The sequence below is a fragment of the Pelotomaculum isophthalicicum JI genome (genome assembly GCF_029478095.1).
Classification (GTDB): domain Bacteria; phylum Bacillota; class Desulfotomaculia; order Desulfotomaculales; family Pelotomaculaceae; genus Pelotomaculum_D; species Pelotomaculum_D isophthalicicum.
In genome coordinates this window covers 1-57,671 of the sequence record NZ_JAKOAV010000010.1, presented here as the reverse complement: position 1 = coordinate 57,671, position 57,671 = coordinate 1, and the positions used below count along the sequence as shown (strand labels likewise).

The window sequence follows — 57,671 nt, the reverse complement described above, 5'->3', positions numbered from 1 at the left end:
GCTAGGTCGCACCCCGTGCGGGTGCGTGGATTGAAACTTGTAGCCGGCCTTTTTCGCTTTTTCCTGGATTGTCGCACCCCGTGCGGGTGCGTGGATTGAAACAGCCAACCGGCTATAGTATCACGTTGCAATCCCGTCGCACCCCGTGCGGGTGCGTGGATTGAAACTTTCGCCGTGGCCTTGAAGGATCGTAGCTGGCGTCGCACCCCGTGCGGGTGCGTGGATTGAAACCGGCATCAGATTCAGGTTTAGCTCAGTTACTGTAAGTCGCACCCCGTGCGGGTGCGTGGATTGAAACTCTCCCCAGCGATTCGCATCTTCGATGGTAAAAGTCGCACCCCGTGCGGGTGCGTGGATTGAAACACTTGCTTGATAGGTGTCTAATTCCGGTGATGTGTCGCACCCCGTGCGGGTGCGTGGATTGAAACAGTATACAGTGCCCCTGTCGGCTCTGGATGACCGTCGCACCCCGTGCGGGTGCGTGGATTGAAACATAATCGGCGGTTGTTTTTGCGATATCCTTTTCGTCGCACCCCGTGCGGGTGCGTGGATTGAAACACTCCGAGGGACGGCTTAGACAGCTTCCAGGTTCGTCGCACCCCGTGCGGGTGCGTGGATTGAAACTGATATTATAGAAACAAACGCTGACGCTTCGCTGTCGCACCCCGTGCGGGTGCGTGGATTGAAACTCCGAGCATGCGGACATCACTGACAAAATCAAATGTCGCACCCCGTGCGGGTGCGTGGATTGAAACAACTGACAAAGAGAAGATATACTTGGATGGCAAAGTCGCACCCCGTGCGGGTGCGTGGATTGAAACCCAGCCTATCGTTATCAACACGGCTGGCGGAAGTCGCACCCCGTGCGGGTGCGTGGATTGAAACGATAATTGTATTGGCAACTGCAACAGTATCAGGGGTCGCACCCCGTGCGGGTGCGTGGATTGAAACCTGCATGGGATATCCTTGCAAAAGCCATGGGAAGTCGCACCCCGTGCGGGTGCGTGGATTGAAACACTTGAACCAATATAACCACCTGTGTCCCCCCGTCGCACCCCGTGCGGGTGCGTGGATTGAAACAGGCTCAAAGCTGATCAAGTGGCTCCAGGGCCAGGTCGCACCCCGTGCGGGTGCGTGGATTGAAACACTCCTTCTCCGCATCTTTGGTATGCGAACTAAGTCGCACCCCGTGCGGGTGCGTGGATTGAAACTTCATGCGAATTTTAATAGTATCCATCGTGCGGTCGCACCCCGTGCGGGTGCGTGGATTGAAACTTTGCTTCTCTAAGCCTTGCCGCCACCTCTTTGTCGCACCCCGTGCGGGTGCGTGGATTGAAACTTTTAATCACAGTCCAACGACCAAAACGTTGACGTCGCACCCCGTGCGGGTGCGTGGATTGAAACTAAGAGGTAATGACGGGCTTTTCAGTCTATGCGGTCGCACCCCGTGCGGGTGCGTGGATTGAAACATTCTGCAGATCAACAAATAGAGTGGCTAGGTTGTCGCACCCCGTGCGGGTGCGTGGATTGAAACTTGCCGGTGGGGTCGATAACTTTCAAATCTGAGTCGCACCCCGTGCGGGTGCGTGGATTGAAACCACGTGAAATATTTTCTTGCACCGTTTCAGGCAGTCGCACCCCGTGCGGGTGCGTGGATTGAAACATATGTGCCGTGAAAAGTTTGAACAATTAGCCCAGTCGCACCCCGTGCGGGTGCGTGGATTGAAACTCGAGGAAAAACGCCAGCGTGATAAATCTATTGAGTCGCACCCCGTGCGGGTGCGTGGATTGAAACCTCTGGTGCGCCGCCACTGGTGGCCTCGGGGTTAGGTCGCACCCCGTGCGGGTGCGTGGATTGAAACAATTACCATACCGTCCCGCCATTTGACCCAGGCCGTCGCACCCCGTGCGGGTGCGTGGATTGAAACTATCTCCTACGGGCAAGGTGGTGGAAGCTGATGAGTCGCACCCCGTGCGGGTGCGTGGATTGAAACTCCCGTCACCTCACCGGCCTATCCTTCGAGTGAGTCGCACCCCGTGCGGGTGCGTGGATTGAAACATCGAATCATACTGCTCTGCTATTTTTTTTCTGTCGCACCCCGTGCGGGTGCGTGGATTGAAACTTCTCAATCATCTCATGCTCTAAGGCAAATTCCAGTCGCACCCCGTGCGGGTGCGTGGATTGAAACAATGTAACCTCTAATCTGCCTGTCCAACATCCGGTCGCACCCCGTGCGGGTGCGTGGATTGAAACGGTGATCTATGCACAGATTAGTAAAATGCCTGGGTCGCACCCCGTGCGGGTGCGTGGATTGAAACAGCCAGATATATTCGCAAGGGAAATATGACGAAGTCGCACCCCGTGCGGGTGCGTGGATTGAAACTTCTATGGCCACAGCAATATTGATCGGCGTTTTGGGTCGCACCCCGTGCGGGTGCGTGGATTGAAACACGTTACCTTATGATCCAGCGGAGATAATAGAGTCGCACCCCGTGCGGGTGCGTGGATTGAAACTAAAAAACACAAGAACGACAGCCAGCGCATTGACGTCGCACCCCGTGCGGGTGCGTGGATTGAAACTGCTTAGAAGGGTGGTGATAACTTGATTTTAGGTCGCACCCCGTGCGGGTGCGTGGATTGAAACACCCAGGGAGGATTAAATCATGGGACAAAATTTGTCGCACCCCGTGCGGGTGCGTGGATTGAAACATCTGTGCTATCCGGTTTGGTGACCCCAAGGGGGTCGCACCCCGTGCGGGTGCGTGGATTGAAACAACACTTCCGACACTTTGAAAGCTGCGCTGATGGAGTCGCACCCCGTGCGGGTGCGTGGATTGAAACCTCAATAGCCACCTTAAGGTCGTTTAGATTTGCCGTCGCACCCCGTGCGGGTGCGTGGATTGAAACTCCAAACCGTTTGGCAAACAGCCTGGCCTGTTAGTCGCACCCCGTGCGGGTGCGTGGATTGAAACAACATTGGATTATATTCATAACAAGATTGAAAGTCGCACCCCGTGCGGGTGCGTGGATTGAAACATTCTCGTATGTCATGTTATTACAAAAATTAGGTCGCACCCCGTGCGGGTGCGTGGATTGAAACAACTCGTGGCTGAACCAGTCCAACCAAAAACAAGTCGCACCCCGTGCGGGTGCGTGGATTGAAACCGGTCGTTTCGCATCACCCCCGGCATCCGGGACAGTCGCACCCCGTGCGGGTGCGTGGATTGAAACCAAGAGTACCAGGGTGAAACGAAAGAGTTTAGGTCGCACCCCGTGCGGGTGCGTGGATTGAAACATCCGCATCAGTCTTTATCTTATTCACTATGTCCGTCGCACCCCGTGCGGGTGCGTGGATTGAAACTAGTATCGCGGAAGCAGTTGGTGCGCCTAAACCAGTCGCACCCCGTGCGGGTGCGTGGATTGAAACCGACATCATCCACATAATGCACCGGGTAATCAAAGTCGCACCCCGTGCGGGTGCGTGGATTGAAACAGCAGGTCCTCAGTTGGGTCCAGCTCAATCAGGTGTCGCACCCCGTGCGGGTGCGTGGATTGAAACAATTTTGACTATGGCATGTAGGCTTTTGCCTCCACGTCGCACCCCGTGCGGGTGCGTGGATTGAAACTTTTGCTCTTTGCTGATACGGCCTCAAATCCATGTCGCACCCCGTGCGGGTGCGTGGATTGAAACTAACTAAAACAGCCCTTGCAGGATTGAAAACTGTCGCACCCCGTGCGGGTGCGTGGATTGAAACGTAAATAGTCCGGGAATAAAGTGTGAAGGAGTGGTCGCACCCCGTGCGGGTGCGTGGATTGAAACATAAGGATATGAACCCAAAACACCCGGATTGGGAGTCGCACCCCGTGCGGGTGCGTGGATTGAAACCGCATAATAAAACCTCCTTAAATTTTCTCGACCGTCGCACCCCGTGCGGGTGCGTGGATTGAAACTCGGTCCACATATACCCAATCACAGGCTCAGCGGGTCGCACCCCGTGCGGGTGCGTGGATTGAAACAAAACTATCAGAATATATCAATACAATACGTTATGTCGCACCCCGTGCGGGTGCGTGGATTGAAACATCTGCATCAAAGCACCCCATTGTAAAACTGCGTCGCACCCCGTGCGGGTGCGTGGATTGAAACTTATAAAGCTCGGTTGCCTGTTCCTTGGTGTAGGTCGCACCCCGTGCGGGTGCGTGGATTGAAACAACATGTGGCCGTTACCCATCAACCAATCAATGTCGCACCCCGTGCGGGTGCGTGGATTGAAACAAGGTATTGGTCGTGTAGGTCGTTGGTGAAGTCGTCGCACCCCGTGCGGGTGCGTGGATTGAAACATCATAGTCAATTTTGAGATCCGATAAAATGTGTCGCACCCCGTGCGGGTGCGTGGATTGAAACGCCTCTGTAAGATTGCCAAGCTCCTATACTTGGGTCGCACCCCGTGCGGGTGCGTGGATTGAAACAGTTTGTGTTCTTGTAACAATGTTACAACATTGTCGCACCCCGTGCGGGTGCGTGGATTGAAACAGATCGGTTTCGGCTGTAAAATCCTTGTCAAATTGTCGCACCCCGTGCGGGTGCGTGGATTGAAACATACCCGCTGCCGCATTTTCTCGGCTAATGCGGTCGCACCCCGTGCGGGTGCGTGGATTGAAACAAAGCCAATGATCGAGAATGGCAACGAATCCAGGTCGCACCCCGTGCGGGTGCGTGGATTGAAACTTCTCTCTCCCGTTCTGGATATAAACCCCAGCTGTCGCACCCCGTGCGGGTGCGTGGATTGAAACCAACCGAATCGCTTTTAGTGTCTCGGCGCTTGAGTCGCACCCCGTGCGGGTGCGTGGATTGAAACGCTGTAGCCGTAGCCGTTCACCATTATTTTCATGTCGCACCCCGTGCGGGTGCGTGGATTGAAACAAAAAATGAGAGTCTCTTGTGGCTGTAAGGCTTGTCGCACCCCGTGCGGGTGCGTGGATTGAAACGTGTTGGGGTGGCCGACATAATGCGGCACCCCGTCGCACCCCGTGCGGGTGCGTGGATTGAAACTTTCTGGGCAAGGTCTTTACCTTGCCGGCTTCGTCGCACCCCGTGCGGGTGCGTGGATTGAAACAAGTCAGTTTCTGAGTACATCCGGTCCCTGCTGCGTCGCACCCCGTGCGGGTGCGTGGATTGAAACATACCCTACCCTATAAGGAATCCAGTAATATCAGTCGCACCCCGTGCGGGTGCGTGGATTGAAACGCCCATATTGCAATAAATAATTCTTCATATGGAGTCGCACCCCGTGCGGGTGCGTGGATTGAAACGTCGTCGTGGGTGCCGAAATCAAAATATACTCGTCGCACCCCGTGCGGGTGCGTGGATTGAAACACCTGACATGAGTAGAGCTTTTTCTGCCAGAATGTCGCACCCCGTGCGGGTGCGTGGATTGAAACACTACCAACAGGGTTATGAAACCATTTAATCGGTCGCACCCCGTGCGGGTGCGTGGATTGAAACTACAACCTCGTATTTTTTGGCTTTGCAGTAGTCGGTCGCACCCCGTGCGGGTGCGTGGATTGAAACAGCGGCACGGCGACCAACTATGATTCTTTCGCCATCGCACCCCGTGCGGGTGCGTGGATTGAAACGAGTAGGGCTTCCCTGTCGATGCTGCGGGTGGGTCGCACCCCGTGCGGGTGCGTGGATTGAAACGTCGTAGTTTTCAACGACTCGTCAGGCAGGCTATGCCGTCGCACCCCGTGCGGGTGCGTGGATTGAAACTAGCTGCCCTTATCACGTCCAGCCTGGACGAAGTCGCACCCCGTGCGGGTGCGTGGATTGAAACTGACGTAGTTGCTATACCGGGTTATGATTTTATGTCGCACCCCGTGCGGGTGCGTGGATTGAAACAATAATTCATAACTTAGTGTAAATCCATCAAAGTCGCACCCCGTGCGGGTGCGTGGATTGAAACTCATAGATCTGTCGCACTATCCGACAGGGAGGGTCGCACCCCGTGCGGGTGCGTGGATTGAAACTCATAAGGTAATTCAATATCTTTATATTTTTCAGTCGCACCCCGTGCGGGTGCGTGGATTGAAACATGATGCAGAAGGTACTAATACTTTTGATGGTTGTCGCACCCCGTGCGGGTGCGTGGATTGAAACAGTTAAATATAACAAATATACTGAATATAAAATGTCGCACCCCGTGCGGGTGCGTGGATTGAAACACTAAGTCCGGTTGCTATCGAACTCGCTCTTGCGTCGCACCCCGTGCGGGTGCGTGGATTGAAACCAAGCAGCCTGGCGCTTGTTACGGTACCATAGGGTCGCACCCCGTGCGGGTGCGTGGATTGAAACTGCGTCATGCCCTGTTGCTCCATAAGCTGACGGTCGCACCCCGTGCGGGTGCGTGGATTGAAACCATGCACCCGCCGTCAAACCGGCACGCCTTGTGTCGCACCCCGTGCGGGTGCGTGGATTGAAACAGCCGGAAACCTAAAAGCAGGTAGTATATATACAGTCGCACCCCGTGCGGGTGCGTGGATTGAAACAAATCCCTTTAATGTAGCGGTTCACGTTCCTTGGCGGCAAGTTAATTATCGCCAATGTCATTAATCAATGACATTTTGGTTACCGTCAATGGCAACAGTTAACCAGTTTAAAAATCAGCGCCAATGGCGATGGTCCGTTTCGAAAGCCACCACCATTGGCATTAGTCCCTTAGCTAGAAATTAGCAATTTTAAAAACCGAGTTGATAAAAGCATATTAAACTATGTCTGTCGGTCTGTCAGTCATCAATCAATCATAATCGCTTTTGACTATTTTTTTAAGTACTTCATCCTGGCCTTATAGGTCAAGATATCCCCTCTGGCCTCCCGCAACTTCTCCTCAAAAACCTTCCGAAACCAAGCAGTTCTGTTTTTGGTTGGCGGATAATGGTTGCATTTATCACTTGCTTTGCATATAGCTTCAATCATCTCAGTTTGGTTATAACCCAAACTTACGGCCACTTTCAAGGCAAGAGGCAGTAAATCATAGAAACCGGTAGTAATAAAGAAATCTTCCAATTTCCGCCTGTCTTGCCGAGCATCATTTAAAGGTATTGATTGCTCAATCACACCGGATACCTCCCAGTAATTATCGTAAGACCTAATTGGTCAAATTAGGGCCTAAGTTTTACAGACTAGATTAAGTTGTCGTCTTCGAGGCCTTTTTGTACTGCATCTACGTCAATTGTCGGACTGTCGGCTACAATTGCCGCCACGATGGCATACCGGCATATGTTGTTAATGCGGCGAGGAATACCCTTGGAAAACTGGTAAATAAGTTGTATCGCCGAATCTGTAAAGATTTGCTTTTCCTGTCCGGCTACTCTCAGGTGGTGCAGAATATAAGCGGAAATTTCATCTTCATTAAGGCACGGTAAACGATAGTGTACGTTAATTCTCTGCCGGATGCATTCCAACACCTGAAGGTGCAGTGTTTCGGCAAGCTGGGGTTGACCGGCGGGTATCACCATTAAAGGCGAAAAGGAGTCCGTCTGGTAGTTAAGAACAAAGCGCAGTTCACTAAGCATGGGTACTGTCAACTCTTGGGCTTCATCAATTACTACCACCGGTTTTATCCCTTTTCGGTGCAATTCCAGCATGGCTTGCGCCACTAAGCGTTTATTTTCAGAAAAACCCCGGCCAAGCTGGACATTGACTTGGTAAAGTAGACTCTGATAAAATTCCGCCGGCGCGAGTTGAGAACTGGCCAAGTAGATGTAACGGTAACGCGAAGTCTCCAGGGAATGCATAACAGAACGGATGGCTGTGGATTTGCCGGAACCGACCTGCCCGGTAATCACCGCCAGCGAGCCGGTATCTATGGCATGCCGGAGTCTGGCCAGCAGTTCCTGGTGCCCTTTGGATACGAATACTTCCGTAGGAGATAATTCCCGTGAGAAAGGCTCCCGGGTAAAGAAGAAGTAGGGGCTATTCACCGTGTTTCACCCCCATGGCCTTGGCAAAAGACAGACCGGAGCGTTCCTTGATTTCCTCCCGGTGCTCTTGCACAATGGCCTGCATGGCTTTATCCAAGGCGTTCCGGCTGTCGGTCTGACGCTCCTGAACCCGTTTTTCGGTGAAGTTCTTCATCTGGTAGGGACGGGCCTCGCACCGGTAGGTGCCCTCGCAGTAAACCAGGATACGCCTCAGGTCGTAGGGGTTGAATCGTAGTTCGACGGTCTTGCCGAGCAGACTCTCGTCCACCTCGTAGAGGTTACCTTGGAGCCTCACTGCTCCAAGCGGGCTCACTCCCCGGTTTTCCCGCCACAAAAATGCCTCATGCACGGTAGCCGGATCGACATGGCGAGACATGTCCAGATGGCTACCTCCGGCATTCTCCAGAAACTCACGGGGACTCATCTTCAGGGTGCTGTGACGGCGGGAATGGTAGCGTCTCTCCAGCCAGGCGGCAAAGAAATTGTTTACCTCATATAATGTGGTCACCTTGCCGGAGTTGATCTGCTCTTTTAACAGGGGTTCGCATTTCTCGGCTACTGTTCTGAACCACCTTTCAATCCGGCCGCGACCCTGAGGTATTCCGGGGCGGCTATGCTTAACACTGAAGCCCAGTTCCGCCGCAATGCGTTTCATATGCCGGGAGCGAAACACCTTAGCGTTGTCACAATAGAAGACCTCGGGTAGATTATGTTTCAAAATGGCTTTCATAAGGGTATCTTCTATGCAGGGGCGGTTTTCGTTGAAATAGAACTCGGCGTGGACAATGTAGCGCGAATACGAGTCAATAATGGCGACCAGGCGGAGCCGCCGTTTCCTGCCCGTCAACTCGTCGGTAAGATAGGGACCGTCCCAGACATCACATATCCAGAGCACGTGGGCGCCCTCCACGCTGAGCAGGCGGTAGCGCTTTCGTACAGTTCGCTTCAGAGCCGGGCGATCTTTGCCCAGGCGGCGCAGATGGCGGTTCAACGTGCTGACGCTCATCTGCTGCGCCCCGGGCACCTTAGCTGAACGCAGTTCCTCAATGATGCTGTCCGCTGACAGTTCGGGACGGGCCAGCCGTATATTTACGGCCTCATCCAGGGCTCCCGGCGGAAAGGCTTTCAACACTCCTTGTTCCGGGCGGACTTTCGGCTTCAGGCCATCCAGTCCGAACTTCAAGTAGTTGCTCAGGTATCTCTCGATCGTGCGCTTTCCCAAGGTGATAAGGCGATTCTCCGCATTAAGGTGCATCTTGCCGGCCAACTCCTCAAGAATGGTCTTTTGAACACCGCGAGGCAGAGGCCGATTCAGCAATGGCGCAATAATTTCAAATCTCTGCATGGCCACCAATAAACGCCTGTCATCTGATGGTTCTTTCATCCATTTTTACCTCCTGACTCTGATTTTAAGGACTTATTTCCTCTAATCACCATCATGATTCAAGTCAGAAAGTTTGGCGAGAGCCATGGTTTGTGGGAAATCCTCGTTCGTAAAGAGATTTAGCCGGGTGAACTTGCTTCTTTCACCCGGGCTCTGGCTTTCCCTAAAGGGGCGCCCCACAGGTCCCAGTCCCCCATGCCGAGCAGGTTGCACAAGCCTATCAGCCGGTGCAGGCGAGGAAAGCTAATCCAACCGGCATAGCTATGTAACCAGGCAAGCAGGAGCCTTGTGGCTTCCGTGGCCACCGCCGGGGCTAACGGTAGTATCTCTGCCCCAATAAGTCTGAGAATGCGCCGGACGACATGGCCGACAAGTGCTTGAGCTTGGGTGAAGGTCAGCTTTATCCACCGGGATACGGTTCGTGAATCGTATCCGATCCGGGCCGCGCTTTCGCTAATGCTGATTCCTTGCAGGTGCTCAATCACCGCCTGCTCATGGGTTTCCAGTGGTTCTCTTTGGTAGGGCAATACGAACTCCGGCCAATAGCTGATTGTCTCGTGGCATTCTTTGCAGTAAGCGTTGAAAAGAGGAATCTCGGTGGAATGAACATGATCCAAATGCAGACCACGTTCCCAGCTCGCATTCCAATAGGGCTTATGATTAGGATTGTTAAGGCAGACCGGTTTATCAGGAAGAAAACTTTCCGGATTTTCAAGATAACTCTGGACATCTGGGCAAAAAATTGTTATTCTCATCTTGCAGTGGGGGCTTCTAGCCACCATCTTGTGGGCATAGGGAGGGGTCTGCGAAACTCCGTTACTCCCTATGCTACTTAATAAATATTGATCACTGCCATTGGCGGTGGTCCCTTAACTGTCAGTTTCCGTGAGCAATCACACCTTTAACTCAATTGCTAGCCGCTCGATGTCGCACCCCGTGCGGGTGCGTGGATTGAAACGGAAAAAATAAATGAGGATACCCAGACCGATTTTGTGGAAAGGACCATAATTGATTACATTGACTTCGTCCCGTACCGTAAACGTTACCTGAAAGAGGTGTTGGGTCTTGAGATTTAACGCTGATATGGTACAGATGTAGCCTTATTTATCCCATCTGGATCCCATCTGGATAGAGGTTGACATCTAATAAATACGGCCATATAATAATGATTGAAGTTAATAAGGCAATACCTTCAGGGACGGGTGCGATTCCGTACCGGCGGTGTGGCGTGATGCGCCGAGCCCGCGAACCCTTACAGGGTTGATCCGGTGAGAAGCCGGGGCCGACAGTAAAAGTCTGGATGGGAGAAGGTTTATGGGGCCTTTTTGAGATATGTTATTTCAGAAGGTTGCTTACCTTTGTATGATTAAAACCCTGAGGTTTATTGCCCGGGGTTTTTTGATTTTAATAAAACTGGTGGGGTTTATGGACAGGCACTATATGAAAATGGCTCTGGAACTTGCCGCGCGGGCGCGTGGCCGCACCAGCCCCAACCCGATGGTGGGGGCGGTGGTTGTCAAAGACAACCGGATAGTCGGGCAGGGCTACCATGCCCGGGCGGGTACACCGCACGCCGAGGTGCTGGCCCTGGCGGAGGCGGGAAATGAAGCCCGCGGCGCGACCCTGTATGTGACGCTGGAACCATGCTGCCACCACGGGCGCACCGGCCCCTGCGCGGATGCGGTGATTGCCGCCGGAGTGGCAAAAGTAATCATTGCCACAATTGACCCGAATCCGCTGGTTGCGGGTGGGGGAATCCGGCGGCTTAAAGATGCCGGGGTAGAAGTCGTCACCGGCGTGATGAAAGAAGAAGCTCTGGAGCTAAACGAAGTTTTTATCAAATATATCACTACCGGACTTCCTTTCGTGGTGGCCAAGGCGGCCATGAGCCTGGACGGCAAGATTGCCACCTGTACCGGGGAATCAAGATGGATTACCGGTCCTGAGGCACGGGCATACGGCCACCGTCTGAGAGACTGGTATGACGCTATTCTGGTTGGTATAGGTACGGTGCGGGCCGACAACCCCTCTCTTACCGCGCGTCTTGCCAATGGGGAAGGGCGTGATCCGGTGAGGATAATCGTGGACAGCACGGCCAATACTCCGCTTGACGCAAATGTATTGAACCAGCATTCAGAAGCGCCTACTATAATCGCCACAACCGCGGGTGCTTCGCCGGAGAGGCTGGAGGCGCTGCGGCAGGCTGGCGCGGAAGTATTGGTGGTTAATGAAGGCCCGCGGGTGGAGCTGGCGAAGCTGTTGAGAATATTGGGCAAACAGGAGATTACCAGCTTATTAATCGAAGGTGGCGCCGGGGTGCACGGTTCCGCGTTGGCTGCTGGAATAGTTGATAAAGTAGTCTGGTTTATCGCCCCGAAGATTATCGGCGGGCGGGAAGCGCCTGGTCCGGTTGGCGGCCGGGGAGCTGATGACTTGTCCGAAGCCGCGGAACTTGAGCGTGTAAAGGTGAGCCGTATGGGGCCGGACTTTTGTATAGAAGGATATTTAAAATAATATCGAGGTGGTAAACAATGTTTACCGGTATCGTCGAGGAACTGGGAACACTTAAGGAGATCAAACGGGGGGCTGCTTCCGCCCAGCTAACTATAAGAGCGGAAAAAGTGCTGGAGGACGCGCGGATTGGTGACAGTATCGCGGTGAACGGGGTGTGTCTCACGGTGGTTCACTTGCTCCCGCAGGAGTTTACTGTCGATGTTATGGCTGAAACCCTGTCGAAAACCAATCTCGGCGCTTTAAATTCAGGTGACCGGGTAAATCTTGAACGGGCTTTGCGGCTCGGAGACAGGTTGGGCGGGCACATTGTCAGCGGGCATATTGACGGGGTCGGAACGATCACCCGTTTGGAGAAACATGATATTGCCACCCTGATTACCATCCGGGCGCCCCATGAAGTGATGCGCTATATTATTAAAAAGGGGTCGGTGGCGATTGACGGGATTAGCCTGACAGTAGTGGATTTGCAGGCGGACAGCTTTCAGGTGTCACTTATTCCCCATACCGCCCACGCCACCGCGTTGGGTTTAAAGAAAGCGGGCGCCTCTGTGAACCTGGAGGGGGATGTAATCGGTAAATATATCGAAAGATTGGCCGCCTTCCCGGATAGCAGCGGCGGGGAATCAAAAATAAGTTTAAGTTTCTTGGCGGAACATGGTTTTGTGTAAGATTATGGTAACTACTCATGAGTCAAGAGTTAGAATGAGAGAATGGTATATCGTCTTGAAATGTTCTGACTACTGACTACTGAATGCTGACTACCTGGATTATATATTGCAAGGAGGCGGACACAATGAAATTCAACACAATTGAAGAAGCGATCGAGGATATCAGGCAAGGCAAGATGATTGTGGTGGTGGACGATGAGGATCGTGAAAACGAAGGTGACATGATTATGGCTGCTGAGAAAGTCACCCCAGAAGCGGTTAACTTCATGATTACGCATGCGCGCGGCTTGGTTTGCCTGCCGGTTAACGGAAAACGTCTTGACGAGCTGGACCTGCCGGCCATGGTAACCAACAACACCGACCCGCATGCCACGGCGTTCACTGTTTCCATCGACGCCAAAGATTGCACCACCGGCATCTCCGCCTACGAGCGGGCTATGACCGTCAAGGCGGTCTTGAATCCCGACACTAAACCGGATGACTTGCGCCGTCCGGGCCACATATTCCCGCTGCGCGCCAAGGAAGGCGGGGTTTTAAGGCGGGCGGGACACACCGAGGCCGCTGTGGATTTGACCAGAATGGCCGGTCTATACCCAGCTGGAGTTATTTGCGAAATTATCAAGGAAGACGGCACTATGGCGAGGGTGCCCGAATTGATGGAGTTTGTCAAAGAACACGGCTTAAAGATAATCACTGTAGCCGGCTTGATTCAGCACAGGCGGCGTACCGAGATGCTGGTGCGGCGGATTGAATCGGCACAATTGCCGACGAAATATGGTGAGTTTAAGGCTGTGCCATATGAAAGCCTGCTGGACGGCAAGGAGCACTTAGCCCTGGTGATGGGTGATCTGAGCCAAGCGGAAGCGCCCCTGGTAAGAGTGCACTCGGAATGCCTGACCGGGGACGTTTTCAGGTCGACGCGCTGCGACTGCGGGGACCAGTTGGCCCGCGCGATGGAAATGATTGCCGAGGAGGGGGTCGGGGTTCTCCTATACATGCGCCAGGAAGGACGCGGCATCGGCCTTGCGAACAAAATCCGGGCTTATCACCTGCAGGACTTGGGCAAGGATACGGTCGAGGCTAATTTGGCGCTGGGATTTCCGGCTGACTTGCGCGACTATGGTTTTGGCGCGCAGATTCTCGCGGACCTTGGACTTAAAAAAATCCGTCTGATGACGAACAACCCCCGGAAGATCGCCGGGCTGGAAGGCTACGGGCTGCAGATTGTTGAACGGGTGCCGGTGGAAATAAGACCGGGTAAAAACAACCGTTTTTATCTGTCCACCAAGCAGAAAAAACTTGGCCACTTGCTGAATGTAAGCAGCGGAGAACGGTAGAAAAAACAGTAGTCAGGAGTCAGAAGACAGGAGTCAGAAGGCAAATGAGAGAACGGCTTATCGTCTTAAAATATACTGACTACTGACTACTGAATTCTGAATACCTGTAAAGTTAACAGAATAAGTTAAATGCTGGATTGTGGTATCTGGTATAATTTAGAAGAAGAGGAGAGTAGGGTATGCCTAAGTATTATGAAGGACATCTATTAGGCCAGGGCCTCAAATTCGGGCTGGTGCTGGGCCGTTTTAACGAATTTATTACTAACAGATTGCTCGGCGGCGCTCTGGACGCGCTTAACCGGCATGGGGTGGCGGAACAGGACATTGAAGTCGCCTGGGTGCCGGGGGCTTTTGAAATACCGCTGGCCGCCGGTAAAATGGTTTCCATGAAGAAATATGACGCGGTTATTTGTCTTGGAGCGGTTATTCGCGGTGCGACACCTCATTTTGATTATATCGCTGCAGAGGTTGCCAAGGGTGTGGCTAAAGTGGGCTTGGATAGCGGTGTTCCCACCATTTTTGGGGTCATTACCGCCGAGACCATTGAGCAGGCCATAGAACGGGCCGGCACCAAAGCCGGTAACAAGGGCTGGGACGCCGCGGTTACGGCTATAGAAATGGCTAATTTATTGAAAAACATGACCGAGCGTTGACAAAAAAACTTAGACCCGGCTGCTGCCGGGTCTAAGTGAAAATAGTATATTGCACATTATATCGCACGCTGAACCTTGCCGCTTCTAAGACACCGGGTGCATACCAGCACTTTTCTCGGTGTACCGTCAACAACAGCCTTGACGCGCTGCAGGTTGGGAACCCAGGTCCTTTTTGTGCGTATGTGTGAGTGACTCATTTTAATACCGACGGTGATTCCTTTGCCACATACAGAACATTTTCTAGCCATAAGTTTTACACACCTGGTTTCTGATATCTAAACAAGTCAAATTTGCTTAGATTACTCTCCCGTCCGACGAAACGGGAGGCAGTGTCACAGGATTCAACTGCTGAGCTATGAACACTTGTTCATATTCCGGGTGGTTTACGTATTAAGGTTCACCGCCTGGCCTTGATAAGACCAGTTCTGCCCGGAAGGGGGTGTTACCCACCGCCTAGTTGATTTTACCTCAGCGCCCGACTTTCACTGCGTGTCTTTGCAACGCATCATCGGAAGTAACTGCTTAGAAACCTTTCCCTTTCTAGATTCATTTTACTAGACATTCATATACCACTTCCACTTCCTGATCTATTTTATAATAGAACAGATGTTCGTGTCAATGGTTTAGATAGTACTTCATACCTCCTTTAAACCACCTATACATTCTACCAAAAAATATTTTCGGCTGCAAGAGCAGTTCTTTACGGAATTGGTTATTATGGCAATATAGAGTAACACATGCTGATCTGGGAATAGTCAACTTTATTAGTAATGATCTCAGAGATTATTTCAAACTATTATAATTGAGTTATAATCAAGTTAGATGAACTTCATTGCTATCTTAGCAAAGTATAATCATTTAGTTATTTAATACTTCTTTTAGAGGATCTATATGTCCAATGACTTTTTGACGAAACCTGTTCAATCGTTAAAAACAATCGGACCACGGCGGGCGGCAATTTTGCAGAAAGCGGGGATCTTTACCGTAAAGGATCTGCTTTATCACTTCCCCAGACGTTACGAGGACCGCACCCGGCTGCGGGAGGCGGGCGCCTGCGCGCATGGCGAGACTGCTACCTTGCGGGGGACGGTGCTGGCCGCGCAGGTGATTAGGCCAAAGCATGGCCTGACAGTGACCAAGTTGGCTGTGCATGACGGCTTGGGGGTTTTTTACGCCGTTTGGTTCAACCAGCCTTATATCAAAAAAAACATTCCCGTGGGGACGAAGCTCTATGTAACCGGTAAAGTCGAAAGGAGTTTTGGAGCAGTCCAGGTGACGGTGGAAGAATATGAAATAGACGACGGGGGGGACAGCTTGAGCGCGGGGCGCCTGGTGCCGCTGTATCCTTTATCTGGCCGGTTGAACCAGCGCCTGCTGCGTACCGCTGTTAAGTTCGCCCTGGATGAATTGGACGGTCATTCCGGAGAGTTCTTGCCTGAAGAACTGTTGAAGAGATTTTGCCTGCCGCTTTTCCATGAGGCGCTGTCCGCAATCCATTACCCCGGTAATTTCGAGGATGCGGAAAAAGCCAGAAAACGCTTTATTTTCGAGGAATTGTTTCTCTATCAGCTCTCACTGGCGTTGTGCCGCAAGGACGTTGACGGAAGGGAAAAATTACACCGGTATCTTCCCGAGGGTGAAATTACAAAAACTTTTTTGGAAATTTTGCCCTATCGTCTTACCGCGGGGCAGGCCAAAGTGTGGAGAGAGATATCTCGTGATATGGAATCCTCTTCTCCCATGCATCGCCTCCTTCAGGGCGACGTGGGATCGGGCAAAACGGTTGTGTCGGTGTTGGCGCTGCTCAAGGCTGTGGAAAGCGGCCTGCAGGGGGTGTTGATGGCTCCCACGGAAATATTGGCCGAGCAGCACTATTTTGGCATGAAAAGACTCCTCGCTCCAATTGGGGTCGAAGTTGCTTTATTGACGGGCGGCATGCGAAAAAAAGAGAAAGATGAGCTGCTGGAGCGGGTTCTAACCGGAGAAGTCGCGGTGTTGGTGGGGACTCATGCCTTAATCCAGGATAATGTGTGTTTTAATAAATTGGGGATAGCGGTGGTCGACGAACAGCACCGGTTCGGCGTGCGCCAGCGGGCCGCTCTCCAGAACAAGGGATCTTGGCCGGACACCTTGGTGGTGACTGCCACCCCGATTCCCCGCACGTTGGCATTAACCCTGTACGGTGACCTGGACATTTCAGTAATAGGCGAACCGCCTCCCGGCAGGCAGCCGGTTAAGACCTACGCTGTGCCTCACAGGCTCCTGACCAGAGTGTACAATTTGATCAGAGAGCAGATCAGGCAAGGGCGGCAAGCGTTTATTGTTTGTCCCCTGGTTGAGGAGTCGGAAAAAGTCGACTTGCAGGCAGCCGTTGATCTGGCTGAAAATCTCGCCGGCGGCGAATTCAGGGACTGCCGGGTCGGGTTGTTGCACGGCCGTATGAAAGCCTTTGAAAAAGAGGAAATAATGACATCCTTCCGGCAGGGTGAAATTGAAATACTGGTTTGCACCACTGTTATTGAAGTAGGTGTCGATGTGCCGAACGCTACGGCAATGGTCATTCTTGACGCCGACCGCTTCGGCCTGGCCCAGTTGCACCAACTCCGGGGCCGGGTGGGGCGGAGCGCTTACCAGTCCTATTGCATTTTGGTCGCCGGCCCGAAAACTGAGGAAGGGCGTGCCCGCCTGAAGGCGATGACCCGCACCGCGGACGGTTTCGCCCTGGCCGAGGAGGACCTGCGCTTGCGCGGGCCGGGCGAGTTTTACGGTACCCGCCAGTCCGGCCTGCCGGAGTTTAAAATTGCCGACCTCCTGCGCGACTGGGATATACTTCAGGCAGCACGTACGGAAGCCCTGGCTTGGATTAGCGAAGACCCGCATTTTCAAAAGCCGGAAAGCGCGGTCCTTCTGGATGAGGTGAAGGCCAGATTCGGTAGTGCAGGGAGCTTGGACCCCTTTATTTGATTTGCTCTATTACTTTTATCGGTTCGGAAATGTTGCCGAAACGCGCGTAATTCAACAGGCGCAGTTTTATAACTTCGGTAATTTCAGTTCCCCTGGGAATTAATAATCGCCCGTCAGAATCTTCAATATCATCGGCTAAAATCATGCCTGATAAAAGACTGCTCAAATCAATCGATCTTACAACGAATCCTTCTTCTATATTCAGTATATCAGCTTCCAGGGCGGCTAGGATGTCGGGATCATACCATTGACGCTGGCTGTACATTATATCAAAAGATTTTCCATAGGAATTGCCCGCAATAAGTAATACGTCAAAATCCAGAGCAACCTTTAGAATCCGGGCTATAAATGGGATTTCTTTACCTTGACGATTGTCCGCCGGCGCTCCTGTTCCGTCAAATTGTTTCATTTGATAAGCAATTCCTTCCGCTATGTCCTCCAGGCGCGGAATATTTTTAAGCAAGTCTTTACCCGTTTTGGGGTGCGCCAAAAACATTTCATTTTCACTTTCAGATAGGGTTAAACCTTGATATTTTTTTTGCAGAATCTCTACAGGGATTGTCACGCACCCGATTTGTGAAAGCATCGCGGCCAGTTCTACTTTCCACTTTTCTTTGACATTAAGGCGGTTTGACAATCTTCTCACAATTTTAATTACACGTGAAGATTGACTAAAAGCTACCGGATTTACCATGGATAAAACGTCAATTAGCAGTTTAATAGTGCCTTTGAGAGTATTATCCAAAAGTTCCCGCTCGGCCATGATCAGCCGGTACTGTTCTATCGCGGCCGACAGCGCGTTTATTAAGTGATCTGTAGGGCAGGGCTTGGTGAGAAAACGGAAAATGTTCCCTTTGTTAACCGCGTCTATGGTAGCCTCAAAATCGGCCTGTCCGGTAAGCATGATCCGGACTGTGTCGGGTGATGCCTGCCGGGCTGCGGAAAGAAACTGAACACCGTCCATTTCCGGCATGCGGTAATCTGAGACTGCCACGGCAAACGGTCCTTGTTCAAGAAGCGCGGCAATTCCTTTCGCTCCGCTATCGGCGGTTACCAGTTCAAATTTTTTGCGTAACAGCCTCTGGTAAGCGGAAAGGATATTATGATCATCATCCACCAAAAGTATTTTATTGTTCATGCATAAACTTCCTTTTTTGTTTTATTGCATAATTCCATCCATACTGCTATTTTGTTTGTTAGGTTTAGCGATTCTAAATAAGTTAAATCAATGCAATCTTCCTGCAACTCCAGGGCGTTGGCCACATGTACCGCTGTTAGTGGTGTAAATTCAACACTCATGGATTTCACCGGAGTATGGTGATAAGCGACTGATTTGACGACGGAATCGGAAAATCCCCATAACCCCAAAAGATATGCGCCCACTTCGGAATGTGATGTTCCCATGAGTTCGTATTCGGCGTCAACGAAATTTATCCTTTTTTCATTTGGCAGATGTTTTATGCCCTGGTTATATTTAGGAACCTGGCTTAGCAAGAGCTTACCTATGTCATGGAGCATTCCCGTTATAAAAGCTTCATCAGCGAGTTCTTGGTCGTTTAGTTCCAAGTAAGCAATACTCTTGGCAATATTACCTACCATTATGCTATGTCGCCACAGAGCCTCCATTGAGAACACCACTTCTGTTGTTGGTTCAATTGCGGAAAAAATGTTCACGTAAAGCACAAGCCCCTTGATCGTGTCAGTACCGAGTAAAGTCACCGCCTGCTGCGGGTTTGTTACCCTTTTCGGAAGACCGAAAAAAGCTGAGTTTACCATTTGGAGGACTCTCGCGGTCATTGTGACGTCTTGCGCAATAATATCACCGATTTTTTTTAGTGATGAATCAGGCGCCTGGATTTCTTTCAAAAGCATGGCTAATTTATCCGGCAGGCTGGGTAGATTAACTATTCCATTGATCAACCTCAGCAATTCTTCGTCTCTGACCAAGCCTTGCAATAAACAAGCCCGTTCTAATGTATATTTTAATGTATCGGCATCGCATGGCTTAATCAAAAATTGGTGAGTGAATTTTGTAGATCTTAAAATCATCTCTCTATCTGAATGTCCTGAAAGAACAATCCGTACTGTGCCGGGATAATGATTGGCGACTTGTTCGAGTAATTCCGCGCCGTCCATTTCCGGCATGCGCATGTCGGTAACAATAATATCGATGTGGTTATTTGATAAAATATCCAGAGCTTCTTTTCCGCTGCCGGCAAAAAACATTACCCAATTATCCCGTTCACTTCGCAGCATTCGTTTAAGTCCTTGAATAATATTCGGCTCATCATCAACAAAGATAATTGATTTTTTCATGATTTACTAACTCCGTTTAATTATTTGAGTCTGTTTCTGTTAACGGCAAACTGATGGTAAAGGTAGTTCCCTTTCCCAATTCTGATTCTACATTTAAATTTCCTTTGTGCTTATTGATAATAATATCGTGGGCGATAGCCAAACCTTGTCCTGTTCCTTTGCCTACTTCTTTGGTCGTAAAAAACGGTTCATATATCTTTTGAATAATTGATGGCGGAATGCCCGCCCCCGTGTCGCTGATGAGAATTTGTACGTGTGTGCCGGCATTTCTTGTTATTATGGTAATTTTCCCTTTCGGGGCGGAGTTTTTTTCTACAACTTCCTTTATGGAATGCGCCGCGTTAATAATCATATTTAATATCACCTGGTTAATTTCGTCAATGACGCATTTAACGAGAGGCAAGTTGGGTTCAAGAATGGTTTCCAGATCCGATACGTATTTCCATTCATTCCTTGATATAATGACAGTGCTTGCAATCGCCCGGTTTATATCGGATAATGTTTTTTCTTTCTTCCCGGGGTGCGAAAATTCTTTCATAGCTAATACGATTTGGCTTACTCTTTTAATCCCGTCGAGGGATTGCGCAATAGCCTGGGGAATCTCTCCGATAAGATAATCAATATCAATATCTTTCTCTTTCTGCCTTACTTTGGCTGATAGCTCTTTGGATACACCTTCTTCCTCGGCGGCTTGAATTAGTTCACGATAAGATTTCAAAACATCATGGAAATCTTGAAAGGCATCCTGTAGAAACCTTGTGTTGTCGCCGACATATTGCATCGGTGTATTTATTTCATGGGCAATCCCCGCCGCCAACTGTCCGATGGATTCCATCTTTTGCGACAACGCCAGTTGCGCTTCCAAACGTTTGCGTTCGGTAATATCTCTGAAAACTAAAACATTGCCAATATCATCCTTGTCTTTGATCCGGGAAACATTCAAAGTAATAATTTTTCTCGCGCCGTCTTTGGCCATTAGGATGATATGACTGGTGATATCAGTGTTATTAGGATTTTTGAGTATTTCTTCTAAAGGTTTGGAATAAACCTGTCCGGACTTTTCTTCGGCAAGATGGAATACTTTATCAAGAGGTCTGCCGGAAGCCTCTTCCTGCGTCCAACCGGTAATATCTTCGGCCGCTTTATTAACTAATTCGATGTTATGATTTGTGTCGGTGGTTATCACGCCGTCACCAATGCTGCGCAAGGTCACCGCCAGCTTTTCTTTTTCGGCGGCAATCGCGTCTTCATACCGTTTACGGTGAGTGATGTCACGAATAGACTGGATGGCCCCGACAAGGTTTCCTTCACTGTCAAAGAGCGGTGAAGCCATTGCCCAGAGGTAGGCTCCCTCTCCTTTGTTTAAAGAGGGAACAAATCTCTCCAGATAATATGTGGTCCCGATTATTTGAATTTGTTTGTTGTTTAGCTTTTCTTTATCAGTTAAAAAAATATAATCAATCAGGACTTTTTCCTTGCTGCCGAAAAAAGGAATACTGTAAGCTTGGTCACCTTTACCAAGAATTTCTTCTTTGGGTACACCCGTCATTTTTTCCATGGATTTATTCCAGGCGATCACTTTCTTTTCTTGGTTGACTACAAAGGTTGCGTCGGGGAGAAAGTCGATAATATCTAAAAGCTGTTGGTGTGCGGCACGCAGTTCCCCGCTTTTTTCCCGGAAGGCTTCTTCCGCGGTTTCCTTGGCCTGTTGCAATTCGTTCAGCAACAAAATTCGCTCGGTAACGTCATTTAATGTCCCGGTTATACCAGTAATATTGTTTTCCGCGTCAAAGGTCAAACAGGCGAAAATCTCCGTCCAGCGAAGGTCTTTCTCTTTAGTTACAAACCTCACTGTGTACCTGCAGAATTCGATTTTACGATCAATGAGATTTCTATAGGTATCTAAAGATTGTTGGCGATCATCACTATGAATATAATTAATTATGTTTGTACCGATACTCTCTTCTATATGATATCCGGTGATTTCTGTCCAGGCTGGATTGAGGAAAGTCCACTTTCCTGCCGGGTCTGTCTGGAAGACAACCTCTTTTAAGTTGTTAACAACGTAGCGATACTGCTCCTGGCTTTCTTGAAACGCTTTTATTGTTTTATCTTTCTCTGCCGGACTGTCCAAGATCATGCACCTCCGCCAAATAACTACATTAATTCTGGATTGCCCTTCTTTACAGAACTTGTTTCTTGTCTTCTTCGCTATGAACAGGCAGCTTTATAACGAATACTGTTCCTTTGCCTACTTCTGAATACACTTCGATGGTACCCTTGTGCTTATTTACAATGATATCATGAGAGATGGTCAGACCCTGGCCGGTACCTTTGCCAACTTCTTTAGTAGTAAAGAACGGATCAAATATTTTATGTATAATCGATTGAGGGATTCCTTTTCCGGTATCCCTTATGGTTATCTCGATAAAAGGCTTGGAATAACTTGTTTCAATGGTAATTTTTCCTTTCTGTGCGGGGCCTTCTTTCACGATCTCTTTAATGGCTTGGGCTGCGTTAACAATCATATTTAAAACAGCCTGGTTGATTTGATCTATTGCACAGAAAACCAGAGGTAATCCCGGATCCAGGATAGTTTCCAGGTCGGCAACATACTTCCACTCGTTTCTGGATATTGTGACTGTGCTCTCTATCGCTTTATTTATATCGGAAAGTGACTTTTCCGACCTTCCGGGATGAGAGAAATCTTTCATTGCCAAAATGAGTTTTCTTACCCTGTCGATCCCTTCCAGGGACTGCTCGATTGCCCTTGGAGTTTCTTCTGTCAAGTATTCTAAATCCAATTTTTTCTCCATAACTTTCATTTCTTCAATCAATTCAACGGGAACTATCCCGCCCTCTGTCTTTATCAAAATATCCTTGTATTTTTCCAGCATGTCCAGGATGTCTCTAAAGGTATCTTTAAAAAACCTTGTATTGTCACCTATATACTGCATGGGGGTGTTAATTTCGTGTGCTATCCCCGCCGCTAATTGCCCGATGGACTCCATTTTTTGTGACAAAGCCAATTGCGACTCAATTCGTTTTTGTTCAGTAATATCCGTCCCTAATAGAACGTATCCCCACTGTCTCCCGGCGGTATCTTCTATAAGGTTAACGTGTAATCTTAACAAGCCGTCTTTTCCGTCCGGGCGGGTGTAACGCAGGTCATCCATTTGAACCGGCAGGTTCTTTTCTTTGCTTATGTCCAAATGCTTAACCACTTTACCCCAATCCCACTGGATTCCACATTTGAGGAAAGATTTCCCAAGCACTTCGCCGGCGGTTATTCCAAAACTTTTTTCCGCTGCTGTGTTCCATTGATTGACTAATTCGTTTGATGAAACACCTATCAGAATAGAAGATATTGAAGCCAGCAATTGTTTGATTTGAGCATGCGCTTCTCTTAACGCTTCTTCCGCTTTCTTGCTTTCTGTGATGTCCCTCAATATGCCTTGAAATTGAACTTGGCCGTTTTGTTCCTTTTTAGCGGTGGCACTCAATAGACCATAAATTGTTTGACCATTCTTTTTCTTTAGTTCAACCGGGTAGTCTTTTACGAAACCCTTTGTTTGCATCTCTTGCACATATGCAGATCTCTTTGAAGGATCTACATATACTTGCGTTTCATTCATCAATTTCAGCTCATCCATAGTATAACCAATCAGTTCCAGCCCGGCGGGATTCACTTCAATGAAAGAACCGTCCTTGCTGACGATATAGATGGTATCTTTAGAGCCCTCAAAAATGGAGCGGTATCTGTCTTCACTCAGCCGCAGCGCGTTCTCTGTGCCTTTACGCTCGATAGTGCCGGCAATGATCTGAACAATTGTCTTCAGTATATCGATGTCTTCGTCCGGCCAAACACGATATTTTTGAGTTTGATAGAAACTGATAAAACCGTGATAGGTTTTATTAACATAAAGAGGAATTGCAAGAATTGATTTCACACCTAATGAATGTAGTAATTCTTTTTCCTGAATGCTTGGGATAATTTCTGTATCGCTGTAATTTATGATCTCGTTCTTTTTCATCATGGCGTCAAACCAGGGAACCGTGCTTGACGGAATTCTCTGACATTCACCTGGTTGTGAGGGCACTCCTGCGTCTACCCACTCATAACTGTTACTATAGATATCGGTATCGCTGGCATACTCCCAAAAAAGTATCCGACTTGTATCCAGGGTCTGGCCTATTCTCTGTAATGAATCATATAGAAAATCTTTAATGTCCTCGGCTGACGCAGCTATATATGATACGTTCGCTATCAATTTTTCATAGGACAACCTTCTTCTCAACGATTCTTCCGCTTTTTTACCTTCGGTTATATTTTTCACCATGACAATGGCGAACTTGGGGTTACCGTTAGTATCTCGTACAAGAGATACTGTTAAACTGGCCCAAAGCAGTTCCCCGTCTTTCCGAATGTAACGCTTCTCTATATGAAAATGGTTCCTTTCCCCCGCCATCAGCTCTTTATGGAGACCTGAGTCGATTAAGACGTCGTCCGGATGAGTAAAATCGGTAAAAACCATTTTGCGTAATTCTTCGTTACAGTAGCCCAACATTTTTTGAAATTCTGTGTTGCTCTCAAGAATGTGGCCTTTATTATCGGCCAACGCTATACCTAAGGCCGCCCCCTCAAATATTACACGAAACCGTTGTTCACTTTCACGTAATGCTTCTTCCATCATCTTCCGGTCGGTTACATCAACACCTATACCTAAGACCAGCGAGAGATTGCCATGGGAATCCTGCAAAGTACTATAATTCCAATCAATGAAACGTTCTTTCCCTTCGATTGTTAGAATAGGACTTTCGTGCTCAAACCCTTCATTTCCGTCAATAAATTTTTTGAAGGTATCTTCTGCTTGCTGACGGGACTTTGCAGGAATAAAATTAGGAATCCATTCCTTGCCGATAGCATCCTCTTTCTTCCAACCAGTGACTTCTTCACAATGGTAATTAAACAATGAAACGAACCCTTTAAGATCTAACCCTACAATTAAAGCTTTGGCTGTTTTAACAATGCTTTCGAAGAATTCTTTAGATTCTTTAAGTTCCTTTTCTACTTGCTTAACGTGTTCTTCCATTAAATGGGAATAAATGACGCTCCGTATACTCTGGCTTAAACGGCCCGGAGAAATCTGCGACTTGGGGATGTAATCATTAGCGCCGGCTTTCATCATTGTAACGGCAACCTGCTCGTCACCATGACCGGTAAGCACGATAACCGGTGTTTTAATGCCGGATGCGCGCATCTCTTGAAGTATTAAGAACCCATTTCCGTCGGGGAGCATATAGTCAAGTATAATACAGTCAAAGGGTTTGTTCTTGATCAAAGAAATACCAGAGGTCATGTTTAGCGCACCTGTAATTTCGGCTTTAACATCGCTTTCCTCAAACGCTTTCCGCAAGTACATCCAGAATACCTTGCTATCGTCAACTAAAAGTATTTTTAGTTTGTCTCGCATTGTAAGAAACGCCTCCACTATCCTTTTAATTTACCTTAATATTTTCCTTACAAATGCAACGGTAAAATAAGACATAAGAAATAATCCCAGAAAACCCTCAAAACCAGACAACAACGTAGTACAAATATTATCCGGATTTACGTCACCGTATCCTATCGTGAGAATTGTTTCAATACTATGATACAATGCTTTGGCAAATTTATTTAGCAATGGATTGTTTGTTGACTGAAAAAATGCTTTGTCTCCATTCAATTTGACAAATGGCATTGTGTACAACCCTGCGAAAATAAAAATAGTAATAAGTTTGAATCCAATAATTCTCAATGGGTTTGTCGCGTAATTTCCTACAAAATCAAGGATAAACCATCTAAAGGGGAATGCTATGCATCTCCTTATTTGAATGAACTGTTTATTCTTCTGGTGCAGTAAATCTTCACCTCTAAGTTCTGACATGCTCTCACATCTTTTAAACTCAACATAAGCAAAATCTTCATTTTTATAATGACCGATATTGCGAAAATTTTCTTTCAGCATTCTAAATTGATTGGCTTTATCCTGATAGTTGGTTGTTTTTCCTTGGGCATAAATCATTTTTTTGACATTATTAGTTGTCCAATCGATATCAATCCGACCTAAATTTTTTGTATTTAGAACAGTAAGGCATTCTATATTAACTATTCTTCTACTTGATGAAATTAGATCAAATGATTTTTCAATAATACAGTTTTCAACAATCAACGTCTTACATTTTTTTAGGCTCATATCCACATGTCCTGTAAATAAACAATCTTCAAAAATAAGCTCATTTATGGTACTTTCAAAAAAATTTAGCAGTTTTCCTTTAAATTCAGCTAACTTGAATAAAATATGACCATCTATTAAATTCATATTATTCATGTTGAATTTTCCGCAACCAAATGTTACGGAAATTAGCATTCCGAAAGGATACTTCTCCATCACCAAAATTAACTCCACTAAAATCTACACCCTCTGCGCCGAAGACCGAAAAATCAAATTCAATATCACCTTTGCCGAAAAGTGCGGCGCTAAAATTCAGGTACGAATTATTTAAATTACTGCCCCTAAAAAGTACTTTACCGTCGCCAAATTGCGTACCAAAGAAATTGACGTTTTTACTATAAAAACATGAGGAAGTAAAATCTTTTTCTCCTGTTCCAAAAGTAATATTGTTAAAATGCACCGTGTCTGACATGAATATCGTTTTTTGAAAGTCAACTTTCCCATTTCCAAAAAAACAAGATGCCAGACTAAAACCATCCATGCCATACTTAGTATCGCTAAAATCAGAATTCCCGTCAAAAAAACACTTCTCCGCATAGAAACTACGCAAGGTATTATCCTCATCCCATTCAAAAAAATCATGGTAATCATTGATCGAAAAATTCGAAAGATACAATTCTTTAAGCTGGAAATTTGGATACATATTTTTTAAGGCTATGATCTCATCTTTACTTAAATATCCAAACGTCCTCGTTTCTGTCTGTACGCTTTCATCATTAAACGCTATGATCTTTATATGTGAATTATTTGGGTTTTCTCTAATTTTTTTTATCAGTTCCAGACCACCTATTATTGGCATTATTAAATCGATAATAGCCAAGTGGGGCCTTATCCTTTGCAATTGCTCCAGTGCATCTTCTCCATCTTTTGCCATGAACACCATATAGTCCTCTTCTAACTCTTTCAACAAGATGTTTCTGATTACAGCACTGTCATCGACTACTAGAATTTTGGTTAGGGGGGAATGAACACCTTTACCTGATTGACCCGCCAGAACAACTTTGTTTCTGCCAGTTTCTTTAGCCAGGTAAAGGGCAGCATCAGCGGCTTTAATTATTTCCTGTTCAGTTTTACCGTCTTTGTCAAACTCTCCTATTCCAGAGCTAAAGGTTATCTGGATGTTTTTATTTTGATAGGGTTCGATTATGGGCATTTTTTCCCATGCGGAACGCAATCGTTCCAATATTTTATAGGCGGTTAACGCATCAGTATCCGGAAGAAGGGCAACGAATTCCTCGCCGCCGTATCTCCCAATCGTATCGGTTCTTCGAAACTTGCTGTATAGAAAGGAGGCAAACTGCTGCAGGACGAAATCGCCAACCTGATGACCGTGTTCGTCGTTAACTTTCTTAAAGAAATCAAGGTCGCATATGGCAACGCAAAAGCTTTTTTTATGGCGGGAAAAGCGTTCAACTTCTTCAGTAAGTCTTTCCATAAAGTAACCACGGGAAAAAGTTCCGGTAAGCGGATCGCGGACTGCCAGGCCGTGCAGTTCCTCCATGCGGCTGATCTTAGCTTCGATGCGGGCAACTAAATCTTCCGTGTTGAATGGCTTTATTATGTAATCGTCAGCCCCTAATTTAATACCCTCAACTATTTCCATGGGACTGGATTTGCTGGTAAGAAAAAAGATTGGCGTCCACTTATAGCGATGATCTGTTCGCAGTTCTTTAAAAAGCTCCAGGCCATTTGTTCCGGGCATTACGATGTCAAGAATAATTAAATCCGGCCTGTAGTGTTCAAGAATTTTTTTGGCTTCAGAAGCATCACCAGCATCAACAATTCCTAAATTCTTTTTTGATAACTCTTGTTTTATAAATTGTCTTATGGCGGTATCATCGTCTACGATAAGCACTTCCTTGCGCGGCACCTCTGGGAGTTTTTGCTCTTGCTCATCGGGCGATATTATGTCTTCGACTGTTTTTAGAAGGTTTGCCCTCTCTTCGATGATGTCTACAGTATCTTCACACTCCTTTAAAAGGTTTATGTCTGCCGCCTGCCCAGTTTCAAGATTGGTGGCAATTCTGTCTTCCAGGCTTTTCGCGGCTTCGATTATTTCCCCAAAGCCGACAGCAGCGCCGGTGCCATAAACAGTGTGGAAGAATATATGTAGGATGTTCTGGCATGTTTTATTATGTGGCTCTTCTTTTAAGGTACTTATGGCCTGACGTATTTTGGTAATCCTGGTTAACGTTTCCTCGATAAAAATCTGCAGGGGATTATCCATATACTGTCCCTCCGTATACTCATCTGATTGCTTCTAAGTGAATAAATCATATAAAAAACCGACCTTTATTATCTGATAAAAGGTCGGTTGCATCACTTACTCAATCAACTCAAGATGCCCAAATGATAGAGTTGATTTCATTGTCCCTTGCTTTTTTAGTTTAGAAATACCCGCCTTTTCCAATACTTGCCATAAGGTCAGAATGAAATACGTGGCGCGATGGCCTGATACGTTTGCTTGCGTTCCCCCATAAATTTATTTACAAGCTCTTCCGTCATTCGTTCAATCGTTGATAACCCAACTTGTCGCTACGGCGCAATTCCTGCGCCATTTTCCGGCGACCATAAGCAACGAGTGAGGTGGTTTATGATGTTGCTGAAAAAGAGTCCGAAGGTTCAATATCTATCTGTAATTATTTAACTATAATATTGAAATATCTATTTTACAGATGAGTATGTATCAATAACTACTTGAAGCATATCCGCAGAAGTTATAATTCCTACTATTTTTCCTTCATCTAAAACCGGCAGGCTGCTTATTTTTTTGTCCAACATCAGTTTAGCCGCTGAAACAATATCATCTTCGGGATTTACTATAAAAACATATTTATAGCTCATTGCCCAACTAACAGGCGTTTCGGGATAACCACCCGGACGACAAAGGACTTTTTCAATATCGTGTTCTACAACAATACCCACCAGAGTGCCTTTATTGTCAAGTACCGGTAGTCTCCTACAGTCTTTCGTCCGCATTAAGTTCAAGGCTTCTTTGATTGAAACATCAGCATTTACAGTAACCACATTCCGTACCATCTTGTCCTTGACTTTCATCTTTCCACCTCACCTGTCATAGTGATCTACGGATCGTCTTATCTTTATATGAGCATATTTCGACAAATAAAAGGACTTTCCTTCCAAAGATTACGACTAAATTGCCATCTGGAACACGGCGGTTCAACCCCCTATTAATGGAGCCTATATACGGATCAATTCCTTGATTGATAAGCGTACCAACGGTTTCAAGCTAAGAAAAGAAAGCATGCAAAAGACAACGGAAGTTATGCGGAGCAAAAATCTTAGCATCTGTGGAGGCCGCAACCAGTAAAAAGTACCATCCATTTCGATTGTTGGGCGATTTTGAAAATGTCAAGAGTTTTTTGCGTATTTTCTGATTTTCTTTGGTACTAATTTACTGTAAGTGCATAACTACTGTAATATAGTTTCATAAATTTTGATTGTTTATTTTTTGATAGCTAATGAGGGAAGATGTTCTAGCATAATTGCTTCCGGCCGGGTTCATACTAAACTCACAAAACAGAAAAGGAGGTGAAATAATGGCACAAGGACAAAAGACAAATCAAATCCTGATTCGTGGAGCCGGCCGGGCGATGGAAGATTTTAAATGGGAAACTGCCCGTGAACTCGGTATCCAGATTCCTGACAGCGGTTATATGGGCGACCTGCCTTCCAGGATGAACGGAGCTATCGGCGGCAACATGGTCAAAAAGATGATCGCCGCTTATGAAAACAGCTTGGCAGCGGGCACTGTTCCGCCTACTCCCCAGGTGACTAACGCTAACCTGACACTCTAACAGTCCAGTAGTGGGAGCGGGGGACTAAGCCGGCTAGTTTCGCAACATCCCGGGTAACTGCCTGCACGCATTGCCCGGGTTTTAATAAAAAATTGTCAACCCACTTTCCAATTTTTCATTATTAGTATCTCAAAATTAGTATCTCAAACAAGCGGAATAATATTCCGCTTGTTGTATTTTCGCTTTAGTTCAAATAAATGTTGAAATCCTCAAAATTGACCGCCGGATGTAAAGCCATGGAAATCCCGCCGGCAACGATTTTTGATGTGCTTGATATGAGAGAGTCAATTTCTTTGGGGGTTACCATTAAATTACCCGCGAAAGGCTGCAATACCTGATTAATAACCTGATTAGTAAAGTCAGGGCGTAAATTTTGATAAATTTGGTTTAGTAACGGGTTTGCTTTAAGTTGCTCTAAAAAATGCTCAACAGTAACCTGGGCGATCACTGCCGCGTGAACAACGGTCGGTATCCCTATGGCGATTACCGGCACACCCATGCTGGCCAGGTTGATGCCGGTTCTCTGGTTGCCAATGCCGGAGCCGGGATTTATTCCCGTATCAGCGATTTGGATAGTAGTGGCGATACGGTCGACACTGCCGGCAGCCAGGGAGTCAACTACAATTACTAATTCAGGCTGAATTTTTTCCACGATACCCTTGATAATTTCAGCTGTTTCAATGCCGGTAATTCCCAGTACACCCGGGGCGATGGCGCTGACTGAACGCATTCCTTCACCCAATTCTTCCGGCGCGTATTTGAAGAGATGGCGGGTAACCATGCTGTGTTCGATTACTTTCGGCCCGAGCGCGTCAGGAGTCGCATTCCAGTTTCCCAGCCCGACCAGGAGAATATTGGCGTTTTCGGGTAAATTAAAAAGAGAAGATAACTTTTTCGCGAGAACTTCCGCTACTTCCTGTTGCGCCAGACGATTATTATCCCGGAGAGACGGAGCTTCAATGGTGATATAATTGCCACGCGGTTTTCCCATTAATTGTTCCGCCTGCTCTTCGACTATTTTAACTATTGTTACGGATGAATTCTCGTATTTTTCGCGATCGACGATAACACCTGAGATTTCCCGGCCGGTTTGTCCCCGTAGCAAATCATGGGCTTCAACCGCCAGGTCGATATTTATTGAAAACTTTTTGTAAAAATCCAGTTCCATACTGTCACCTCTCTAACAACCATCTTTATGTTATCCTATTTACATTACGATATACATAATTATAAGTTTATTGTTTAAAATTATGAAAAAATTCGATTTTCTTATATTATTATGCTATAATGTTTTTTGTATAAAGAAGGGATTTAATATATTACGCATTATTGCAGGTATTGCTAAAAAGCGCCAGTTGAAAGCTCCCAGGGGACTTCAGGTCAGACCGACATCTGATCGGGTTAAGGAAGCGCTTTTTAATATCCTGGGGTCTTCTATTTCAGGAAGCAGTTTTTTGGATTTATTTGCAGGCACTGGTAACGTTGGCATTGAAGCCTTGAGCAGGGGAGCCGATCGGGCGGTTTTTGTCGAGAAAGATATAAAAAATATTCGTATCATCAAAGAAAACCTCAATATTACCGGACTCGAGGTTAATGCCCGGTTATTGTGCCTTAATGTTAATAAAGCTATTGCTTTGTTGGGACAAGAGGGACAAGTATACGATCTGATTTTTATCGACCCGCCTTATCTTAAAGATCTGGTTTCCAGTACTTTAAATGACATAATTAAAAACGGTTTATTGAAACCTGGCGGAACAATTATAGTTGAAAGTAGTAAGAAAGACCCGATGCCCCGGGACGCGGCTGCTTCATTAAGATTGCTACGTCAGGAAAAGTACGGGGATACGTTGCTTTCATTTTATAATTATCAATAATATGCCAGGAGGGGAAATGGTTTGCGGACTGCGATTTGCCCGGGAAGTTTTGACCCTGTAACACTAGGTCATTTGGATATCATTGTTAGAGCTTCAGTTCTTTTTGATGAGGTAATTGCGGCAGTTTCCAGAAACCCGATTAAAAACCCCTTATTTTCCATATCGGAAAGAGTTGATATGTTAAGAGAAGTTTTGGCGCCATACCCCAATGTTAAGGTAGATTCTTTTAACGGCTTGACGGTCTACTATGCGGTAGAGCAAAAAGCGTCTGCAATAGTGCGCGGTTTACGGGTAGTCTCCGATTTTGAAAATGAATTTCGCATGGCGCTTATTAATAAAAACCTTGCCTACAACATAGAAACGATCTTCTTAATGACCAGAGCGGAATATTCTTTTATCAGTTCCAGCGCGGTAAAAGATGTCGCTATTTTTGGCGGGCCTTTAGAGCGCCTTGTGCCGCCTTTGGTAGAAAAGAGGCTTGTAGATAGATTGAAGGACAGCGATTTCTGTAAGGAGGGATAGAAATCAGTGGACTTGCTGAACGTGCTTAATGAGCTCGAAGACCTTATCGAATCGAGCAGCAAAATACCGTTGACCAGAAAGGTGCTGGTTGACGAGGACAGGATTCTTGATCTCCTGGATCACATCAGGACAAACATGCCGGAGGAAATCCGCCAGGCTAAATGGATTATTCAGGAACGGGAAAAAGTGCTTAATGATTCCCAAAAAGAGGCGGTCCGGATAATGGAGGATGCCCAAAAGCAAGTGGAAAAACAGGCTGACGATAGTGAAATAGTCCGCCACGCAAAAAATATGGCTGAAGAGATAGTTCAGAAAGCTGAAGCAGTTGCCCGCGAGATAAAGGTTGGGGCGCTCGATTACGCTGATGACATACTTTCCAACCTAGAAAAGAATTTAGGGACGGTATTGCGGCAAATTGAACAAGGCCGTACAGAATTAAGAAAATAAATATCTGTTAGTTTACATAAAATTTACTCGAAGATATTAATAAAAACTACTGCAAGGATTTTAAAATATTGCGCCAGTCGCAGTATTTTTCTATATTATTTACGGCAATGTTAATAGCTTGCCGGTCAGTGGCCTTGATCCGCCGGGTAACCTCGGACATCTTCTCAATAGTTGTGTATGTATCGTAGTAGACTAGAATTACAGGTATTCCTTTTTCTTCCGCACGGGCGATTACTTTAACGTTCGGATACAGACCCCCGGTAAGAATGATTGCCGCAGTACTGGTCTCCAGCGCGGACAGGGCTACTTCCGAACGGTCTCCGCCGGTGATAACCGCTTTATTCGCGGTGCGCCGCAGGTAGCCCAGGGCGCTTTCAATAGTCATGGCGCCAATTACCACGTCTTCCACCACATGTTCCAGGCAGTCTTTCCCCGCCAGAATTTCCCCGCCAAGCACTTCAAAATAATCTTTTACTGTGGGTGAGGTTATTTCCGGGTGTTTCGGAATAACTCCAAGAATACTATAACCGCGTTCTTCCAGAATGGGCCGGTAGATTCCTTCTGTCTTAGCCATTAGTGAATGAGGGACATTGTGGAATATATTTCCTATCGTGAGAATGCCTTTTAACTCCAGGTAATTATTGAAAAAAATAGCCAGATCCAAACTATAATCGTTGTCAATCCTGATCACAAAAAGAGGAAGAGCTTGCAGCTCCGCTGCCAGACTGGCGGCGTCAAGCCCAAGACATCCCATGATATGAGGAAAACTGGCCCCGCCGATGATTACCAGGTCCATTCCCGCCGCTACCGTTTCATATGCCTCACGGATTGTTTTCACAGAAACACAGGAATGTTTGTAACCCGAAAGATAAGAAGGCCCGGCCAAATAAGGAACTATTGTTTCCAGCGGATGTTCCATTTTAAGAACTTCTTTCATTAACAAGGCGTCTTCGTCACCTTGAGCCGTGCTGCTCCCGGTGCTGCCCACAGGTTTAAAGTAGGCTACCCGGTATCCTTCTTGCATGTATTTAAGCGCTAATCCTGCCGCCACGCTGGTTTTACCGCTGCCGGCGGTGCCCATGATATATAGATTTTTCACTTCAAACACCTCACGATATAGTAATTTTCACATCAACCGCCGAAGCTCCCCGGTTGTATGCAAAAAGCGGATTGATATCCACCTCGGTTATTTCAGAAAAGTCGGTAACCAGTTGCGCAAACCTGCCGATAACCTCGACTATAGCCTGCAAATCGGCGGGCTTTTCCCCCCGGTAGCCGCGCAGCAGGGTATAGGCCTTGGTCTCGGTGATCATTTTTTTTATCTCAGCGTCAGTTAAGCCGTTTGCCAGCCGGAAGGAGACATCTTTAATCAAGTTTACATAAATACCGCCAAGGCCAAAAGCGATCAGCGGACCGAACTGAACGTCCCTGGTCATACCGATAATCAACTCTGTCCCTTTAGGCATCATCTTTTGAACCTCTACCCCGTAGATGACCGTCCTGGGCATGTATCGCTGTATTTTTTCGATGATTTCGATGAAGCCTTTGCGTACTTTTTCATATGAGTCCAAGCCGGTTATTACCCCGCCCACATCAGTTTTATGCATTATCTTGGGCGATGCTATCTTTAGCACAACCGGATAGCCCATCTCGTCCGCCAGTTCAGCCGCTTCTTCCGGCTGGGTGGCCAGCTCGGTCGCCGCCGTGGCTATGCCATAGGCAGCCAGCACTTTAGCGGCTTCGCTGCCAAGAAGCACCAGGCGCTTATCTGTTCTAACGTTTTCCAATATTGTTTCTACAGTCTTGGAATCCACATTATCAAATGAGTGTCTTTCTTTATTCCCACTGGCATTCTTTATACGATGATAACTGGTCATGCCGCTGATCGAAGAAATAACCGGTTCCGGAAAAGGGAAGCAGGGTATTTTAGCCGCTGAGAGCAGTTTAGCGCCTTCCTCAATTTGTTTGCCGCCCATATAAGCGGCAAACAAGGGCTTCGCAGGGTACGTTCCGTTCATTTCGACCATAGCCCTGGCAGTATCCACCGGTTCTGTCACTCCGCCCGGGCAGAGCAGGACGATGGCGCTGTCAACGCCCGGATCAGCCAGCACTTTATCCAAAGCAAAACGGTACCGGTCTGCTTTGGCGTCCCCCAACACGTCTACCGGGTTGTATATATTCGACTCCGCGGGTAATTCTTTTCTTAGCTGTTCAACTGTTTCCCTGGTAAAACGGGCCATTTTCAGGTTTTTTAATTCAATATTATCGGTTGCCACAATTCCCGGACCGCCAGAGTTGGTAATAATAGCCACGCGTTCTCCCCGGGGAACAGGTTGGTTGGCAAAAGCAATGGCTAGGTCAAACAATTCCGGCATACTCCCGGCCCGGATTACTCCACATTGGCGGAAAGCCGCTTCATAAGCTATATTGCTGCCCGCGAGCGCGCCGGTGTGGGAGGATGCCGCCCGGGCGCCTGCCTGGCTGGTTCCGGATTTAAGTATGACAATTGGTTTTTTCCGGCTGGCTCGCCGGGCTGTTTCAAGAAATAGAGGCCCGTTTTCCACATCTTCAATATAACAAAGAATCACCTTGGTGTGCGGATCATCAGCAGCGTTTTCTATGAAATGGGATTCCGTCAGGTCGGCTTTGTTGCCAAGGCTGATAAATTTGCTGAAACCGAGGCCTACCGAATGGCTCCAGTCCAATATTGATAATACCATAGCGCCGCTCTGTGAAATGAAGGCGATTTCACCTTTCAGTGGAAACCCGGTAGAAAATGAAGCGTTTAACGGGGTGTGAGTATCCATAAAGCCCACACAATTAGGCCCAAGCATTCTCATTTTGTATGAACGGCAAATTTCGACCAGTTTATGCTCCAGGCGGAGTCCTTCTTTGCCTGTTTCTTTAAAGCCGGCAGTGATTACCACCAGGTTTTTTACGCCTCTATCACCACAAGCCGTCGCCATATCCAGCACAAGAGGCGCCGGGACCGATATAACCGCCAGTTCCACCGGTTCCGGGGCGGCGATTACCGATGCATAACAAACCAACCCTTCGATTTCTTTTTCCTTTGGGTTGACTGGAAATACATTGCCGGTGTAGCCGCTGGAGATAATGTTTTTTACAATAACGTTTCCGATCTTGCCCGGTGATTTAGAAGCGCCGATAACAGCTACTGACTTAGGGTTGAAAAAGCTGGTCAGGCTGTCCAAATTTCTTCACCTTCTCACCCGGAGCGCCTAAATCGCTAAAAAAGAAATGGCGCTCCGGCAGATGTCTTTTATATGTTTTGCCGGGAGCGCCAACAGTATTCATTTATTTAGGTATTCAGGAGTCAGGAGTCAGAATTCAGAATATTTTAAGCGATCAATGAGTCAGGGGACTGAGTCAGAGAACCGTTCCCTGTGACAAGGGTATTTAAGATGATAAAATAATATTTCTTAAAGTTGCATAGGATAGAGCACCATAATGATTAGCTTTTAATTCATTATTATTAAAATACCAAAATGATTTATCTGGATCAATAAAAGCAACAATTGATAATTGACAATTTTTGTTTTTTACTATTTCAGATAATAATAAATCTTTATAGAAAATATCTCCCGGATTTACTGAAACATCTATAAACATTTCTCCCGTAGGCCATGGCACTTGTTCCCAATCTATTAATAATGAATAACGAACTTTTCTAATTTTTTCATCGGTATTTTGCCAATAATAATATATTTCTTTGTATTCATTGACATTTGAAATTAAATCTGAAGTAAGGTCATTATTAGAAAAAGATAATATCCCACTTATACCTACAGGCATATTTTTATCAATAAAAGATGGTTTATTATAATTATTAAATATAGATTCTTCAGACCAATTTATATCGTAATTGTTATTTATATTGTCATTCCGAACTATTGTAAAGGGGGTTAAATCTAAACTGTATTTTTCATCAAATAATTCTTCTTCTTGAAAATCTATTTTATTAGGTAAATAGACAGTCCCAAATTGTAATGTATTTAAGCCTTTTGGAATATTATTTATTGTTATTTCTATAAGTCTATCTTCATTGGGATTAATGGTTGTATAATATAAACTTGTATATTCTGTATTATTATCCCATAAACATTCAATTTGTTTCCCGTTCATAAAAATAGTAAATAACTCGGGATATGGTTTTTTTATATCTGGTGTAATTTTCAAATAGAATGTTATTTTACTCTGAATGGTTTTCATAAACATGGAACTGGTACCATTTTCATCTAATATCTTAAAATTTATATTTTCGGATTTATTTTCTATTCTTTTATTAGCTCTTGTTACTAAACAAAAACTTGTTAATATAAGAGCAATGATAAGAAATGAGATAGTAAAATGTTTTTTTATATTCATTTTCATACTCCTCGTATGCTTCCTTAGTATATTTATATTTGATGAATTAATTAAGTAGACTAACACCAAAATATTTTTGCGGCATTAGTCTACTTGTAGTATTCACTTAATTAGGTTTTAATCACCCCGGCTTTACGTCCCCGCTGGTATTTCATCCTTATTAACAAATTTGGGGACCTGTTATAAGGTTCTCCAACAGGAAAGTTAAATCATCTTTTTAGACCAGGTAAAAAGAGGTAATAGAGTTATGAATAAAATGCTCTTTATTAATAGTTTTTAAAAGCTATCGTCTGTAGTGAAAGAAGCATTCCATCCATATTTTGAGTCTATTACCTTATGAGAAGTAGTTGCTCTGCAAGGTAAGATTGGTCCACCAACATTGCTATAATATAAATGATCACAATAAGCTGTTACTTCACCAACATCTGTATCACTAGCTGAATCCTCAGCTTTTTTCGTGCCATTTACATATAGTTTTACGTATGCAGATAAATAATCAGAATTACCATCATGTGCATAAGTATATGTTGTTCCTTCAGCTTTAGGCCCAGAACCAGTTAACCAACCAAAAATATAATAGTACCACCAAGCATCTGTAACTCCTCCATAATTACCGTTATCGAATTGAGTGCTTTTTATACTTATAATGCTCTTATCAATTTTTCCTTTTTTATGGATTATTAAGTTTCCATCTTTATCAAAAATTTTTAATTCTCCGTCTCCTTTACCATAAGTATCTCCTACCTCGATTTGATCATTTGAAGTAGGAACAACATCAAAGTTTTTTGCATGGGCAGCAAATGGTAAACTTAATAATAAAGCGACACATAAACATAGAATAGTAAGCCTTTTCATTTATAAAACCTCCTTAATTGTTTTTTATTAAATCAATTTTCAAAGACCAAAAGTTGTAATTTGCAAAGCTGTCCAGGAAATTAACACCACAATATATTGATTTTTCTGGATACTGCGATACTAGCATGTAGTTGAAATCGGATCTACTTGTTAACATTTAGACAAATTGTTAGTACCGGTATATTTAAATAGTGGTTTGTGCAGGCTAAATGCATGTGCTTGTTGTTGCGACTTCCCCGGATTGCCTCACGAACCACTTAAAAATTGTCCATCGGATTCACCCCCTTATTGTTGTTGAAATTGGATTCAACCCCCCTTTTATGGTAAGGTAAATCCTAATAAATTTAGAAGGTAATGCTCAAATTGTTTGCTGGTGTGTATATGAATTAGTTGTTTCAATAGTCCCATTATTATCTATTCGATGGTAACTTCTGACCCTATAAGTTCCAGAGGAAAGGGTCCCAGAGGTTCCTGTGCAAATGACATCTGAATCGTAATAGTTGCAATTATCCCATCTCTTTACCACAATCCAGCCAGTGCCATTATATTTTTCAAGATAAACAGTGACTGCGATTTTTTCAACGTCTGTGTATGCTCCGGTTTCTCCCTTAACGCTTATAGTATTATTAGTGTTAACAAACATTAAGCTTTGGGCTTTTGATAAATAATTAAATGACTGTGGAGTAACAACGCCGTCCCCTCCGTTTTTTGCTTCTGCAAGGCTAGACGACAACAGAAACAATAACATTGAAATCAAAATCATGAGCCTATAGCATCTTCTCATAAAAATCCTCCTTGAATTTGTTTTTATATAATAGACTGTTAATATCAACAATGGTTGCATGCCAATAGAAATTTTTATAATAATTAATTTATCATTCATCTTGCAATTTCTCTTCATAATCTGATTTACTTACTATGGCTTAGCTATAATTATAGAATGCCGGAATTTCTTTTTCGCATTATTAGACTAATTTCGACAAGTTTCATCAATATGCATATAGAACCCAAGAATATATTACTATTGTATAAGTATTAAAGGATACCTCTGAATTCTGTCGAAATATATCCTGTAGCTGATAAACTGGAGGAATGTGTTTTGAGTTTTTTCCCATTTGACAAAAATAAGAATCGTTATGAAATAGCGGAATTCATTTTTAAAAATTATTATAAAACCGCATATTATACCGCCTACCAATACTGTGATAATAAATTTATAGCTGAAGAAGCCGCCCAAGAAACTATTTTCAAGGCCATAAATAATTTTGACCAGCTAAAAGACTCGGGTAAGCTGGAATCATGGTTAAAGACTGTAGCAAGAAATGCTGTGTTTGATTTACTTAAAAAAATGGGTAAGGAAAAACCATATGATATTAACGACTTTGAGGATATGGGAATCAACCCTTTATCTATAGTTGAGAATGAGGAAATTATTATGGAAATACGGCGAATTATAAGAAGTTTAGAAGAACCTTATCATGCTACCATTGTTTTATACTATTATAAGGACATGAAAATAAAGGAGATATCGTCCATCTTGAACATTCCAGAAGGTACAATTAAGTCTATTTTGTATCGGGTTAGAGATAAGATTAAGAGAGAAATGATTAAGAAAGGATTTATTGAAGGATTAGGGGAAGGTGAAGATATTAATGAATCCTAAAACCGCAATGGACGACCTTATAACACAGGCAGCGAAGGCAAATATTAACGAAGAGTTGTCAAAGGAGATCAATCTGGATAGGGAATGGGTTAAATTTAAAGGAAAATATTTTCCGCGAAGAGACTATTTTCTTATAAGAAAAAGTATTGCTATAATAGTTCCTGTTTTATTCTGTGTTGGGATCTTATTAAGTTTATTGTTTCCCGTTCAGGCTAGGGCTATAAGTTTAAAGTCTTTAGAATTTTTTAAATCATTTATAGTTGGAAAAGTTCAAACTGTCGGTACCGATTATGCTGACAAAAGCTCTACCGGTAAAAACATAAATAACTTAAGTCCGGATATTATCGAAAAGATTCAATCCGCACCATTTAAAATTCTTTTGCCCGTTGATCATCTAGAAGAATATCACATTAAGTCTCTTTCAATGGATAAACTTGGTGACTCTACTGATGTTTTAATAAAACTGGCTGCAAACGATAACCGTAAAATTAACATTCAACAGACCAATATCACACAAGGCTTTAGCCAGGGTCTTTCTTTTGATAACGAGGATGCCGTTCTTAAGAAAATAAGAATCAATGGACAAGAGGCAACGTTAATTACTTACAAAAATCAGCGTGTTTCACTGGCTTGGATTGATAGTGATGTTTTTGTGTCTATGGATGGCAATGTTAGCGAAGAGGAAATACTCCGGTTGGGTAGCAGTATGTGTAGGGTTCCTTAAGAGCTATTTTTCAGTCTTTCCGGTCAAACGGGTTTTGAACCGTTACGTTCCCATAAACCTGTCCGCTGTTCAAATCTTCCGTCCAAAGGACGGTGCAGCCGGTTTTACAGGCGCTGTTTATAATCATTGCATCCCAGAAAGAAATACCGTACTTTTGTTGAAAATAAACGGCTTCAATTATATCCCCGACACCAGGGACATGATGGGTCCATTCACCCAAATCAGAGATAATCTTTAACGCCGTCTCAGGCGGCAAGGGGGTTGACGCTTTTTTTGTCACCGTTACGTAAAGTTCCTGCAAAACCTGTATGCTGACGCATCCCCTGTTGTTTTCCCAAAGATTGGTTATTAACTTCCGGGCCAGGTTTTGTTTTATTCCATTTTCTTTGTCATATGCATACACAAAAACGTTCGTGTCGACGAATTGACGCCCCTTATCTGCGTTCATGCAGATCCTCCCTGGTCCATGAAGCTTTGCCTTTGCATATTAAATCGAAACCTTTTTTCATGAGCTCTATTTGGTTGGTTTTTGCTTTTTGGTATGCTCCGTCCTTTTCAACAATATCTTCCAGGTGCCGTGACAGCAACCCGGATACCGACGTGTTTTTTTCCACCGCTATATGCTTGACCTTCTTCAATATTTTCTTGGGAATGGATAGAGTAATATTCTGGTACTCCACCTCAATCACCTCCACATAAATTAGTATATCACGTAGATAAGTGGAAGACAATAGAACTCCTAGCAGCACCAAAGATAGCCAATATTATTTGTTTTTCCAAGTCAATATCTTAATATTGCTGACAAGATTGAGCATCAAAGCGATAAGAATTATTATCACCAGGGAAATAATGAAAAGGCCGAATAGTTTAAGGTTGAACATAATAAAACTAAAATTCTGCCACTTGGCCACGGTTGCCATCGCCGCAGTGGCCGGTTCCAAAGGGCTGCACAATTGGAATATAATGTAGCTGTACAAGCCAGCGAGAAAACAGTGGGCGACGCGGGTTATAATAAAGGGGTGCATTCGGATATCAGTATCGCTGATCATACTAGCCGCCTGGGCGTGTACGGACAGACCGCTCCAGGCCAGGATCATTCCCACGGCAACCACCTGTTGGAGCAACGGGACCGTCGTCTCACTGGCCAGTTTTGAGCCAATGGTCATTTCAAAAAAGCCACTGGCCAAAGCTGGCAGTATCTCCGGGGAAAATCCCAAAGGTAGAAGAAAGACGCCGAGGCAACTGGCCAGGCTGTTAATAAAACCGGCGGCAGTCAGCATTTTAATGATTACGGCGAAAAGGATGATGAATCCACCTATGTTAAGCAGGTTGGTAACGGCGTTGCGCACCGCATCCCCAATAATTTTCCCCAACGGGCGATTATCTTGCCGTTGTACTTGAAGCAACTGCCGGAAAGCATGACCTATCAGCCCGCTGCTTTTAGCGGACGGTTCGGGTATGCGTTCAACATCGTTGCGGGCATGGAAGCGCAGGATAAAACCCAGGGTAATATTGGACAAATAATGCGCGCCGGCAATAATCCAGCCAAGCGCGGGATTGTTGAACATGCCCACCGCGACCGCGACCAGCATGAAGAGCGGGCTGGAATTATTGGTAAAAGACATCAGCCGCTCGGCCTCGACCCTGGTGCATAGCCCTTGTGAGCGAAGCCTGGCGGTAACCATGGAGCCAATCGGGTAGCCGCTGCTGAAGCCGACAGCCATTACGAAAGAGCCTGCGCCGGGCACGTTGAATAGCGGGCGCATCACCGGTTCCAGCAGCACTCCCATAAAATGGACCACCCCGAAGCTCATTAACAGTTCGGATGCGATAAAAAAAGGCAAGAGCGAAGGGAAAACGATATTCCACCAGGTTTTTAACCCCATAACCGCGCCGTCAAACGCGATACGCGGCTGAATTACCATCGATAGCACGAAAAGAACCGCTAGTGTCGTCCATAACAGCCTATAATAATCATTTGATTGACCTGGCAGTTTACGGGGATATATCATACTCCTCACTCCTTACCCCTTTCCTTTAATAATTTAAAATGTATTAATTAATTCATAGGGTTATGTTTTTTTATTAAGGTATTGGTTAAAAATGTTTGTCATATATTTACAAGGTATTGAAAACTGATTTGCCGAAAGACAGGAAAAATCTTGACAAAGCTGCGATATCTTATATATAATTCTTCATGTTGAATATGGGGTGGAACTTTATGTTGCAACTGGATGTCGGTATGCTGAAAAAGGCGCCGGGGGATTTTCAACCTTTCAATTTGTCAGCGGTATTGCCCTCTTTTGAGCTGCAGGGGGAAAGTATGAATTTCCCCGGTCCGGTAAAAGCCAATCTGGTTGCCACTAACAATGACTCAACAATAGTGGTCGAGGGAGAAGTGTCCGGCAAGTTAACTCTTAATTGCAGCCGTTGCCTGGATACATACGACTACATCTTCGAAGTTCCTTTTCGCGAAACATATGCCCAAGCGTCGCAAGACAATGAAGGGGAAGTTGTGTCTTTCAGCGGTGATATTCTTGATATCACTCCTGAAGTCTTAAACAGCATTATTCTCTCGTTGCCGATGAAAGCATTATGCCGCGAGGATTGCGAGGGGCTGTGTCCAAGATGCGGCTGCAACCTTAATAAAAGCCGGTGCGATTGCTCAAACGAAGAAACAGATCCGCGTTTTAGTGTTTTGAAGAAGTTGTTGAAAGATACTAATCAGTAACAATTTATATTTTGGTAAAATGCGAGAAAAGGTAAGGGGTGTTAACAATGGGAGTACCAAAAAGGAGATCTTCCAAACAGCGTGGAAGACAACGGCGCGCAGCCAATGTGAAACTGGAAGCACCGGCGCTGGTAAGTTGCCCGCAGTGCCGTGCTATGATTATGCCTCACCACATGTGCCCGGAATGCGGGTATTATAAAGCCAGAAAAGTCGTAGAGATGAAATAAGTCAAAGAATTTTTATTATAAGCTTTAAGGTTGCAAGACCTTGAGCTTATTTTTTTCCATTTGCTTGCCAAGCGGCATCTAGTACATTATACTATTTTTAGCACCTGGTACTAAAAATATATTTCAGTTTTGAGGGTGAGGGGTTGTGTCTCGGGAAAGTGCCGGTAAAATTGAAAGATTGCGGCGTCTTGCCATGTATCTGGACAGGGACCCCTTTTTGACCGATGAAGATCTGGCACAAATCCTTAAGGTCAGCATACAGACGGTTAGGTTGGACAGAACGGTATTAAAAATACCGGAGCACAGGCAAAGATTAAAAAATGTGGCCATGGGAAAGGGAACTCCACCCAGGACGCTGTCCGGAGGGGAAGTAGTGGGGGAACTGCTGGATTTGGATGTCGGTCACAACGGGACGTCAATCCTGTATGTCACCTCCGACATGACGCTCAGTAAAACAGGAGTTCTCAGAGGCCATTATCTTTTTGCGCAGGCTAACTCGCTGGCCGTCGCGGTAATCAATGCCGAAGCGGCTTTAACCGGTATTTCCAGGGTGAGTTTTAAACAGCCGGTTTACTGTGGAGAAAAAGTACTGGCAAAAGCGGTTATAAAATCAAATAAAGGGAATAAATACATGGTAAAAGTTTCCTCATATGTTAAGGGGGAAGTTGTGTTTTTAGGTAAATTTATAGTGTTCGCGATAGCGGAGGAGGTACCGCAGTGAAAATCGCTGTGGATGCTATGGGCGGTGACAATGCCCCGGTTGAAATAGTCAGGGGCGCGCTGCAGGCTGTTGCAGAGTATGGGGTGGCTGTTACCTTGGTGGGAGATGAAAAACAGGTGCGCGCCGAACTCGGGAATTGCGCGGCAACTGATCTGGTGAACGTTGTCCACGCTCCCGAGGTGATCGAGATGAGAGATCACCCGGCTGTCGCTGTGCGGCGTAAAAAAAATTCATCAATAGTTATGGCGACTCAGTTGGTCAAGGAAGGCAAAGCCGACGCTGTAGTGTCGGCAGGCAGCACCGGCGCTTCCATGACGTCAGCTTTGCTCAGTCTCGGCAGGATCAAGGGTATCGACCGTCCGGCTATAGCCGTGGTGCTGCCAAGTGAGAAAGATTTCACCCTGCTCTTGGATATTGGAGCCAATGTGGACTGTAAACCGCATAATTTGTTCCAGTTCGGTATGATGGGCTGCCTGTATGCTCAAAAGATTCTTGGAGTTGATAATCCCAGAGTTGGCCTTTTGAGCAACGGTGAAGAAGAAACTAAAGGAAACGAAGCAACGCTGGCGGCGTTTCCGTTGCTGCAAAAAGCGGGAATTAATTTTATCGGCAATGTAGAGGGCAGGGATATTTTCCGTGGTACCGCGCACGTACTGGTTTGTGACGGTTTTCTAGGGAATATTGTCTTAAAAACGGGGGAAGGGCTGGCAGAATCTCTCTTCAAAATTATGAAAGAAGAAATTGCCAAAAGCGCTTTGGCAAAACTAGGTATTGTATTAGCCGGAGCGGCCTTAAAGGGATTTCAAAGACGGATTGAGTATACCGAATACGGCGGTGCTCCTTTATTGGGGGTAAACGGAGTGTCGGTAATTTGCCATGGCAGATCCACGGCTAAAGCGATAAAAAATGCGATTAGGGTAGCGATGGAATCAGTTGATAATTATCTGGTGGACTCTATCAGGGATAGTATTACGTTTGCCGAAAAGAAAGAGGTTGATTGCGCCAATGCACAGGGAAGTGGTTAATGCCGGAATTTTGGGGATTGGGACCTATGTACCGGAGCGAATTCTTACCAATACAGAATTGGAGAAAATGGTAGATACCAGCGACGAATGGATTCGTTCCAGGAGTGGAATATGCGAAAGAAGGATTGCCGGACCGGAACAGGCCACTTCGGATCTGGCTTCAAATGCTGCCAGGCGGGCGCTTGCTGATGCGGGGACAGCGCCTGAAGAAATTGATCTGGTTATTTGCGCCACAGATACGGCGGATATGATTTTTCCGGCTACCGCCTGCCTGGTGCAGGACCGAATCGGAGTTAAAAAAAAGGCGGGGGCCTTTGACCTGGCGGCCGGGTGTACCGGATTTATTTACGCGCTTACCGTGGGCAGCCAGTTTATCGCTGCCGGAGCCTGCCGGAGAGTACTGGTGATTGGGGCCGAAACCATGTCCAGAGTCATTGACTGGAAAGACCGGAGCACCTGTGTGCTTTTTGGTGACGGCGCGGGCGCGGTGGTTTTAGGGCCGGTATCTACCGGGGAGGGTATTTTAGCTACCAAGCTATACTCCGATGGTTCCGGAGGACCCCACCTGCTGCTTCCAGCCGGGGGTTCCAGGCGTCCGGCCAGCAGTGATACATTAAATAGCAGGCTTCATTATTTGCAGATGAACGGTAGGGAAGTTTTTAAATTCGCGGTCAGAGTTATGGGGGAGGCTGCTGAAGAAGTCATTGCTGAAGCCGGGCTTAATAAATCAGATGTTGACTTTTTTATCCCCCACCAGGCGAATATCCGGATCATTGAACCGGCTGCCAGAAGGCTAGGCGTACCTATGGAAAAGGTAATGGTCAACGTGGATCGGTACGGTAATACATCGACAGCCTCAATACCGCTGGCGTTGGAAGAAGCTGTACGTGGCGGCAGGATTAATAAAGGCGACCATGTTGTCGTGGTAGGTTTCGGTGCGGGTTTAACCTGGGGCGCAGTAGTAATTAAATGGTAATACTTTTCATGTAAGTAAATTTATGGTATATTCTTTTTATAGTTATTTTTTATTATAATAAATGATTTTAAATTATTGTACAGGGGGCGGGGGGTATTGTTCCGTACCGCATTATGTGACTTGTTGGATATTGAGTACCCTATTATTCAGGGCGGTATGGCCAGAGTGTCCACTGCCGAATTAGCCGCTGCGGTTTCTGAAGCGGGCGGGCTCGGAATTATCGGATCGGGCACTATGCCTGCTGATTGGCTCAGGAAGCAAATTCTTCTGGCCAGACAATTAACCAAAAAACCTTTCGGCGTCAATGTGATGCTGCTTTCACCTTATTTGGAAGACATAATGACCCTGCTCAAGGAAGAGCCTGTGGCTGTGATTACCACAGGTGCGGGAAATCCCGGCAAATACGTTCCTTCTTTGCGGGAGGTGGGCACGAAAGTAATACCGGTGGTATCTTCGGTAGCGCTGGCGAAAAGGCTGGCCCGCACCGGTGTTGACGCCCTGATCGCCGAAGGCATGGAATCAGGGGGGCATATCGGGGATATAACTACCATGGCCATGGTTCCGCAGGTGGTGGATGTTGTTGATATTCCGGTGATAGCGGCCGGCGGCATTTTCGACGGCCGGGGGTTTGTAGCCGCGCTGTCGCTGGGAGCGGTGGGAGTGCAAATGGGTACCCGCTTTATGTGTGCCAGTGAATGCACAATCCACCCAAATGTAAAAGAAGCGATTATTAAAGCCAAAGATCGAGACACGACGATCACCGGCGCTTCACTTGGACATCCGGTGCGATCATTGCGAAACAAGTTCACCAGGAAATACAAGGAGCTGGAAAATAAAGGAGTGCCGGCGGATGAGCTTGAAAAGTTAGGCGTGGGCAGCCTCGCGGCGGCCATGGTTGAAGGGAATGTCGAAAACGGTACGGTCATGGCCGGACAAGTTTGCGCCATGGCAGGCAAAATTCAAACTTCCCGCGATATTATCTTAGAAACATTGGAAGAAGCCGAACAAGTAATTAGCAATATTAGCAAACTGGTGGTGAAAAAATCTTGAAAGTGGCTTTTGTCTTTCCAGGCCAGGGCTCTCAAAGTGTGGGGATGGGCCGGGAGTTTTACGAAAACTATCCGGAAGCTCGCGCTGTTTTTGAAAAGGCTGACCAGGCTCTGGGGTTTTCTATTTCTGAAATGTGCTTTGCCGGGCCGGAAGCGGAATTGAACAAAACGATCAACACCCAGCCGGCGGTTCTGACTGTCAGTGTGGCCTGCCTGGAAGTGATGAAAAAGGCAGGCGGTTTGGCGGCATCAGCCGTGGCGGGGCATAGTCTGGGTGAATACAGCGCCCTGGTGGCTGCGGGATCGTTATCCTTTGAAGATGCTGTGCGGCTGGTGCGCAAGCGGGGCCAGTACATGCAGGAAGCTGTTCCCCTCGGTGAGGGAGGGATGGCCGCTGTCATGGGACTGTCCGGCGAAGAGGTCCAGGAAGTATGCCGGAAAGCTTCCAACGCTGGAATTGTCGAGGCGGTAAACTTGAACTGTCCCGGCCAGGTGGTTGTGGCAGGGGATAACAACGGATTAAAGGCTGCCGGGCTGCTGGCCAAGGAAGCCGGGGCCAAGCGTTTTATACCCTTGACGGTTAGCGCCCCCTTTCATTCAAGCATGATGAAGCCTGCCGGTGAAAGACTGGCTGCTGACCTGGACAAAACATCTGTCACTGATCCGGATGTGCCGGTGGTGGCAAATGTTACTGCTGATTTTGTCCGCACCGGGGAGGATGTTAGGGCTTTATTGGTTCGCCAGGTCTACAGTCCGGTTCGCTGGGAGGAGAGTGTACGCCGGCTCGTTTCCGCCGGAGTGACAACCGTTGTCGAGATTGGTCCCGGCAAGGTCTTGAGCGGTCTGGTGAAGAAAATTAGCCGGGATTTGCAAGTATGCAATATTGAAGACCCGGCTTCTTTGGAAAAAGCCCTTGCGCTTGTCGGGGAGGTTGGCTAAAATGGTTCTTAACGGCAGAACTGCCATTGTCACCGGAGCTTCCCGCGGTATTGGACGGGCTATCGCCCTTAATTTAGCGGAAAAAGGGGCGGCGGTGTTGATAAATTACGCGGGCAGGGCCGACGCGGCGGCGGAAGTGGCGGAAACCATCAGAAGCGCCGGCGGACGTGCGCTGGTCTACCAGGCCGACGTATCCAGTCAAGCAGAAGTAGAAACCATGGTAAAAGCAGCCCTGGCGGAGTTCGGGAAAATTGATATCCTGGTGAACAACGCCGGCATAACCAGGGATAACGTTGTTTTTCGCATGAAAGAAGCGGAATGGGACGCGGTTCTCGGGGCAAACCTGAAGGGAGCTTTCAATTGTATAAAAATCGCCGCTAAAAATATGTTTAAGAACCACTACGGACGCATTATAAATATCAGTTCGGTAGTCGGTTTGACCGGTAACAGCGGCCAGGCGAATTACAGCGCGGCTAAAGCGGGTCTGATTGGCCTGACGAAGGCCATGGCCAAAGAGCTTGGCTCACGAAATATCACTGTTAACGCTGTTGCGCCTGGTTATATCGACACGGAGATGACTATGGCGCTCGCGGAGAATGTTAAAGGAAAAATGCTGGAACAGATTCCGTTAAACAGGTTCGGTTGTCCGGAAGAAGTGGCCGAGTTGGTGGCGTTTCTTGCTTCTGATGTGGCCGGATATATCACTGGGCAGACCATAAACGTGGATGGCGGGATGTTATGTGTATAGTTTGTTATGTATGAGAAATAAACTGATTCTGGTTAAGCAGCGAAAGGGGGTGAATGTTCATCATGTCAATAGTTGACAAAATTAAATCCATTATTGTTGAACAATTGGGTGTGGAAGAAGATGAAGTTATACCGGAGGCGTCCTTTGTCGATAACCTGGGAGCTGACTCCTTAGATATTGTTGAATTGGTTATGGCTCTTGAAGAAGAATTCGATCTGGAAATCCCCGACGAGGATGCGGAAAAAATACGTACTGTAGGCGAGGCTATTAAATATATCCAGGATCGCCAGTAATTTTAAGTAGTCGTAAGTCCCGGGGGTAACCGCGGGACTTTTTTGAAGAGGGAGGAGTCTATCTTGCGTAAGCGGGTTGTAATTACCGGCCTGGGGATCATCTCTCCGGTAGGTACGGGGCTGGAGCAGTTTTGGCCCTCTATAACCGGCGGGGTTTCCGGGATCAAGCGGATAACCAGGTTTGACACGACTGGTTTCAGCACTAAAATAGCGGGTGAAGTTGCTGATTTTGACTACACCAAGTACCTAAATAAAAAAGAAGCCCGGCGTATGGACCGCTTTACCCAATTCGCGGTGGCGGCTACCGGTATGGCGCTTGAAGACGCGGGCCTTGACCTGGAAAAGGAGAACAGAAACCGGATTGGAGTGATCATCGGGTCGGGAATAGGCGGTATTGAAACACTGGAGGAACAAGCCAGAGTATTGGCTGAGAAAGGACCCGGCCGGGTCAGTCCTCATTTCGTGCCGATGATGATAGCCAATATGGGGGCAGGGCAGGTGGCTATCAATTACCGCCTGTACGGTCCGAATATCACCAGCGTCTCGGCGTGCGCTTCCAGTTCCAACGCGCTGGGAGACGCTTTCAAAATGCTGCAGTGGGGCCATGCGGATGTAATGATTTCCGGAGGCACCGAAGCCCCGCTTACTCCTTTGGCAATGGCCGGATTCTGTTCCATGAAGGCCATGTCAACCAATAACGATGAGCCGGAAAAAGCGAGCAGACCTTTCGACGCGCATAGGGACGGTTTCGTGTCGAGTGAGGGCGCGGCTATATTGGTGCTGGAAACTCTGGATCACGCCCTGAGCAGGGGGGCCAGGATTTATGCCGAGTTTGCCGGATACGGCAGTTCGTGCGACGCTTATCACATGGTCGCGCCGGAACCTGAGGGGCGCGGGGCGGCCAATTCGATGCTGGAAGCGATCAGGGACGCTGGTATTGAAGCTGAAAAGGTGGATTACATCAACGCTCACGCGACATCCACTCCCCCTGGTGATAAAGCTGAAGTAACAGCAATTAAAAGTGTATTCGGAGCACATGCCCGGAAATTGGCCGTCAGTTCAACGAAGTCGATGACCGGCCACCTGTTGGGCGCGGCGGGCGGCCTGGAAGCAGCCGTATGTATTTTAGCCATCAACAGAGGGATTATACCGCCAACAATAAATTATGAGTACCCCGACGCCGATTGTGACTTGGACTTTGTTCCCAACACGGCGAGGCAAGCTGAAGTGAATGTGGCTTTATCCAATTCTTTCGGGTTTGGCGGGCATAATGCCACCTTGATATTCAAACGATATTATTAAACTAACACCCTAATAGGGTTTAGGGGATGAGCCCGGTGTCTAAAATAAAGGACTGCCGGTCCCGCTTGAGAAGGCGGCTTGGTATGGACTGGCGGGATGATAACTTGCTTTCGGTAGCCTTGACGCACAGTTCGTTTACTTACGAAAACCGCCATACCGGGGCAGAGAACAACCAGCGTCTGGAGTTTCTGGGCGATGCTGTGCTTGAACTGGCTGTAAGCGATTATTTGTACCGGAATAATCCGGGAAGGGATGAAGGAGAGTTAACCAAATTGCGGGCGGCGATAGTTTGTGAACCTTCCCTCGCGAGAGTCGCCGGCGGTTTGGAATTAGGCCTTTGTCTAAGTATGGGTAAAGGAGAGGAGCGGTCCGGGGGCAGGGAGCGCCCGTCAATACTCGCCGACGCTTTTGAAGCATTGTTGGGAGCGGTTTATTTGGACCAGGGACTGGACCGGGCTGCCGAGATCGCCATCCGCTGTTTGACGCCGGTCATAAGTGACGTCATGGAAGGGCGGTTGGAGCGGGACTATAAGACTGAGCTGCAGGAACTGGTGCAGCAACGCGGCGGTGAGACGGTGCAATATGTAATTTTGAAAGAAGATGGCCCTGATCACGATAAGACTTTTACAGCAGGTGTGATCTACCAGGGTCAAATGTTCGGCACGGGAACCGGCCGTTCCAAAAAAGACGCGGAGCAACGGGCAGCTAAATCAGCGCTGTCAAAAATCAGCAAGTGATATCGTTAACGGAATTTTAAATAATATGTTAAATTAATAAAAACGGAGGAAAATAACAGATTAATGGGTTTTTTTAACCGCTTAAAAGAAAGCCTTACCAAAACCCGTCAGGGTTTTGTTGAAAAAATAGATAACCTGGTTCACCGCCACAAAGCTATCAATGAAGATCTTTTTGAAGAGCTGGAAGAATTGTTGATCCAAGCTGATGTCGGAGTGAATACCGCCCTTGAACTAGTGGAGAGGGTGCGTCGCGCTGCCAGGGAGCGACGGCTGGAAGACGCCGGGCAACTCAAACAAGTACTGAAAGAACAGGTCAGCGACATGCTGGAAAAGGGTGGTTCAGCGATAAATTACCGCGCCGATCCCCCGACAGTGATTGTCGTTGTTGGAGTTAACGGGGTGGGCAAAACCACAACTATTGGAAAATTGGCATATTGGTGCAAATCAGAAGGTAAGAAAGTAATATTGGGAGCCGCGGACACTTTTCGCGCCGCTGCCATAGACCAGTTGGAGGTTTGGGGCAACCGTGTAGGAGTGGAATTAATCAGGCACCAGGAAGGGGCCGATCCCGCCGCAGTCGCCTTCGATTCCTTGCAGGCTGCGAGGGCGCGCCGGGCTGACGTTTTAATTATCGACACCGCCGGCAGGCTGCATACGAAAAGCAACTTAATGGAAGAATTGAAGAAAATTAACCGGGTATTAGACCGTGAAATACCTGGGACGCCCGACGAGGTGCTGCTGGTATTGGACGCCACAACCGGCCAGAACGCTGTCAATCAAGCCAAACAATTTAGCGAAGCAGTCGGCATAACCGGGATAGCCCTAACTAAACTGGACGGTAGTGCCAAGGGTGGCGTAGTGATAGCTGTAAACCAGGCCTTAAATATTCCCGTGAAACTAATCGGTATCGGTGAAGGTATAGAGGACTTGAGGCCGTTCAATGCCGAAGAGTTTGTGGAAGCGTTGTTTTCTTCATAAACCGCCAAGATATTAAACCAACGGCTCAAATGATAATGACTAGTGACAAGAGAGAGCTTTTATTAAAGCTGTCTCTTGTTTGCTTATTTGACTGGGTCAAAATTACTGGTTAGGCAAATAAAATTTATATAATCGAACATTTTTATGACTAAATCGCACGATTTGCGTATAATAATAATGAAGATATCAATATAATATTTCGCACAAGGGAGGTTATCCTATGTTAATCACTGCCACTGAGTTTAAAAATAACATCGGGAAATATCTGGCGCTCGCTTCCAAAGAGGACATTTACATTACCAAAAACGGAAAGAGCGTCGCAAAGCTTACCAATACTAATCAGGACAAAGTGAAAATGGCCAAATCGCTGTTTGGCATTCTGCCCGCCGGCGCTTCCTTGGAACGGGCAAGAGAGGAGCGTTTGAGCCGCCGTGAACGTATTGATTGACACCAATGTCATACTGGACGCCTTGGTTTCACGCGCTCCTTTCAACGAATCGGCAGAAAAGCTGTTTTTTTTAACCGCCGAAAATAAGATCACAGCATGCATTACCGCCAACAGCGTGACCGACATTTATTATTTGCTGCATAAGCATTTACATGACAATACCCAATGTAGGCAGGCTTTGCTGAAGCTCTTTACGCTCTTCAAAATATTAGACGTTACCGGATCCGACTGCGAGAAGGCACTAGAAATGCCAATGCCTGATTATGAGGATGCTTTGCTTGCCGCCTGCGCCAAAAGGGGAAAGGTCGATTGCATCATTACTCGGAACCAGAAGGATTTTTCCGTCTCGCCTGTTAAGGCGCTGTCGCCCGAAGATTTCCTTAAAAATTATGTAACGTAATTAAGCTTATAAAGTATTACCATTAAATAGACTGCAAAATTCTTCGAACTTTTCCCTGCGCATGGTTACAGTTTGGTTATAATTATAAAAGCTTATTTCATATGCCCTGTCCGCATATGGAGATATTTTTTCCACCAGCTTTACATTAATGATAAAGCTCTTATGACAGCGAAAAAAGTTGGGTTTGTTTAGGGATTTTTCAAAGGTTACCAGGGAATGTGCGGTTTCGAAAGATCCCCTGGTAGTATGGACAATGCTTTTCTTTCCCAACTTTTCAACAAAGATAATGTTCTCTTTCTCCACCAGCACAATTCCGTGCCCGCATTTAAGCATGATCTGGTTGCTGTTGTCTGTTTCAGCCATATTAGTAGCGGAAGTATTGTTATTACGGGTTTTATCAATCATTTTTTTGAATCGCTTTAATTTTTGCAGGGCTTTTCCTACCCTTTCCCTGGTAAAGGGTTTTGCTAAAAAATCCGCGGCGTCCATATTAAAAGCGTCAACGGCGTAATGGGTATGGGCGCTAACAAATACTGCGAAAAGTGAGGTAAATTCGTTCTGTAACTGGTGAACTGCCGAGAGACCATCTATACCCGGCATCTGAATGTCGACAAAAACAGCGTCAGGAGATGTTGCCTTAACAACCTCTATCAGTTTTTCCCCGTCTGCTGCTGTTCCCACCACTGCAACTTCCTCAAAAGAAGACAAGTAATTTTTCAAAAGATTACAGATAGGCTCGTCGTCCTCTGCAATAACAACTTTTAATTCTGGTTCCCCCATCTTTGCCTGTAACCCCCAAATAAGCAATCTTGCGAGTGAACTATTAAATTAGCGATATATATATTTGCATGTACCATGACGATAAAACTAGTGCCTGTATCCTTATCAGGAGTAACCCCTGACCAACCCAGATAACAATTTGTTAAGATCTGATGCCTCCTTCTATTAGCAATTAACAGGCCTGTCGAGATCTCTTTTAATATTGTTGATATATATTTCTGCTTCTTGTATGTTTTTTTCCTCTAAAAGCGCGGAGAGAATCTGGATGTGATTGATAAAATCGTGGCGCTGAGATCGGATGGCGTAGATGCGATCCTGCATCTCAAGCGCCATTTGCTCCTGTGCTGTTATAGCCGCTTCCCGCCCCGCGACCCGTAGTATTCTCCAGAGTATATAAAAGCTGATTAATATTGAGAGAGTTAACAAGATATCCAACGTATTGATTATTTCAATTTCGTCTTCAATACATGAGTTATGCAGTTTTAGGTAAATAATACCGGTCCCACAACCGTAAAAATGGATGTGGAGGCCAAAATTTTTCGATGAACCTTGAAAACCGATCGCCAGTTGTGTCAAAATAGACTTGGATTTGTTGCTCGTAACAGCAAATCCGATGACTGGCGTTGAATAAGTATCTAACCATTTCGTGGTGGGATAGGGCTTCTTCGGCGCCTTCTTTATTGCATTCCCACCTTGCGTAGCATAATAAGGTTTCTACGGTAAAAAGTAGTTCCATGTGTGCAAAATGTGCTTCTTTCGACCGTGAATGGCAGTTTGTGAGTCCCAGCTCCTGTTTAACCGTGCGATAAAACACTTCAATACGCCAGCGCTTGACATAATTGCTTGTACTATATTCTGGCCGTAAAAATGAGTTTGAGGCAGATGAATTTGCGTTCAAACTTGGCTACGGCCATGGACTAACAGCTACACTTGACATAATAGCTCAACACCCGCCCGCACATGGGTTATGGAAGGCGCTTTACTCTACTCACCCTGATACAAATGATAGGATTGGAAAATTGCAGATATTAGGGGTTGAGTATAGTAGATACTAAAATAAATAACTCAACTTTCTCTTTTCTGGTGTTTTGGCAAGGAACCGGGGCGAGGAAGCGAGTCTATCTTGACTCATAACAGTTTATGCACCTATTGGATGAGTAGGTTTAAATCCGACCTCTTCTTCCCGCTAAGTCAGGGGATTAGGAGCGCGTTCCAGAATACAGATTCTTATAGAGAAATTGAAGCGAAAAACTTTGTAATTATATCGTTAAAATTATGAGGTTATTCTTAATAAATAAATTCACTAACTAATTCCCATAAGAAAATTTTTAATTCTATGAGAAACGAGCTTTGTAATTTAGTACCGTTAAAGAATCCAGTTTTTACCGGGCAACTAACTTAATGGAAAATTGGGGGTGCGATAACATTTTTCAACTTGGGTTGAGGAAGTAACTAGTTAGAATATTTAGGAGGGAGTTATAAGTGAAAAAAATTATTTCGTGCTTGATTTTATTTGCTTTTATATTTGCATATCCACTTACCTTATTTGCGGCAACAGCAGTACCGGTAACTAATGTAAGCTTGAGCTCTAGCAGCCTGAGCATGAAAGTCGGGGAAACAAAAAGCCTGACAGCCAGCGTGACACCCAGCAACGCGACCAACAAAGAAGTAAATTGGAGCTCCGACAAGAAAGCCGTCGCCACAGTAGACAGCAGCGGGAAAGTGACAGCAAAAGGCGCGGGGACAGCCAACATCACCGCCATGGCTGTCGACGGCAGCGGTAAATACGCGAAGTGTGCCGTGACAGTGACAGAGGTACCGTCCGGGCCAGTATTAGTAACCAATGTAAGCTTGAGCTCCAGCAGCCTGAGCATGAAAGTCGGGGAAACAAAAAGCCTGACAGCCAGCGTGACACCCAGCAACGCAAGCAACAAAGGAGTAAACTGGAGCTCCGACAGAAGCGCGGTCGCCACAGTAGACAGCAATGGCAAAGTGACAGCAAAAGGCGCGGGGACAGCCAACATCACCGCCATGGCTGTCGACGGCAGCGGTAAATACGCGAAGTGTGCCGTGACAGTTAGTAATACAAGCGGCCCCCAGGTTACAAGCATCACAGTTAATAATGGTAATCCTATCATCCTTGGGCAGAACAACAACCTCGTACCAATAGAATTTACAGGGAAAGCAGATGCGGGTATCAAGCAAGTACAATTTTATGTTGTTAAAAACGGCACCGAATATCTGAAAGAAACTATAATACCGCCAACCGAAAAATTTAAGCCATGGGATATTAGTTATACAACTCCGGGGACATATCAGGTCAAGATCGTTTTGACAGATTCTAATAACGCCAAGGGGGAACTAAGCAAGACAGTAGAAGTCAAGCAAATCGTAAGTGTTGATAAGCCACAGATAAAATCTTCTGATGTAACACCGGAGGAAGGAATAGCAGGGAGTCAGTTTACCTTCACGGCTAAAGTAAGCAATAAGCCGGATCTAGTCTACATCCAGTTTGACGATGGAGAGGGCGACTGGTTAAGCAAAGACACTTGCAAGAGTAATTTTGCCATGCAATTAAAAAGCTCTAGCAGCAATGAGGGAACTTACGCATTAGCAAAAACGATAAGTACATCCGGTCAGCCCAGCACATATCAAAGAAAATACAGGGTATGGGCGGAGAATACAGCCGGGGAGACTAATAAAGAAGGTTATTTCGTTGTAAAACCAAGCTCTACAAGCGGTCCCCAGGTAAACAGCATTATTGTCAATAATGGGAACCCCATCATCCTTGGGCAAAATAACAATCTCGTACCCATAGGGTTTACAGGCAAAGCAGATGCGGGTATCAGGCAAGTACAATTTTATGTTGTTAAAAACGACACCGAATATCTGAAAGAAACTATAAGCCCACCAACCGAAAAATTCCAGCCATGGGATATTAGTTACACGACACCGGGGACATACCAGGTCAAGATCGTGTTAACTGATTTAACTAACACCAAGGGCGAGCTAAGCAAAACAGTAGAAGTTAAACAAGTTGGAGAGACAACAGATAAGCCGCAGATAACATCTTACAATGTAGCACCAAAAGAAGCATCGGTTGGTAGCCAGTTTACCTTCACGGCTAAAGTAAGCAATAAGCCGGATCTAGTCTACATCCAGTTTGACGATGGAGAGGGCGACTGGTTAAGCAAAGACACTTGCAAGAGTAATTTTGCCATGCAATTAAAAAGCTCTAGCAGCAATGAGGGAACTTACGCATTAGCAAAAACGATAAGTACATCCGGTCAGCCCAGCACATATCAAAGAAAATACAGGGTATGGGCGGAGAATACAGCCGGGGAGACTAATAAAGAAGGTTATTTCGTTGTAAAACCAAGCTCTACAAGCGGTCCCCAGGTAAACAGCATTATTGTCAATAATGGGAACCCCATCATCCTTGGGCAAAATAACAATCTCGTACCCATAGGGTTTACAGGCAAAGCAGATGCGGGTATCAGGCAAGTACAATTTTATGTTGTTAAAAACGACACCGAATATCTGAAAGAAACTATAAGCCCACCAACCGAAAAATTCCAGCCATGGGATATTAGTTACACGACACCGGGGACATACCAGGTCAAGATCGTGTTAACTGATTTAACTAACACCAAGGGCGAGCTAAGCAAAACAGTAGAAGTTAAACAAGTTGGAGAGACAACAGATAAGCCGCAGATAACATCTTACAATGTAGCACCAAAAGAAGCATCGGTTGGTAGCCAGTTCACCTTTACGGCAAAAGTAAGCAATAAGCCGGATCTAGTCTACATTGTTGCTTCTCACGTAATTTGACGGTGGGATTCTCACCGTCAATGGCGTGAGAGTTGTTTTGCCAATCAGCCAAGCAAGTGAGAAATGTAACGCCACTCACATGGACCGCATATGCCATTCATTGTG

Annotated in this window: 50 protein-coding genes, 1 CRISPR repeat array and 2 riboswitches (1 of these 53 running past the window's edge); of the genes, 27 read left to right on the top strand and 23 right to left on the bottom strand. The window is 46.3% G+C overall.

The genetic code is table 11. From position 1 onward, the window contains the following. A CRISPR array of direct repeats spans positions 1-6,547; the repeat unit is 32 nt; unit sequence GTCGCACCCCGTGCGGGTGCGTGGATTGAAAC (it extends 5,075 nt beyond the left edge of the window). A gap of 268 nt (positions 6,548-6,815) precedes the next feature. The 4 genes from L7E55_RS07160 to L7E55_RS07145 form a co-directional block, all read right to left on the bottom strand. Further along, positions 6,816-7,115 carry a hypothetical protein gene (locus L7E55_RS07160; RefSeq protein ID WP_277443428.1) on the bottom strand — a complete coding sequence of 100 codons (300 nt, stop codon included), beginning with the start codon at positions 7,113-7,115 and terminating at the stop codon, positions 6,816-6,818. Between the two features lie 65 nt (positions 7,116-7,180). Beyond that, positions 7,181-7,981 (bottom strand): ExeA family protein, encoded by an 801-nt coding sequence (locus L7E55_RS07155; RefSeq protein ID WP_277443427.1) that lies wholly within the window; start codon positions 7,979-7,981, stop codon positions 7,181-7,183. Beyond that, positions 7,974-9,365: a DDE-type integrase/transposase/recombinase gene (locus L7E55_RS07150; RefSeq protein WP_277443426.1), complete on the bottom strand. Its 1,392-nt coding sequence runs from the start codon at positions 9,363-9,365 to the stop codon at positions 7,974-7,976. Before L7E55_RS07150 ends, L7E55_RS07155 begins: the two co-directional genes overlap by 8 nt. A gap of 119 nt (positions 9,366-9,484) precedes the next feature. Next, complete coding sequence (locus tag L7E55_RS07145; RefSeq protein WP_277443425.1) at positions 9,485-9,982, bottom strand: helix-turn-helix domain-containing protein; 498 nt, start codon at positions 9,980-9,982, stop codon at positions 9,485-9,487. 567 nt (positions 9,983-10,549) lie between these two features. After that, positions 10,550-10,681: riboswitch (FMN riboswitch) on the top strand. A 109-nt stretch (positions 10,682-10,790) separates the two neighbouring features. Between L7E55_RS07145 and ribD the strand changes: the two genes are divergently transcribed. The 4 genes from ribD to ribH all read left to right on the top strand — a co-directional run bounded on the left by ribD (position 10,791) and on the right by ribH (position 14,537). Further along, positions 10,791-11,879: a bifunctional diaminohydroxyphosphoribosylaminopyrimidine deaminase/5-amino-6-(5-phosphoribosylamino)uracil reductase RibD gene (gene ribD, locus L7E55_RS07140; protein ID WP_277443461.1), complete on the top strand. Its 1,089-nt coding sequence runs from the start codon at positions 10,791-10,793 to the stop codon at positions 11,877-11,879. Positions 11,880-11,896: 17 nt separating this feature from the next. Then, positions 11,897-12,547, top strand: a complete 651-nt coding sequence (locus L7E55_RS07135; RefSeq protein WP_277443424.1) for a riboflavin synthase — start codon at positions 11,897-11,899, stop codon at positions 12,545-12,547. Between the two features lie 125 nt (positions 12,548-12,672). Beyond that, positions 12,673-13,884: a bifunctional 3,4-dihydroxy-2-butanone-4-phosphate synthase/GTP cyclohydrolase II gene (locus L7E55_RS07130; RefSeq protein ID WP_277443423.1), complete on the top strand. Its 1,212-nt coding sequence runs from the start codon at positions 12,673-12,675 to the stop codon at positions 13,882-13,884. A gap of 179 nt (positions 13,885-14,063) precedes the next feature. Continuing rightward, positions 14,064-14,537: a 6,7-dimethyl-8-ribityllumazine synthase gene (ribH, locus tag L7E55_RS07125; RefSeq protein WP_277443422.1), complete on the top strand. Its 474-nt coding sequence runs from the start codon at positions 14,064-14,066 to the stop codon at positions 14,535-14,537. Positions 14,538-14,593: 56 nt separating this feature from the next. On the opposite strand, the gene rpmB is transcribed toward ribH, so the two are convergent. Then, positions 14,594-14,785, bottom strand: a complete 192-nt coding sequence (rpmB, locus tag L7E55_RS07120; RefSeq protein ID WP_277443421.1) for a 50S ribosomal protein L28 — start codon at positions 14,783-14,785, stop codon at positions 14,594-14,596. A 643-nt stretch (positions 14,786-15,428) separates the two neighbouring features. Between rpmB and recG the strand changes: the two genes are divergently transcribed. Then, a complete protein-coding gene (gene recG, locus L7E55_RS07115; RefSeq protein ID WP_277443420.1) occupies positions 15,429-17,501 on the top strand; it encodes an ATP-dependent DNA helicase RecG in 2,073 nt (690 codons plus the stop codon). On the opposite strand, the gene L7E55_RS07110 is transcribed toward recG, so the two are convergent. The 7 genes from L7E55_RS07110 to L7E55_RS07080 all read right to left on the bottom strand — a co-directional run bounded on the left by L7E55_RS07110 (position 17,494) and on the right by L7E55_RS07080 (position 29,149). After that, positions 17,494-18,639, bottom strand: coding sequence for an HD domain-containing phosphohydrolase (locus tag L7E55_RS07110; protein WP_277443419.1), 1,146 nt, complete (start codon positions 18,637-18,639; stop codon positions 17,494-17,496). The genes recG and L7E55_RS07110 overlap by 8 nt on opposite strands. After that, a complete protein-coding gene (locus tag L7E55_RS07105) occupies positions 18,636-19,817 on the bottom strand; it encodes a response regulator (protein WP_277443418.1) in 1,182 nt (393 codons plus the stop codon). Before L7E55_RS07105 ends, L7E55_RS07110 begins: the two co-directional genes overlap by 4 nt. Positions 19,818-19,833: 16 nt before the next feature. Further along, positions 19,834-21,951, bottom strand: coding sequence for a PAS domain S-box protein (locus L7E55_RS07100; protein WP_277443417.1), 2,118 nt, complete (start codon positions 21,949-21,951; stop codon positions 19,834-19,836). Positions 21,952-22,000: 49 nt separating this feature from the next. Beyond that, entirely contained in the window at positions 22,001-25,291 is a 3,291-nt protein-coding gene (locus tag L7E55_RS07095; protein WP_277443416.1) for a PAS domain S-box protein, read from the bottom strand. 30 nt (positions 25,292-25,321) lie between these two features. Further along, positions 25,322-26,248, bottom strand: a complete 927-nt coding sequence (locus tag L7E55_RS07090; RefSeq protein WP_277443460.1) for a potassium channel family protein — start codon at positions 26,246-26,248, stop codon at positions 25,322-25,324. Next, entirely contained in the window at positions 26,181-28,319 is a 2,139-nt protein-coding gene (locus tag L7E55_RS07085; protein ID WP_277443415.1) for a diguanylate cyclase, read from the bottom strand. The genes L7E55_RS07090 and L7E55_RS07085 overlap by 68 nt, the downstream gene beginning before the upstream one ends. 72 nt (positions 28,320-28,391) lie before the next feature. Next, a riboswitch (cyclic di-GMP riboswitch) is annotated at positions 28,392-28,475 on the bottom strand. Between the two features lie 281 nt (positions 28,476-28,756). Continuing rightward, a complete protein-coding gene (locus tag L7E55_RS07080; RefSeq protein WP_277443414.1) occupies positions 28,757-29,149 on the bottom strand; it encodes a CBS domain-containing protein in 393 nt (130 codons plus the stop codon). Between the two features lie 503 nt (positions 29,150-29,652). Here L7E55_RS07080 and L7E55_RS07075 point away from each other — a divergent pair. Further along, positions 29,653-29,910 (top strand): alpha/beta-type small acid-soluble spore protein, encoded by a 258-nt coding sequence (locus L7E55_RS07075; protein WP_277443413.1) that lies wholly within the window; start codon positions 29,653-29,655, stop codon positions 29,908-29,910. 184 nt (positions 29,911-30,094) lie between these two features. On the opposite strand, the gene gpr is transcribed toward L7E55_RS07075, so the two are convergent. Beyond that, a complete protein-coding gene (gpr, locus tag L7E55_RS07070) occupies positions 30,095-31,078 on the bottom strand; it encodes a GPR endopeptidase (protein ID WP_277443412.1) in 984 nt (327 codons plus the stop codon). Positions 31,079-31,160: 82 nt separating this feature from the next. Here gpr and rsmD point away from each other — a divergent pair, with 82 nt between their 5' ends. From rsmD to L7E55_RS07055, 3 genes are read left to right on the top strand one after another with little or no spacing between them, the layout of a single operon-like run. Continuing rightward, positions 31,161-31,784, top strand: coding sequence for a 16S rRNA (guanine(966)-N(2))-methyltransferase RsmD (rsmD, locus tag L7E55_RS07065; RefSeq protein WP_277443411.1), 624 nt, complete (start codon positions 31,161-31,163; stop codon positions 31,782-31,784). Positions 31,785-31,805: 21 nt separating this feature from the next. Next, positions 31,806-32,306 (top strand): pantetheine-phosphate adenylyltransferase, encoded by a 501-nt coding sequence (gene coaD, locus L7E55_RS07060; protein ID WP_277443410.1) that lies wholly within the window; start codon positions 31,806-31,808, stop codon positions 32,304-32,306. A gap of 6 nt (positions 32,307-32,312) precedes the next feature. Beyond that, entirely contained in the window at positions 32,313-32,753 is a 441-nt protein-coding gene (locus tag L7E55_RS07055; RefSeq protein WP_277443409.1) for an ATP synthase subunit B family protein, read from the top strand. 46 nt (positions 32,754-32,799) lie between these two features. On the opposite strand, the gene L7E55_RS07050 is transcribed toward L7E55_RS07055, so the two are convergent. The 5 genes from L7E55_RS07050 to L7E55_RS07030 form a co-directional block, all read right to left on the bottom strand. After that, positions 32,800-33,852 (bottom strand): phosphotransacetylase family protein, encoded by a 1,053-nt coding sequence (locus tag L7E55_RS07050; RefSeq protein WP_277443407.1) that lies wholly within the window; start codon positions 33,850-33,852, stop codon positions 32,800-32,802. A gap of 10 nt (positions 33,853-33,862) precedes the next feature. After that, a complete protein-coding gene (gene acs / locus L7E55_RS07045) occupies positions 33,863-35,965 on the bottom strand; it encodes an acetate--CoA ligase alpha subunit (protein WP_277443406.1) in 2,103 nt (700 codons plus the stop codon). Between the two features lie 205 nt (positions 35,966-36,170). Further along, positions 36,171-37,139, bottom strand: coding sequence for a hypothetical protein (locus tag L7E55_RS07040; protein WP_277443405.1), 969 nt, complete (start codon positions 37,137-37,139; stop codon positions 36,171-36,173). Between the two features lie 276 nt (positions 37,140-37,415). Next, on the bottom strand, positions 37,416-37,994 hold the full coding sequence (locus L7E55_RS07035; protein WP_277443404.1) for a hypothetical protein: 579 nt from the start codon (positions 37,992-37,994) through the stop codon (positions 37,416-37,418). Positions 37,995-38,352: 358 nt separating this feature from the next. Beyond that, on the bottom strand, positions 38,353-38,877 hold the full coding sequence (locus L7E55_RS07030) for a hypothetical protein (protein ID WP_277443402.1): 525 nt from the start codon (positions 38,875-38,877) through the stop codon (positions 38,353-38,355). 216 nt (positions 38,878-39,093) lie between these two features. On the opposite strand from L7E55_RS07030, the gene L7E55_RS07025 reads away from it, so the two are divergent. Both L7E55_RS07025 and L7E55_RS07020 read left to right on the top strand, forming a co-directional pair. Then, complete coding sequence (locus tag L7E55_RS07025) at positions 39,094-39,657, top strand: RNA polymerase sigma factor (protein ID WP_277443401.1); 564 nt, start codon at positions 39,094-39,096, stop codon at positions 39,655-39,657. After that, the gene (locus tag L7E55_RS07020; RefSeq protein ID WP_277443400.1) at positions 39,647-40,381 is read left to right on the top strand and encodes a DUF4367 domain-containing protein; all 735 of its coding nucleotides are present in this window, start codon (positions 39,647-39,649) and stop codon (positions 40,379-40,381) included. The genes L7E55_RS07025 and L7E55_RS07020 overlap by 11 nt, the downstream gene beginning before the upstream one ends. A gap of 10 nt (positions 40,382-40,391) precedes the next feature. On the opposite strand, the gene L7E55_RS07015 is transcribed toward L7E55_RS07020, so the two are convergent. The 3 genes from L7E55_RS07015 to ylbJ form a co-directional block, all read right to left on the bottom strand. After that, a complete protein-coding gene (locus L7E55_RS07015) occupies positions 40,392-40,829 on the bottom strand; it encodes a PIN domain-containing protein (protein ID WP_277443399.1) in 438 nt (145 codons plus the stop codon). After that, positions 40,816-41,061, bottom strand: a complete 246-nt coding sequence (locus L7E55_RS07010) for a DUF6364 family protein (protein ID WP_277443398.1) — start codon at positions 41,059-41,061, stop codon at positions 40,816-40,818. Before L7E55_RS07010 ends, L7E55_RS07015 begins: the two co-directional genes overlap by 14 nt. Positions 41,062-41,145: 84 nt before the next feature. Beyond that, positions 41,146-42,393: a sporulation integral membrane protein YlbJ gene (gene ylbJ / locus L7E55_RS07005; RefSeq protein ID WP_277443397.1), complete on the bottom strand. Its 1,248-nt coding sequence runs from the start codon at positions 42,391-42,393 to the stop codon at positions 41,146-41,148. Between the two features lie 209 nt (positions 42,394-42,602). Between ylbJ and L7E55_RS07000 the strand changes: the two genes are divergently transcribed. The 14 genes from L7E55_RS07000 to L7E55_RS06935 all read left to right on the top strand — a co-directional run bounded on the left by L7E55_RS07000 (position 42,603) and on the right by L7E55_RS06935 (position 52,955). Then, positions 42,603-43,112, top strand: coding sequence for a YceD family protein (locus L7E55_RS07000; RefSeq protein WP_277443396.1), 510 nt, complete (start codon positions 42,603-42,605; stop codon positions 43,110-43,112). A 47-nt stretch (positions 43,113-43,159) separates the two neighbouring features. Then, positions 43,160-43,339, top strand: coding sequence for a 50S ribosomal protein L32 (gene rpmF, locus L7E55_RS06995; protein ID WP_277443395.1), 180 nt, complete (start codon positions 43,160-43,162; stop codon positions 43,337-43,339). A gap of 145 nt (positions 43,340-43,484) precedes the next feature. Beyond that, positions 43,485-44,060 carry a transcription factor FapR gene (gene fapR, locus L7E55_RS06990; protein ID WP_277443394.1) on the top strand — a complete coding sequence of 192 codons (576 nt, stop codon included), beginning with the start codon at positions 43,485-43,487 and terminating at the stop codon, positions 44,058-44,060. After that, the gene (gene plsX / locus L7E55_RS06985; RefSeq protein ID WP_277443393.1) at positions 44,057-45,085 is read left to right on the top strand and encodes a phosphate acyltransferase PlsX; all 1,029 of its coding nucleotides are present in this window, start codon (positions 44,057-44,059) and stop codon (positions 45,083-45,085) included. Before fapR ends, plsX begins: the two co-directional genes overlap by 4 nt. Beyond that, the gene (locus tag L7E55_RS06980) at positions 45,066-46,061 is read left to right on the top strand and encodes a beta-ketoacyl-ACP synthase III (RefSeq protein ID WP_277443392.1); all 996 of its coding nucleotides are present in this window, start codon (positions 45,066-45,068) and stop codon (positions 46,059-46,061) included. The genes plsX and L7E55_RS06980 overlap by 20 nt, the downstream gene beginning before the upstream one ends. A gap of 96 nt (positions 46,062-46,157) precedes the next feature. Then, on the top strand, positions 46,158-47,111 hold the full coding sequence (gene fabK / locus L7E55_RS06975; protein WP_277443391.1) for an enoyl-[acyl-carrier-protein] reductase FabK: 954 nt from the start codon (positions 46,158-46,160) through the stop codon (positions 47,109-47,111). Then, positions 47,105-48,049 carry an ACP S-malonyltransferase gene (gene fabD, locus L7E55_RS06970; protein ID WP_420852020.1) on the top strand — a complete coding sequence of 315 codons (945 nt, stop codon included), beginning with the start codon at positions 47,105-47,107 and terminating at the stop codon, positions 48,047-48,049. Before fabK ends, fabD begins: the two co-directional genes overlap by 7 nt. Before the next feature lies 1 nt (position 48,050). Then, positions 48,051-48,797, top strand: a complete 747-nt coding sequence (gene fabG, locus L7E55_RS06965) for a 3-oxoacyl-[acyl-carrier-protein] reductase (protein ID WP_277443389.1) — start codon at positions 48,051-48,053, stop codon at positions 48,795-48,797. 62 nt (positions 48,798-48,859) lie between these two features. Then, entirely contained in the window at positions 48,860-49,090 is a 231-nt protein-coding gene (gene acpP / locus L7E55_RS06960; RefSeq protein WP_277443388.1) for an acyl carrier protein, read from the top strand. Between the two features lie 63 nt (positions 49,091-49,153). Then, a complete protein-coding gene (gene fabF, locus L7E55_RS06955) occupies positions 49,154-50,392 on the top strand; it encodes a beta-ketoacyl-ACP synthase II (RefSeq protein WP_277443387.1) in 1,239 nt (412 codons plus the stop codon). Between the two features lie 26 nt (positions 50,393-50,418). Then, positions 50,419-51,129: a ribonuclease III gene (rnc, locus tag L7E55_RS06950; protein ID WP_420852017.1), complete on the top strand. Its 711-nt coding sequence runs from the start codon at positions 50,419-50,421 to the stop codon at positions 51,127-51,129. Positions 51,130-51,192: 63 nt separating this feature from the next. Further along, entirely contained in the window at positions 51,193-52,107 is a 915-nt protein-coding gene (ftsY, locus tag L7E55_RS06945) for a signal recognition particle-docking protein FtsY (protein ID WP_277443385.1), read from the top strand. 220 nt (positions 52,108-52,327) lie between these two features. After that, positions 52,328-52,555, top strand: coding sequence for a type II toxin-antitoxin system Phd/YefM family antitoxin (locus L7E55_RS06940; protein WP_277443383.1), 228 nt, complete (start codon positions 52,328-52,330; stop codon positions 52,553-52,555). Then, positions 52,539-52,955 carry a PIN domain-containing protein gene (locus L7E55_RS06935; protein ID WP_277443381.1) on the top strand — a complete coding sequence of 139 codons (417 nt, stop codon included), beginning with the start codon at positions 52,539-52,541 and terminating at the stop codon, positions 52,953-52,955. The genes L7E55_RS06940 and L7E55_RS06935 overlap by 17 nt, the downstream gene beginning before the upstream one ends. A gap of 6 nt (positions 52,956-52,961) precedes the next feature. On the opposite strand, the gene L7E55_RS06930 is transcribed toward L7E55_RS06935, so the two are convergent. After that, positions 52,962-53,735 (bottom strand): LytR/AlgR family response regulator transcription factor, encoded by a 774-nt coding sequence (locus tag L7E55_RS06930; RefSeq protein ID WP_277443380.1) that lies wholly within the window; start codon positions 53,733-53,735, stop codon positions 52,962-52,964. Positions 53,736-53,900: 165 nt separating this feature from the next. Beyond that, entirely contained in the window at positions 53,901-54,311 is a 411-nt protein-coding gene (locus L7E55_RS06925) for a Spo0B domain-containing protein (protein ID WP_277443378.1), read from the bottom strand. A gap of 263 nt (positions 54,312-54,574) precedes the next feature. Here L7E55_RS06925 and L7E55_RS17695 point away from each other — a divergent pair, with 263 nt between their 5' ends. Together L7E55_RS17695 and L7E55_RS06920 are read left to right on the top strand one after the other, a co-directional pair. Continuing rightward, positions 54,575-54,790: a M48 family metalloprotease gene (locus tag L7E55_RS17695; protein ID WP_420852016.1), complete on the top strand. Its 216-nt coding sequence runs from the start codon at positions 54,575-54,577 to the stop codon at positions 54,788-54,790. A gap of 427 nt (positions 54,791-55,217) precedes the next feature. Continuing rightward, positions 55,218-57,566, top strand: coding sequence for an Ig-like domain-containing protein (locus tag L7E55_RS06920; protein ID WP_277443377.1), 2,349 nt, complete (start codon positions 55,218-55,220; stop codon positions 57,564-57,566). Positions 57,567-57,671 lie beyond the last annotated feature (105 nt).

Coding starts and splice junctions, on each gene's coding strand:
- L7E55_RS07150 (WP_277443426.1), bottom strand. CDS start 9,365: ATGAAAGAACCATCAGATGACAGGCGTTTATTGGTGGCCATGCAGAGA.
- ribD (WP_277443461.1), top strand. CDS start 10,791: ATGGACAGGCACTATATGAAAATGGCTCTGGAACTTGCCGCGCGGGCG.
- L7E55_RS07135 (WP_277443424.1), top strand. CDS start 11,897: ATGTTTACCGGTATCGTCGAGGAACTGGGAACACTTAAGGAGATCAAA.
- L7E55_RS07130 (WP_277443423.1), top strand. CDS start 12,673: ATGAAATTCAACACAATTGAAGAAGCGATCGAGGATATCAGGCAAGGC.
- ribH (WP_277443422.1), top strand. CDS start 14,064: ATGCCTAAGTATTATGAAGGACATCTATTAGGCCAGGGCCTCAAATTC.
- rpmB (WP_277443421.1), bottom strand. CDS start 14,785: ATGGCTAGAAAATGTTCTGTATGTGGCAAAGGAATCACCGTCGGTATT.
- recG (WP_277443420.1), top strand. CDS start 15,429: ATGTCCAATGACTTTTTGACGAAACCTGTTCAATCGTTAAAAACAATC.
- L7E55_RS07110 (WP_277443419.1), bottom strand. CDS start 18,639: ATGAACAATAAAATACTTTTGGTGGATGATGATCATAATATCCTTTCC.
- L7E55_RS07105 (WP_277443418.1), bottom strand. CDS start 19,817: ATGAAAAAATCAATTATCTTTGTTGATGATGAGCCGAATATTATTCAA.
- L7E55_RS07095 (WP_277443416.1), bottom strand. CDS start 25,291: ATGCGAGACAAACTAAAAATACTTTTAGTTGACGATAGCAAGGTATTC.
- L7E55_RS07090 (WP_277443460.1), bottom strand. CDS start 26,248: ATGGAGAAGTATCCTTTCGGAATGCTAATTTCCGTAACATTTGGTTGC.
- L7E55_RS07085 (WP_277443415.1), bottom strand. CDS start 28,319: ATGGATAATCCCCTGCAGATTTTTATCGAGGAAACGTTAACCAGGATT.
- L7E55_RS07080 (WP_277443414.1), bottom strand. CDS start 29,149: ATGAAAGTCAAGGACAAGATGGTACGGAATGTGGTTACTGTAAATGCT.
- L7E55_RS07075 (WP_277443413.1), top strand. CDS start 29,653: ATGGCACAAGGACAAAAGACAAATCAAATCCTGATTCGTGGAGCCGGC.
- gpr (WP_277443412.1), bottom strand. CDS start 31,078: ATGGAACTGGATTTTTACAAAAAGTTTTCAATAAATATCGACCTGGCG.
- rsmD (WP_277443411.1), top strand. CDS start 31,161: ATGAAAAAATTCGATTTTCTTATATTATTATGCTATAATGTTTTTTGT.
- L7E55_RS07040 (WP_277443405.1), bottom strand. CDS start 37,139: ATGAATATAAAAAAACATTTTACTATCTCATTTCTTATCATTGCTCTT.
- L7E55_RS07035 (WP_277443404.1), bottom strand. CDS start 37,994: ATGAAAAGGCTTACTATTCTATGTTTATGTGTCGCTTTATTATTAAGT.
- L7E55_RS07030 (WP_277443402.1), bottom strand. CDS start 38,877: ATGAATGATAAATTAATTATTATAAAAATTTCTATTGGCATGCAACCA.
- L7E55_RS07020 (WP_277443400.1), top strand. CDS start 39,647: ATGAATCCTAAAACCGCAATGGACGACCTTATAACACAGGCAGCGAAG.
- L7E55_RS07015 (WP_277443399.1), bottom strand. CDS start 40,829: ATGAACGCAGATAAGGGGCGTCAATTCGTCGACACGAACGTTTTTGTG.
- ylbJ (WP_277443397.1), bottom strand. CDS start 42,393: ATGATATATCCCCGTAAACTGCCAGGTCAATCAAATGATTATTATAGG.
- L7E55_RS07000 (WP_277443396.1), top strand. CDS start 42,603: ATGTTGCAACTGGATGTCGGTATGCTGAAAAAGGCGCCGGGGGATTTT.
- rpmF (WP_277443395.1), top strand. CDS start 43,160: ATGGGAGTACCAAAAAGGAGATCTTCCAAACAGCGTGGAAGACAACGG.
- L7E55_RS06980 (WP_277443392.1), top strand. CDS start 45,066: ATGCACAGGGAAGTGGTTAATGCCGGAATTTTGGGGATTGGGACCTAT.
- fabG (WP_277443389.1), top strand. CDS start 48,051: ATGGTTCTTAACGGCAGAACTGCCATTGTCACCGGAGCTTCCCGCGGT.
- acpP (WP_277443388.1), top strand. CDS start 48,860: ATGTCAATAGTTGACAAAATTAAATCCATTATTGTTGAACAATTGGGT.
- rnc (WP_420852017.1), top strand. CDS start 50,419: ATGAGCCCGGTGTCTAAAATAAAGGACTGCCGGTCCCGCTTGAGAAGG.
- ftsY (WP_277443385.1), top strand. CDS start 51,193: ATGGGTTTTTTTAACCGCTTAAAAGAAAGCCTTACCAAAACCCGTCAG.
- L7E55_RS06940 (WP_277443383.1), top strand. CDS start 52,328: ATGTTAATCACTGCCACTGAGTTTAAAAATAACATCGGGAAATATCTG.
- L7E55_RS06930 (WP_277443380.1), bottom strand. CDS start 53,735: ATGGGGGAACCAGAATTAAAAGTTGTTATTGCAGAGGACGACGAGCCT.